This window comes from Sphingomonadaceae bacterium OTU29LAMAA1 (assembly GCA_024072375.1).
Taxonomy (GTDB): Bacteria; Pseudomonadota; Alphaproteobacteria; order Sphingomonadales; family Sphingomonadaceae; genus Sphingomonas.
In genome coordinates, this window is sequence record CP099617.1 from 105,001 (window position 1) to 162,671 (window position 57,671).

The 57,671-nt window shown below is 66.8% G+C and carries 45 protein-coding genes, 2 tRNA genes and 2 rRNA genes (2 of these 49 only partly in view); 29 read left to right on the forward strand and 20 right to left on the reverse strand.

The genetic code is table 11. The features are described from left to right. From NF699_00870 to NF699_00935, 14 genes are all read left to right on the forward strand, one after another. Positions 1–1,569: ribosomal RNA gene (locus tag NF699_00870) — 23S ribosomal RNA — on the forward strand (it extends 1,230 nt beyond the left edge of the window). 211 nt (positions 1,570–1,780) lie between these two features. Further along, positions 1,781–1,895: ribosomal RNA gene (gene rrf / locus NF699_00875) — 5S ribosomal RNA — on the forward strand. A gap of 152 nt (positions 1,896–2,047) precedes the next feature. Then, a tRNA-Met gene (locus tag NF699_00880) sits at positions 2,048–2,124 on the forward strand. Between the two features lie 102 nt (positions 2,125–2,226). Next, positions 2,227–2,634, forward strand: coding sequence for a hypothetical protein (locus NF699_00885; GenBank protein ID USU05292.1), 408 nt, complete (start codon positions 2,227–2,229; stop codon positions 2,632–2,634). A 51-nt stretch (positions 2,635–2,685) separates the two neighbouring features. Beyond that, entirely contained in the window at positions 2,686–3,945 is a 1,260-nt protein-coding gene (locus NF699_00890) for a TolC family protein (protein USU05293.1), read from the forward strand. Then, on the forward strand, positions 3,942–5,105 hold the full coding sequence (locus NF699_00895; GenBank protein ID USU05294.1) for an efflux RND transporter periplasmic adaptor subunit: 1,164 nt from the start codon (positions 3,942–3,944) through the stop codon (positions 5,103–5,105). The genes NF699_00890 and NF699_00895 overlap by 4 nt, the downstream gene beginning before the upstream one ends. After that, entirely contained in the window at positions 5,102–8,350 is a 3,249-nt protein-coding gene (locus NF699_00900; protein USU05295.1) for a CusA/CzcA family heavy metal efflux RND transporter, read from the forward strand. Before NF699_00895 ends, NF699_00900 begins: the two co-directional genes overlap by 4 nt. Positions 8,351–8,435: 85 nt before the next feature. Further along, a complete protein-coding gene (locus tag NF699_00905) occupies positions 8,436–8,627 on the forward strand; it encodes a hypothetical protein (protein ID USU05296.1) in 192 nt (63 codons plus the stop codon). Positions 8,628–8,817: 190 nt separating this feature from the next. Next, entirely contained in the window at positions 8,818–9,792 is a 975-nt protein-coding gene (locus NF699_00910; GenBank protein USU05297.1) for a glycosyltransferase, read from the forward strand. Positions 9,793–9,797: 5 nt separating this feature from the next. Further along, positions 9,798–10,778, forward strand: coding sequence for an acyl-CoA dehydrogenase (locus NF699_00915; protein USU06950.1), 981 nt, complete (start codon positions 9,798–9,800; stop codon positions 10,776–10,778). Continuing rightward, positions 10,775–11,425, forward strand: coding sequence for a PIG-L family deacetylase (locus NF699_00920; protein ID USU05298.1), 651 nt, complete (start codon positions 10,775–10,777; stop codon positions 11,423–11,425). The genes NF699_00915 and NF699_00920 overlap by 4 nt, the downstream gene beginning before the upstream one ends. Next, positions 11,422–12,012, forward strand: coding sequence for a nodulation S family protein (locus tag NF699_00925; GenBank protein USU05299.1), 591 nt, complete (start codon positions 11,422–11,424; stop codon positions 12,010–12,012). The genes NF699_00920 and NF699_00925 overlap by 4 nt, the downstream gene beginning before the upstream one ends. A 71-nt stretch (positions 12,013–12,083) precedes the next feature. Further along, complete coding sequence (locus NF699_00930; protein ID USU05300.1) at positions 12,084–12,548, forward strand: DUF4126 domain-containing protein; 465 nt, start codon at positions 12,084–12,086, stop codon at positions 12,546–12,548. A gap of 54 nt (positions 12,549–12,602) precedes the next feature. After that, positions 12,603–16,427, forward strand: a complete 3,825-nt coding sequence (locus tag NF699_00935) for a PAS domain-containing protein (GenBank protein ID USU05301.1) — start codon at positions 12,603–12,605, stop codon at positions 16,425–16,427. 110 nt (positions 16,428–16,537) lie between these two features. On the opposite strand, the gene NF699_00940 is transcribed toward NF699_00935, so the two are convergent. From NF699_00940 to NF699_00955, 4 genes are all read right to left on the reverse strand, one after another. Continuing rightward, complete coding sequence (locus NF699_00940) at positions 16,538–17,788, reverse strand: arsenic transporter (GenBank protein USU05302.1); 1,251 nt, start codon at positions 17,786–17,788, stop codon at positions 16,538–16,540. An 82-nt stretch (positions 17,789–17,870) separates the two neighbouring features. Then, entirely contained in the window at positions 17,871–19,124 is a 1,254-nt protein-coding gene (locus NF699_00945; GenBank protein USU05303.1) for an MFS transporter, read from the reverse strand. 250 nt (positions 19,125–19,374) lie between these two features. Beyond that, positions 19,375–21,837, reverse strand: a complete 2,463-nt coding sequence (locus tag NF699_00950) for a beta-galactosidase (GenBank protein USU05304.1) — start codon at positions 21,835–21,837, stop codon at positions 19,375–19,377. A 96-nt stretch (positions 21,838–21,933) separates the two neighbouring features. Continuing rightward, positions 21,934–22,245, reverse strand: a complete 312-nt coding sequence (locus NF699_00955; protein ID USU05305.1) for a hypothetical protein — start codon at positions 22,243–22,245, stop codon at positions 21,934–21,936. Positions 22,246–22,371: 126 nt separating this feature from the next. On the opposite strand from NF699_00955, the gene NF699_00960 reads away from it, so the two are divergent. Continuing rightward, entirely contained in the window at positions 22,372–23,340 is a 969-nt protein-coding gene (locus NF699_00960) for a hypothetical protein (GenBank protein USU05306.1), read from the forward strand. On the opposite strand, the gene NF699_00965 is transcribed toward NF699_00960, so the two are convergent. From NF699_00965 to NF699_00990, 6 genes are all read right to left on the reverse strand, one after another. Continuing rightward, complete coding sequence (locus NF699_00965) at positions 23,306–24,862, reverse strand: hypothetical protein (protein USU05307.1); 1,557 nt, start codon at positions 24,860–24,862, stop codon at positions 23,306–23,308. The two genes, NF699_00960 and NF699_00965, sit on opposite strands and share 35 nt — an antisense overlap. Positions 24,863–25,077: 215 nt before the next feature. Further along, positions 25,078–25,152: transfer RNA gene (locus NF699_00970), tRNA-Glu, on the reverse strand. A gap of 51 nt (positions 25,153–25,203) precedes the next feature. Continuing rightward, the gene (recJ, locus tag NF699_00975; GenBank protein USU05308.1) at positions 25,204–26,958 is read right to left on the reverse strand and encodes a single-stranded-DNA-specific exonuclease RecJ; all 1,755 of its coding nucleotides are present in this window, start codon (positions 26,956–26,958) and stop codon (positions 25,204–25,206) included. A gap of 103 nt (positions 26,959–27,061) precedes the next feature. Continuing rightward, entirely contained in the window at positions 27,062–27,739 is a 678-nt protein-coding gene (locus NF699_00980) for a 2OG-Fe(II) oxygenase (protein ID USU05309.1), read from the reverse strand. A gap of 99 nt (positions 27,740–27,838) precedes the next feature. Continuing rightward, entirely contained in the window at positions 27,839–28,786 is a 948-nt protein-coding gene (locus tag NF699_00985; GenBank protein USU05310.1) for an RcnB family protein, read from the reverse strand. Positions 28,787–28,880: 94 nt separating this feature from the next. Next, entirely contained in the window at positions 28,881–29,441 is a 561-nt protein-coding gene (locus tag NF699_00990; GenBank protein ID USU05311.1) for a (2Fe-2S)-binding protein, read from the reverse strand. Positions 29,442–29,517: 76 nt separating this feature from the next. Between NF699_00990 and NF699_00995 the strand changes: the two genes are divergently transcribed. Further along, positions 29,518–30,318, forward strand: coding sequence for a dioxygenase (locus NF699_00995; GenBank protein ID USU05312.1), 801 nt, complete (start codon positions 29,518–29,520; stop codon positions 30,316–30,318). 65 nt (positions 30,319–30,383) lie between these two features. Then, positions 30,384–31,688 carry a sugar MFS transporter gene (locus NF699_01000; protein ID USU05313.1) on the forward strand — a complete coding sequence of 435 codons (1,305 nt, stop codon included), beginning with the start codon at positions 30,384–30,386 and terminating at the stop codon, positions 31,686–31,688. Between the two features lie 16 nt (positions 31,689–31,704). Here NF699_01000 and NF699_01005 read toward each other — a convergent pair whose 3' ends face one another. The 6 genes from NF699_01005 to NF699_01030 all read right to left on the reverse strand — a co-directional run bounded on the left by NF699_01005 (position 31,705) and on the right by NF699_01030 (position 36,568). Continuing rightward, on the reverse strand, positions 31,705–32,784 hold the full coding sequence (locus NF699_01005) for a CoA transferase (GenBank protein ID USU06951.1): 1,080 nt from the start codon (positions 32,782–32,784) through the stop codon (positions 31,705–31,707). Between the two features lie 129 nt (positions 32,785–32,913). Further along, positions 32,914–34,023 (reverse strand): CoA transferase, encoded by a 1,110-nt coding sequence (locus NF699_01010; protein ID USU05314.1) that lies wholly within the window; start codon positions 34,021–34,023, stop codon positions 32,914–32,916. An 11-nt stretch (positions 34,024–34,034) separates the two neighbouring features. Then, positions 34,035–35,219 (reverse strand): acyl-CoA dehydrogenase, encoded by a 1,185-nt coding sequence (locus NF699_01015; protein ID USU05315.1) that lies wholly within the window; start codon positions 35,217–35,219, stop codon positions 34,035–34,037. A gap of 60 nt (positions 35,220–35,279) precedes the next feature. After that, positions 35,280–36,062: a tryptophan 2,3-dioxygenase family protein gene (locus tag NF699_01020; GenBank protein USU05316.1), complete on the reverse strand. Its 783-nt coding sequence runs from the start codon at positions 36,060–36,062 to the stop codon at positions 35,280–35,282. Positions 36,063–36,086: 24 nt separating this feature from the next. Next, complete coding sequence (locus NF699_01025; GenBank protein USU05317.1) at positions 36,087–36,395, reverse strand: hypothetical protein; 309 nt, start codon at positions 36,393–36,395, stop codon at positions 36,087–36,089. After that, positions 36,392–36,568 carry a hypothetical protein gene (locus NF699_01030; GenBank protein USU05318.1) on the reverse strand — a complete coding sequence of 59 codons (177 nt, stop codon included), beginning with the start codon at positions 36,566–36,568 and terminating at the stop codon, positions 36,392–36,394. The genes NF699_01025 and NF699_01030 overlap by 4 nt, the downstream gene beginning before the upstream one ends. A gap of 90 nt (positions 36,569–36,658) precedes the next feature. On the opposite strand from NF699_01030, the gene NF699_01035 reads away from it, so the two are divergent. Continuing rightward, the gene (locus NF699_01035) at positions 36,659–37,276 is read left to right on the forward strand and encodes a S24 family peptidase (GenBank protein USU05319.1); all 618 of its coding nucleotides are present in this window, start codon (positions 36,659–36,661) and stop codon (positions 37,274–37,276) included. On the opposite strand, the gene NF699_01040 is transcribed toward NF699_01035, so the two are convergent. Further along, positions 37,277–37,447, reverse strand: a complete 171-nt coding sequence (locus NF699_01040) for a hypothetical protein (protein USU05320.1) — start codon at positions 37,445–37,447, stop codon at positions 37,277–37,279. Positions 37,448–37,625: 178 nt separating this feature from the next. Between NF699_01040 and NF699_01045 the strand changes: the two genes are divergently transcribed. From NF699_01045 to NF699_01055, 3 genes are all read left to right on the forward strand, one after another. Beyond that, positions 37,626–37,835, forward strand: coding sequence for a hypothetical protein (locus NF699_01045; protein ID USU05321.1), 210 nt, complete (start codon positions 37,626–37,628; stop codon positions 37,833–37,835). A 93-nt stretch (positions 37,836–37,928) separates the two neighbouring features. Then, positions 37,929–39,860 carry an autotransporter assembly complex protein TamA gene (locus tag NF699_01050; GenBank protein ID USU05322.1) on the forward strand — a complete coding sequence of 644 codons (1,932 nt, stop codon included), beginning with the start codon at positions 37,929–37,931 and terminating at the stop codon, positions 39,858–39,860. Then, positions 39,857–43,975 (forward strand): translocation/assembly module TamB, encoded by a 4,119-nt coding sequence (locus NF699_01055; GenBank protein USU05323.1) that lies wholly within the window; start codon positions 39,857–39,859, stop codon positions 43,973–43,975. Before NF699_01050 ends, NF699_01055 begins: the two co-directional genes overlap by 4 nt. Before the next feature lie 285 nt (positions 43,976–44,260). Here NF699_01055 and NF699_01060 read toward each other — a convergent pair whose 3' ends face one another. Then, entirely contained in the window at positions 44,261–44,611 is a 351-nt protein-coding gene (locus tag NF699_01060; protein ID USU05324.1) for a DUF6481 family protein, read from the reverse strand. 177 nt (positions 44,612–44,788) lie between these two features. Here NF699_01060 and NF699_01065 point away from each other — a divergent pair, with 177 nt between their 5' ends. Continuing rightward, positions 44,789–45,457: a spermidine synthase gene (locus NF699_01065; GenBank protein ID USU05325.1), complete on the forward strand. Its 669-nt coding sequence runs from the start codon at positions 44,789–44,791 to the stop codon at positions 45,455–45,457. 38 nt (positions 45,458–45,495) lie between these two features. On the opposite strand, the gene NF699_01070 is transcribed toward NF699_01065, so the two are convergent. After that, a complete protein-coding gene (locus NF699_01070) occupies positions 45,496–46,920 on the reverse strand; it encodes an aldehyde dehydrogenase family protein (protein USU05326.1) in 1,425 nt (474 codons plus the stop codon). 112 nt (positions 46,921–47,032) lie between these two features. Between NF699_01070 and NF699_01075 the strand changes: the two genes are divergently transcribed. From NF699_01075 to NF699_01100, 6 genes are all read left to right on the forward strand, one after another. Beyond that, the gene (locus NF699_01075) at positions 47,033–48,010 is read left to right on the forward strand and encodes a quinone oxidoreductase (protein USU05327.1); all 978 of its coding nucleotides are present in this window, start codon (positions 47,033–47,035) and stop codon (positions 48,008–48,010) included. Positions 48,011–48,105: 95 nt separating this feature from the next. Beyond that, positions 48,106–51,480, forward strand: coding sequence for a glycosyltransferase (locus NF699_01080; protein ID USU05328.1), 3,375 nt, complete (start codon positions 48,106–48,108; stop codon positions 51,478–51,480). 40 nt (positions 51,481–51,520) lie between these two features. Further along, on the forward strand, positions 51,521–51,880 hold the full coding sequence (locus tag NF699_01085; protein ID USU05329.1) for an excalibur calcium-binding domain-containing protein: 360 nt from the start codon (positions 51,521–51,523) through the stop codon (positions 51,878–51,880). 125 nt (positions 51,881–52,005) lie between these two features. After that, on the forward strand, positions 52,006–52,758 hold the full coding sequence (gene modA / locus NF699_01090; GenBank protein USU05330.1) for a molybdate ABC transporter substrate-binding protein: 753 nt from the start codon (positions 52,006–52,008) through the stop codon (positions 52,756–52,758). Continuing rightward, positions 52,758–53,447: a molybdate ABC transporter permease subunit gene (gene modB, locus NF699_01095; GenBank protein ID USU05331.1), complete on the forward strand. Its 690-nt coding sequence runs from the start codon at positions 52,758–52,760 to the stop codon at positions 53,445–53,447. Before modA ends, modB begins: the two co-directional genes overlap by 1 nt. Next, positions 53,437–54,039 carry an ATP-binding cassette domain-containing protein gene (locus NF699_01100; protein USU05332.1) on the forward strand — a complete coding sequence of 201 codons (603 nt, stop codon included), beginning with the start codon at positions 53,437–53,439 and terminating at the stop codon, positions 54,037–54,039. Before modB ends, NF699_01100 begins: the two co-directional genes overlap by 11 nt. 133 nt (positions 54,040–54,172) lie before the next feature. Here NF699_01100 and NF699_01105 read toward each other — a convergent pair whose 3' ends face one another. After that, positions 54,173–56,398: a glycoside hydrolase family 3 C-terminal domain-containing protein gene (locus tag NF699_01105; GenBank protein USU05333.1), complete on the reverse strand. Its 2,226-nt coding sequence runs from the start codon at positions 56,396–56,398 to the stop codon at positions 54,173–54,175. A 211-nt stretch (positions 56,399–56,609) separates the two neighbouring features. Here NF699_01105 and NF699_01110 point away from each other — a divergent pair, with 211 nt between their 5' ends. Further along, positions 56,610–57,671 carry the 5' end (the start) of a TonB-dependent receptor gene (locus tag NF699_01110; protein ID USU05334.1) on the forward strand. 1,494 nt of this gene lie beyond the right edge of the window, so 1,062 of the gene's 2,556 nt are visible here — the first part of the coding sequence; it begins with the start codon at positions 56,610–56,612; the stop codon falls past the right edge of the window.

Here is a 57,671-nt window from a genome sequence, read left to right on the forward strand (position 1 = left end):
CGGAGCGTTCCGTAAGCCTGTGAAGCGATCTGGTAATGGGTCGTGGAGGTATCGGAAGTGCGAATGCAGACATGAGTAGCGATAAAGAGGGTGAGATGCCCTCTCGCCGAAAGACCAAGGGTTCCTGCGCAAGGCTAATCCGCGCAGGGTGAGCCGGCCCCTAAGACGAGCCCGAAGGGGGTAGTCGATGGGAACCACGTTAATATTCGTGGGCCTGGTGGTGTGTGACGGATGGTGTGTGTTGTACGGCCTTATCGGATTGGCCGTGCTTCGAAACTGTTCCAGGAAATAGCCCCACCGTATAGACCGTACCCGAAACCGACACAGGTGGTCAGGTAGAGTATACCAAGGCGCTTGAGAGAAGTGTCCTGAAGGAACTCGGCAAATTGCCTCCGTACCTTCGGAAGAAGGAGGCCCTCACAGCGCGCAAGCGTTATGAGGGGGCACAGGCCAGGGGGTAGCGACTGTTTAGCAAAAACACAGGGCTCTGCTAAGTCGGCTTCAAGACGACGTATAGGGCCTGACGCCTGCCCGGTGCCTGAAGGTTAAGTGGAGGGGTGCAAGCTCTGAAATGAAGCCCAGGTAAACGGCGGCCGTAACTATAACGGTCCTAAGGTAGCGAAATTCCTTGTCGGGTAAGTTCCGACCTGCACGAATGGCGTAACGACTTCCCCACTGTCTCCAGGACATGCTCAGCGAAATTGAATTCTCCGTGAAGATGCGGAGTACCCGCGGTTAGACGGAAAGACCCCGTGCACCTTTACTGCAGCTTCAGAGTGGCATTAGGAAAGAACTGTGTAGCATAGGTGGGAGGCTTTGAAGCGACGGCGCCAGCTGTCGTGGAGCCATAGGTGAAATACCACCCTGTTGTTTTCTGATGTCTAACCTCGTTCCGTAAGCCGGAACAGGGACCCTCTGTGGCGGGTAGTTTGACTGGGGCGGTCGCCTCCTAAAGAGTAACGGAGGCGCGCGATGGTGGGCTCAGGCCGGTTGGAAACCGGCTGTTAGAGTGCAATGGCATAAGCCCGCCTGACTGCGAGACTGACAAGTCGAGCAGAGACGAAAGTCGGTCATAGTGATCCGGTGGTCCCTCGTGGAAGGGCCATCGCTCAACGGATAAAAGGTACGCCGGGGATAACAGGCTGATAACCCCCAAGAGCTCATATCGACGGGGTTGTTTGGCACCTCGATGTCGGCTCATCACATCCTGGGGCTGGAGCAGGTCCCAAGGGTTTGGCTGTTCGCCAATTAAAGTGGTACGTGAGCTGGGTTCAGAACGTCGCGAGACAGTTTGGTCCCTATCTGCCGTGGGCGTCGAAATTTGAGAGGAGTTGACCCTAGTACGAGAGGACCGGGTTGAACGTACCTCTGGTGTACCTGTCGTCGTGCCAACGGCGCAGCAGGGTAGCTATGTACGGACGGGATAACCGCTGAAAGCATCTAAGCGGGAAGCCTCCCTCGAGATAAGATTTCATAGGACGGTCGGAGACCACGACCTTGATAGATCGGATGTGGAAGTGCGGTAACGCATGGAGCTAACCGATACTAATTGTCCTATTCGCGCTTGAGAGTCTCACACCATCAATGACAACACTGGGTCCAACCCAGCGTCAGCGACGGCGTGGATGAACATGCTCGACGCCAGAATATAAAACCTCGTGATTTTCACACAAAGGTGCATCGATTTTAGAACCCATCACAGTGCAAGCTGTGATGGATAAAGCCCAAACCACATCAAAATATCACTTTGATGTGCATGTCGTATCCGCCCGCTCCATTGCCTGGTGGCTATAGCGTCGGTGTCCCACCCGATCCCATCCCGAACTCGGCCGTGAAACCCGACTGCGCCAATGGTACTATCGCTCAAGCGATGGAAGAGTAGGTCGTCGCCAGGCATTGAAGCCGGCGGATACAAACATACAAAGCTTGGAACCCATCCACATGTCATCTGGTCCAACCAGACACCAACACCCCCGCATACACGCGGGGGCGTTGCCGTCTAAAACGACCGTTACCCGCGTCGAAGTACCACTTCGATGCACCACGTCGCGGGGTGGAGCAGCCCGGTAGCTCGTCAGGCTCATAACCTGAAGGTCACAGGTTCAAATCCTGTCCCCGCAACCAACGGTATCGCAAAAGCCCCAGACCCCACGGTCCGGGGCTTTTGTGCGTTTGGGTACAAGCGCTGTCGACAAACACCAGCATCCGTATCGGTCGAAATCGGATATGATGAATGCCGGGGCGCCGGGATGCGCTTGCCGCGACCCCGAAAGGGGGCCTAGGCTCCGCGTGGTGACAATGCGTCGGCCCCGTTCTGCTTTTACTGGCGTCATTCTAGTCGTCATCGCGCTGTTCGGGATCATTGCCGTGTCCGGCTGGCACAGTGCGATTGTGCATGATGACGATGCCATTCATGCCTCCTCGGTCAAGCACGACCATGCGCCATCCGATCAGGGCGATCCGGATGCCCCGATCCATATTCTCGCCCATGCGATGGGCCAATGGGTATCGATCACGGGGCCGCTCGCTCTTCCGATCGCGACCGCAATGGTCGATCGGAACTGGTCGCCACTGGCGCAAGCCTTCCGCAACGGGGTCGACCCTGCCGCGCTGTTGAGACCTCCGAGGAACTGAGATCCGCCGGCGCCGGTCGCCGACATCCCATTTCCTGGAAGGACCATCATGATGAACGGCCAATTTCGCCGGCGTCGCGCGTTCGCGCTCGCCGGTACCCTCTTGGCGCTGCCTTCCGCAGGCACGGCCTGGTCTCAGACTGCGCCGCCGTTTGCCCAACTCCTGAATCAAACGCGCGACGCGCCTCACGTCGCGATCCTTGAAGCCGATGTCGCACGCGCGCGGGGCATTGCCGGGCAGGCGCGGGCTCGCCCAAATCCGTCGATCAGTCTCTATGCCGAGAATTTCGTCGGTGACCTTACAGGCAATGCGCGCGATCAGCAGCAGACGACGTTGCAGATCGATCAACCGTTCGAACTGGGCGGAAAGCGGTCGGCACGTATCGCTGCGGGTGAAGCCGGTATCGCCGCCGCCACCGCCCGCAGCCGGCACGGACGCCTCGTCTATGCAACGGAACTGGCCCAGGCCTATGCACGTGTCGAGATCGCCGACCGTCGGATCGGTCTTGCCGAGGACGAAGTCGAGGAGGCGACGGCGGACCTGAAGGTCGCACGCGCTCTCGTTGGCGCCGGCAAGGAAGCCCGCCTGCGTCAGGTGCACGCCGAAACCGAATTGAACACGCTCGAGGCGGAACTCGAGACGGCGAACGCGCAGCAGACCGCTGCACTTGCCCGGCTGTCGGCGCTGGCGGGCGTGTCGACCGCGTTCACCGGCATTGCGGAATCGCTGCTCGATCGCCTCGATGCCCGCACCGTCACAGGGCCGATCGACCCGATGCAGACGACGATCGTGCGCGTCGCGGAGGCCGAGCGGGAGGCTGTAGCCCGCGCGGTCACGGTGCAACAGCGGCTTGCGACCCCCAATGTCGTCGGACAATTCGGCGTGCGTCAGCTTCGGGCGGCCAGCGGGCCAGCGATCGTCGCGGGCTTCTCGGTCCCGTTACCGTTGTTCGACCGCAACCGCGGCAATATCGCCGCGGCGCAGGCGGACTTGCAAGCCGCCGAGGCAAGGGCCGCGGCGGCCCGGCTCGATGCCGAGGCTGGCACCCGTGCCGCGCTCGCGCTGGTTCAGGCCGCCGATCGGCGAGCGACAGCCGCCGACCGCGCGATGCGAACCGCGAACGAGGGATATCGGCTCGCGCGGATCGCCTATGAGGCGGGCAAGGCACCGCTGATCGAACTGCTGGCGGCGCGTCATAACCTGGGCGCTGCGCGCGGCGTCATTCTCGACGCTGCGATCGCCCGGCTCGACGCCCGCGCCGGCTTGGCCCGTCTTCAGGGTCTCACCATCATCGGAGAACCGGTCCAATGACCGACAGACATCGCCTCTATGCCGGGGCCGCCATCGGGCTGGTTGCCGCCGCTACACTCGGTTTCGGTGCCGCGCGCCTTACCCAATCCTCGACGTCCCCATCCGTCGCGAAGCCGGTCGAGGCGTCGCCACTCGCCCCGCTGGACTCGGTCGCGATGACGCCGCAGGCGATCGCGACATCGCAGATCACGATAGCCCCCGCCGACACCGGAGACATCGCCGCCGCGATCCTCGCCTCCGCAACGATAGAGGCGATGCCGGATGCCGAGGCGGTCCTGACCGCGCGCGCGCCAGGGACCGTAATGCGCATCCTGTCGCACATCGGTGACCCCGTCCGCGCCGGGCAGACGCTCGCATTGGTCGAAAGCCGCGACGCGTCGCAGATCACGGCCGATCGCGAGGCAGCATCGGCGCGCGTTACGCTTGCCGCACGACAGCTTGCCCGCGAACGCACGCTACTCGATCAGGGCGTCAGCGCGCGCGCCGATTTCGAATCCGCGCAGGCCAGCCTCGCCGTCGCCCGGGCCGACGCACGTCGCGCCAGCGCCGCCGCAGGTGCCGCGCGCGTATCCGGGGATGGTCGTTCCGTCGCGGTCGTCAGTCCGGTCGCGGGGCGGGTGACCCGTGCGAGCGCCCATCCCGGCCAGTTCGTCGCCGCGGAAACCGAGCTGTTCCGCGTGGCCGATCCACGCCGTATTCAGATCGTCGCCAGCGTACCCCCTGCCGATGCCGCCCGCATCCGGGCCGGTGACCGGGTGACGCTGACCACCAGCGATGGCCGGACGATCGAGGGGCGGGTCCGTGCATCGACGGGCGTGGTCGATCCGCAGTCCCGCGCCGCGACCATCGTGGTAACGCCGATTGCAGCGGCCGGCATTCTGTCACCGGGCCAGCTCGTTCAGGCACGCATTTTCGCGACCGCAGGGGCGGCGCGGAATGGCATCGTCGTGCCGCAGGAGGCCGTTCAGACTCTGGGGCAGCAAAGCGTGGTCTTCGTCCGCACGGCGACGGGCTTCAAGGCTCGACCGGTCCGCATCGACAGCCGATCGGGTGGCATGGCCGCGATCGCCGGCGGGCTCGCCGCAGGCACGCCGATCGCGACCGTCAATGCCTTCCTGTTGAAGGCCGAACTGGAGAAGAATGCGGGAGGCGAGGAATGATCGACCGCATCCTTTCGGCCTCCGTGCGCATGCGCTGGCTGATCGCCTTCCTCACGCTGCTCGTCATCGGTTTCGGTGCGTGGCAGATCACCAGATTGCCGATCGACGCCGTCCCCGACGTCACCAATCGACAGGTGCAGATCAGTACCTTCGCCCCGACGCTGGGGCCGGTCGACATCGAGAAGCAGGTGACGTTCCCGATCGAGACGGCGCTGGCCGGCATACCCGGCCTCGAAATCACGCGGTCGCTCTCGCGCAACGGCTTCAGCCAGGTGACGGCCGTCTTCACCGACGCCACCGACATCTATTTCGCCCGCGCGCAGGTGACCGAACGTCTGGCGCAGGCAAGGGAAAGCCTTCCCGCTGGCGTGCAACCCAATCTTTCGCCGCTCAGCACCGGTCTCGGCGAGATATTCTTCTATTCGGTGGCCTTTCGCCATCCCGACGGCAAGGGCGTGCCGATCGTCGACGGCAAGCCCGGCTGGCAGTTGGACGGCAGCTATCTGACGCCCGAAGGTGCGCGACTGACGACCGAACTGGCCAAGGCAGCCTATCTGCGCACGGCGCAGGACTGGATCATCCGGCCGCAAATGCGGACCGTCAAGGGCGTCGCCGGCGTCGATTCGAACGGCGGCTACGTCAAACAATATCTGGTCGAACCGAACCTCAACGCGCTTGCCGCCTATGGCCTCTCGATCCCCGCATTGGCGGATGCTCTCGAGCGCGCCAACCTGTCCACCGGATCGAATTACGTCCGGCGCGCCGGTGAGAGCTTTCTGGTCCGCGCCGATGCCCGCCTGAAGTCGATCGACGACATCGAGCAGGCGGTCGTCGCGACCCGCGCCGGTGTCCCGGTCCGGGTGAAGGACGTCGGGCAGGTCGTGATCGGCGGTGCGGTGCGTACCGGTTCCGGCAGCCGCATGGGCGCGGAGGCGGTCATATCGACCGTGCTGATGCTCGTCGGCGAGAACAGCCGGATCGTCGCGACCAGCGTGGGCGAGAAGCTGACCCTGATCAATCGGACGTTGCCGCCGGATGTGTTCGCCGAACCCGTCTACAACCGGTCGAAGCTGGTGAACGCGACGATCGCGACCGTCGAAAAGAACCTGATCGAAGGCGCGCTCCTCGTCATCGTCGTGCTGTTCCTGCTGCTCGGCAACGTGCGCGCCGCGCTGATCACCGCGGCCGTGATCCCGATCACCATGCTGATGACCGCGGCGGGGATGAACGGGCTGGCCGTGTCCGGTAACCTGATGAGCCTTGGTGCGCTCAATTTCGGGCTGATCGTCGATGGCGCGGTCATCATCGTCGAGAACGCGCTGCGCCATTTCGCAGAGCGGCAGCACGCAGAGGGCCGCCTGCTCACGCTGTCGGAGCGTCTGGCGGTGACGACCGCATCGGCACGGGAGATGATACGGCCGACCGTGTTCGGCCAGCTCATCATCTTCCTCGTCTTCGTGCCGCTGCTCACCTTCCAGGGCGTCGAGGGCAAGACCTTCTCGCCGATGGCGATCACCCTGATGCTGGCGCTCGCCTCCGCGTTCGTGCTGTCGCTCACCTTCGTGCCGGCGATGCTGGCGATCGTCGTCACTGGGCGTGTCAGCGAGGTGGAGGTGCGGCCGATCCGCTGGTTCAAGGCCCGATATGCTCCGGCGCTCGCCACCGCCATCCGTCGCCCCATGCCCTTCATTCTGGGCGGGGTCGGCGTGTTCGCCATGGCGGTGCTGTGCTTCGGCTTGCTCGGCGAAGAGTTCATGCCGCAACTCGACGAGAAGGACATCACCGTCACCAACTTCCGCGTACCGTCCGTCTCGATCGATCAATCGACGCAGATGCAGCTCCGGATCGAGGATGCGCTGAAGACACTGCCCGAGGTGGCGCTGGTCTTTTCCAAGAACGGCAATGCCGATCTCGGCACGGATCCGATGCCGCCCAACGCCTCCGATACCTATGTCATTCCCAAACCCGAAAGCGAATGGCCGGCGGATGTCCATAGCAAGGCCGACATCCTGCGCCGGATCGAAGCGCGCATGAAGCCGCTGATCGGCAACCGGACGGAAATCCAGCAACCGATCCAGATGCGGTTCAACGAACTGATCGCCGGCGTCCGGTCCGATGTCGCGATAAAGCTTTATGGCGACGATCTGGAACAGATGACGCAACAGGCCCGGCGGATCGCCGCGGCGGTTGGTAGCATTCCCGGAGCGGCCGACGTGAGCGCGGAACAGACGGACGGCGCACCGACCTTCGACGTGAAGATCGACCGGCAGGCAGTCGGCCGATACGGGCTCACCGTCGAGGAGGTGGCGAACACCGTATCGGCTGCGCTCGGCGGTCGCGAGGCCGGGTTGCTGTTCGAGGGCGATCGCCGCTTCTCGGTCGTGGTCAGACTGCCCGACGCGCAGCGCGACGATGTCGATGTGCTGGGATCGATCCCCGTCATGCTGCCGGCTACCGATGGTCAGATCGCCCGCTCGATCCCGCTGCGCGAGGTCGCCCGGTTCAGCTACACCGAAGGGCTGAACCAGATCAGCCGCGAGAATGGCAAGCGTATGGTGATCGTCCAGGTCAACGTGCGCGGACGGGACCTCGGCGGGTTCGTTGCGGAGGCGCAGGCGAAGATCGCCAGGATGCAGCTCCCGCCCGGCATGTTCACGGCATGGGGCGGCACGTTCGAAAGCCTGCAATCGGCCCGTTTACGGCTGACCATCGTCGTGCCGATCTGTTTCCTCGCGATCTACGCGCTGCTCTATGTCGCGCTCGGCGGCTTCGTGCCGGCGCTGATCGTCTTCAGCGCGGTGCCTATGGCATTGGCGGGCGGCGTGTTCGCGTTGCTGCTGCGCGGTATCCCGTTCTCGATCACGGCAGCGGTCGGCTTTATCGCCTTGTCCGGGGTCGCGGTCCTCAACGGCCTCGTGATGATGAGCGCGATCCGCCAGCACCGGGCGGATGGCGAGGACGAGGATCAGGCCATCGCCGACGGTGCGATGGAGCGCGTGCGTCCGGTCCTGATGACCGCGCTGGTGGCCAGTCTGGGTTTCGTGCCGATGGCGTTGGCGACCGGCACCGGAGCGGAGGTTCAGCGGCCTCTGGCGACCGTGGTCATCGGTGGTCTCATCACCTCGACCGCGCTGACCTTGCTGGTGCTCCCCGCGATCACGGCATGGGTGTCCCGCCTGACCCCGGCGGCACGGCGATGGCGGCAAGACGGGACGGCCATCCCGCCCGCCGTCGCGGCGCCCTGACGCTCGGATCGCCGCGCCGGCAGCAGCGATCGATGCGGCGTTTTGCAGGCGCCATGCGTTCGGTACGGACAATCAGGAGAGCTATATGACCGACCGACCCGTCGACGCCGCGCCGCCAGCAACGCTGGCCGACCTGCCGATCCAGCCGACGGGATCCGGCGTCGCCGACCTCGAAGTCGCATATGAGCAGATGACGCTCGCGGCCGACGATGCCGACATCCGTGCGGATATGCAGGATGGCGAGGCCGCGGCGGAGGCGGCCGCACATCCCAGTTGATCCGCGCACCGGTCCAATCAGCTAAATCTGCATCAAGTCAGTCGCTTCGGCGCTGGTCTGACGTCTATCATGCGTTAAGCTTGGGGGATACCGGCGACGGCACCGGCTCCCGGCGTGCTGATGGATGGAGGCCGCTCTGGATTTCGAACTACCTGCCATCGTCTGCATACCGGCGCGTCGCGAGCGGAGGATGTTGCCGGCCCTGCTGCAAAGCCTGACGCAACTGCAGGTCGGCGCCCGGCGAACAGCGTTCTGCTTCTATCTGGACGGCCGCGACGATGCCGGCGAGGTGCTGCTTCGGAACGCGGCCGCGACGCTGCCGGGCCGGGTCCATGTCATGATCGGTGAGGACCATCCGGAACCGAATGCGGGGCGAGCCCGGCGCGCGGCAATGACGTTCGGCCTGACGCTGACGGCATCGGAAAACGCGCTGTTGTTCACCACCGATGCCGACAGCCAGCCCGCACCGGACTGGATTTCGGCAGGTGCAGCCGCGCTGCGGGTCGCGGACGTCGTCGCCGGGCTGATCCTGCGGCAGGATGGTACGAGGGACCGGGACCAGACGCGGATCGAGCGATATTACGATCGCCTCCATGCGTATCGCCGGCGGATCGATCCGGTGCCATGGGAGGCGGATGCGACACATCATTTCGGGGGCGGCGCCAACATGGCGATACGGGCAGGGGTCTACCAGGCGATCGGCGGCTTTCGCCCGTTGCCGTCGGCGGAGGATGCGACGTTGCTGGACGACGCCGCCCGTGCCGGCTTCCGGGTCCGTCGGGACGCCGCGATGATCGTCCACACCTCGTCGCGGCGTGACGGCCGGGCGCGCGGTGGGCTGGCGGGCGCGCTGCGATCGCTGGATGGCGGAGAGGTGCAGCGCGTCGCGCATCCCGATGGCGCCGCGTGGCAGGCACTGGCGCAGGCGATGGCGCGTCGCAGCTACGCCGGCATCGACGATGCGGCGGTCCGTGCGACGCTGGGTGCATTCATCGGGCTGAGCGGGGACCATGTCCTCGGCGTTTCGCGGGACTGCCCGACTGCGGAAGCCTTTGCGGTGCGCGTCGTGCCCGCGCCGCCGATGGCGGGACATCTGGTGGCGCTCGACGAGGCCGAGGCGGCGTTGGCGGCGCTGGAAGACGGATGGTGCGAGGTGGCGGCGTGATCGACATGACCACGCTGTTGCGCGATGCGATCCGCTCGCACGATTGGCATCGCACGCCGGCGCGCGATCCGCAGACGCCGGCGGACGCGCTCGCGGTGTTGAGGCCGCTCTACGCCATGGGACGACACGACCTGCCGCTTGGGCGGTTGCTGGAGGGGCACGTCGATGCCGTCCAGATCGTCATGCGCCATGGCGATGCCGGGCAGGTCGGGCAGCTTCGTCGCGCGCTCGCCGACGGCGCGATGCTCGGCGTCTGGAACGCCGGTCTGACTGACGAGCCGCTGATCCTCTCTGGCACGCGGCTGCATGGTGGCAAGAGCTATGCCTCCGGCGCCGGCGTGCTCACGCATGCGCTCGTGACGGCGCAGGCCGATGACGGAACCCGGTTGCTGCTGATCGATCTCGGCACCACACCGCCCGCGATAGATCGCGGCTGGTGGCGGACGACGGGCATGCAGCGATCGGAGACGCATCAGGTACGCTGGCTCGATGCGATGGTGTCGCCGGAATCCCGTATCGGCGGCCCCGACGTCTACGCGCGCGAACCGTTCTTCAGCGGTGGTGCCTTGCGCTTCGTCGCGGTTCATGCCGGCGGGATCGCCGGGCTGTTCGATCGCACCCGGGACCATCTCGTCGCGACCGGCCGTGCCGACGATCCTTTTCAGGCCGCGCGACTTGCCGAATTGTTCTGGCTTGCGGATGCGGCGGCCGGGGTGGTGCGACACACGGCGATCGACGGGTTCGACTTCGAAGGGGAGGCGCGTCTGGCGCGCGTAGCGGCGGCGCGGCTGGCGGTAACCGACATGGCGGAACGCGCGATGGCGGTGGCGCAGAATGCGGTCGGGCTTGCCGGACAGTTTGTCGCGCATCCGCTGTCCGCGATGCTGGCCGATCTCGCCGTCTACCTGCGCCAGCCGGCACCGGATGCGCAGCGGCTGCGCGTCGGACGGGCGGTTCGCGACGGACTTCTGGTGCCGGCGCTATGAGATTGCCGCTCGCCGGTGTCCGGCACGCGCTGATCGTGGCGCCGCATCCCGACGACGAGGTCATCGCCGCCGCCGCCCTGATCGCGGTGCTGAAGGCGAGGGGCAGCCACGTCGCCGTCGTGATCGTGTCCGACGGCGCCGCCTCGCATCCCGGCAGCCGCCGCTGGCCGCGTGGCAGACTGATCGCGGAACGGCGGCGCGAAAGCCTGCGCGCGCTGCGCCGTCTCGGGGTGTTCGCCGGTGACGTCCGGTTCTTGGGACTGCCGGACGGCGCGGTGCATGATCATGCCACGACCTGTCGACGTCGGCTCCGGAATATCGCCCTCGCCATGCGGGCCGATCTGATCGTCGGTCCGGCGATGACGGATTCGCATCCCGATCATCGGGCGGTCGCGCGTGCGCTGCGGACGGTGCGGTCCGCGTCGCGCAGGTTGAGCTATCAGGTCTGGCCCGCCCGTGGCCGTGAACGGGCAAGGACCCGGTATGTCCGTGTGCCGGGCGGCTGCATGGCGAAGCGATCGCTGATCGCGGTTCACCGGACGCAGTTGGGCGCGATCCGCGACGATCCCGCCGGCTTTTCGATCGCACCGCACGAACTGGCGGCGTTCGCCCATCCGGTCGAGGCATTCGTCGAGGCGATGCGATGACGGCGATCGATCTCGGCGGTTTCGGCGACAAATTCGCCGCCGATGCGGACCCCTGGCGCACGTTCACCAGCCACGACGAGGCGGTGAAGCGCGCGGCGATCCTCCATGGTCTGGGCCCGGGGCCGATCGGCCGCGTTCTCGAACTCGCCAGCGGCAATGGCTCCAACAGCGTCGCCATCGCATCGTGCGCGCTGCGTCTCGACGCCACCGAGGGCACGCCGGAGGGGACGCGGCTCACTGCCGGGGCGCTCGTGCGATGGCCGCGTGCGCAGGCATCCGTTCTCGCCCTGCCGGCGCTGCCGCCGCGCCCGGTCTACGACGCCATCGTGGTGGCGGAAATCCTGTATTACCTGTCGCCTCGCGTGATGGCCTCGGTCGCACGGATGGCGGCGACGGCCCTGCGTCCCGGCGGATGCCTGATCCTCGCGCATCACAAGATCGACTTCTACGATTTTGCGCAGCATGCCCGCGGCATCAACCGCCGGTTTCTCGATCGGTCCGGATCGCGCTGGCATGCCCGCATCGTGCGCTCCACGGCACGCTGGGAAGTCGTCTCCGCCCGGCTCGCGCGCCCGGCCGTCGAATAAAGAAAGCGCCGCATCCGGAGGATCGAAGGCGGGCGTGATGCATTCATGATGCCGCATCGAAGGATATCATCATGTTACGTTCGCTTCTCATCGGGCTGGTCGCCGGGCAACGGGGGATCACGCCGCTGGCGGTGATCGCAACGGCCTCGCGCCGCAAGGAGATCGCGGCGGACCTGCCGCTCCAGACGCTCATGCTGCATCCGCTGGTCGCCGCCGGGACCGCGGCGTTCGCCGCGGCGGAGATGGCGGGCGACAAGATGAAGACCGCGCCCGACCGCACCGTTCCGATCGGACTGGTCGTGCGCGGCGTCACCGCCGCCTACGCCGGCGCCGCGCTGGCGCCCCGCGACCAGCGGGTGCTGGGCGCGACGCTCGCGGTCGGCGCGGCGCTGGCATCGTCCTACGCCGGCCTCGCCGCCCGAAAATGGGCGATGCGGCGTTTCGGCCAGACCGCCAGCGGCTTCGTCGAGGATGCGCTCGTATTCGGCAGCGGCCTCGCCCTCGCCAACCCCAGGTTGATCACCGGCAGGACCTGACGGACGCGCCGGATTTCGGCTGGCTCCCCACGCCATCGCTGCTATCCCGGCACTATGAACGCGAACGATCGCCCCAATGCCGACACGCCGCCGTCGGCGGCCGACCCCCGGATCGCCGCGCTCGAATCCTACGCGATCCTCGACACGCCTGCCGAAGCGGACTTCGACGATATCGCATGCCTGCTGAGCGAGACGTTCGACGCGCCGATCGCCGTCGTCAATTTCGTCGCGGCCGATCGCCAGTGGTTCAAGGCGGAAATCGGGATCGGCGCACGGGAACTGCCGCTCGACGTGTCGATCTGCGTCCATGCGATCCTGCAGGGCGACATGCTGGTGGTGCCCGATCTGCGCGCGGACGAGCGGTTCGCCGCCAATCCGCTGGTGATCCCGGACGACGGACTGCGCTTTTACGCCGGTGCCTTGTTGCGCAGCACGTCGGGACTGCCGATCGGCACGGTCTGCGTACTCGATCGCGCGCCGCGACCTGCGGGTATCACCGACCATCAGCGCCGCGTGCTCGACGTCCTCGCCCGACAGGTGATGACCCAGCTCGAACTGCGCAAGGCGCTGCGCGAGGCGGCGTTCCGCGCAGACGAGATCGCGCAGGCGGTCGCCGACCGCGAGGCGGTCGAGACGGCATTGCACCAGGTCGAGGAACGCTACCGACTGGTCGCCCAGGCCACCAACGATGCGATCTGGGACTGGAATTTCGCGACCGGTCACGTGACGTGGAACGAGGCGCTGGCGGTCAGCTACGGGCATGCGCTGGCGGATGTCCGGCCGAACGGCGACTGGTGGCTGGACCATATCCACCCCGACGACCGCAGTCGTATCGATGCCGGCATTCATGCCGCGATCGACGGCGTCGCCGCCAGCTGGAGCGACGAATACCGGTTCCGCCGCGCCGATGGCAGTTACGCGACGGTGCTCGATCGCGGGCATGTCATCCGCGACGATGCCGGCCGCCCGCTCCGCATGATCGGCGCGATGCTCGATATGTCGGAGCGGCAGGCGGGCCGCGCCGCACTGGCGATGAGCGAGGAACGGCTGCGGCTCGCGACGCAGGCGGCAGAGGTCGGCTTCTGGGATGTCGACGTGGTGAATGACATCCTGATCTGGCCACCGATCGTAAAGCGCATGTTCGGCATTTCGGACGATGCCCCGGTATCGATGCAGGATTATTACGAGGGCGTGCATCCCGAGGATCGCGACGCGACCATGGCGGCGTTCGCGGCCGCCTGCGATCCCGGCCGTCGCTCGCAATATGACGTCGAATATCGCACTATCGGGCGCGAGGACGGCGTCGTCCGCTGGGTCGCCGCGAAGGGGCGGGGCATGTTCGATGCCGACGGCACCTGTATCCGGGTGATCGGCACCGCCATCGACGTGTCCGAACGCCGGCGGCGGGACGAGGCGCTGCGTGCGAGCGAAAAGCGGTTGCGCTTCACCCGGGCGCTCGACGAGGTGTTGCAGGCGGCGAGCGACGCGCCGGACGCGATGCTCGCCGCCGCCGGATTGCTGGCGCGGGATCTCGGCGCCTCCCGCTGCGCCTATGCGGATGTGGACGCCGACAACGACCGCTTCATCATCCGCGACGATTATGTCGCGCCGGGGATCGAGAGTTCGGCGGGCATCTACAGCCTCGATCTCTTCGGCTCGCGCGCGGTCGCGGATATGCACAACGGGCGCACACTGGTGGTGCGGGACGTCGCGGGCGAGCTTGCCGTCGCCGATGGCCGCGACATGTTCCTGTCGATCGGCATCGGCGCGATCGTCTGCTGTCCGCTGGTGAAGGACGGGCGACTGGTCGCGATGATGGCGGTGCATCAGGATCGTCCCCGCCAGTGGCGCACGGGCGAGATCGAGCTGGTCGAAACCGTGGTCGAACGCTGCTGGGCGCACGTCCAGCGTGTCGGCGCAGAGGCGCGGCTGCGCGAAAGCGAGGCCCGCTATCGGACATTGTTCGAGGCGGTGGATGTCGGCTTCTGCGTGATCGAGATGAAGTTCGACGGTGACCGCCCGGTCGATTATCGCTTCGAGGAGGTCAATCCCGCCTTCGAACGCCAGACCGGTCTGGTCGGCGCCGCCGGCCGCTGGGTCGGATCGCTCGTCCCCGATCTCGAACAACACTGGTTCGATACCTACGGCAGGGTCGCTGCCACCGGCGAAGCGATCCGGTTCGAAAACGGATCGGCGGCGATGGGACGCTGGTTCGACGTCCATGCCTTCCGCGTCGGCGCCGCGGGCAGCAATCGCGTCGCCCTCCTGTTCAACGACATCAGCGCGCGCAAGGCGGCGGAGGATGCGTTGCGCGGCCTCAACGAAACGCTGGAACAGCAGGTGTCGGAGCGGACGACGGAAATCCGCCGCTATCACGACATCGTCGAGGCGACGGCATCGCCGATCTGCGCCTTCGACACCGAATACCGGATGATCGCCTTCAACACGGCGCACAATGTCGAATTCCGGCGCGTAAACGGCTTCGATTCGAAGATCGGCGACGTGTTCCCCGATCTGTTCATCCCCGAACAGCGGGTCACCATGCGGGCATTGATGGCACGGGCCCTGACGGGGGAGCGGTTTACCGTGATTGCGGCATTCGGCCGCCCCGAACTGGGCCAGCCGTCGTGGGAAATCACCTACACGCCGCTGCGCGACGAGAGCGGCCGGATCATCGGCGCGTTTCACATGGCGACGGACATCACCGACCGGCTGCGGGCCGAGCAGGACCTCGCAGCGACGCATGAGGCCCTGCGGCAAAGCCAGAAGATGGAGGCGATGGGCAGCCTGACCGGCGGCGTCGCACATGATTTCAACAATCTCCTGACGCCGATCGTCGGCAGCCTCGATCTCCTCCAGCGCAAGGGGCTGGGCGGCGAGCGCGAACAGCGGCTGATCGCCGGCGCGATCCAGTCGGCCGAGCGTGCCCGGACGCTGGTGCAGCGGCTGCTGGCGTTCGCCCGACGCCAGCCGCTCCGCCCCCATGCGGTCGATATCGGGCTGCTGGTGACGGGGATGGCAGATCTGGTTGCGAGTACGTCGGGGCCAAGGGTCCGGGTCGAATGGGATGTCGCCGACGGCCTGCCGGCGGCGCTCGCCGATCAGAACCAGCTCGAAATGGCGCTGCTGAATCTCAGCGTGAACGCGCGCGATGCCATGCCGGACGGCGGGCGGCTGCGTATCGCCGCGCGGACGGCGGACGTGGCCGGCGCGCATCGCACGGGCGTCACGCCCGGCCGGTACGTGGTGCTGTCGGTATCCGATACCGGCATTGGGATGGACGCGGACACGCTGCGACGCGCAGTCGAGCCGTTCTTCTCGACCAAGGGCATCGGCAAGGGCACCGGTCTGGGGCTGTCGATGGTGCATGGACTGGCCGCGCAGCTCGGCGGCGCGCTGACCGTCGACAGCAGCGTCGGATCGGGGACGACCGTCGAGCTATGGCTGCCGAGCACGCAAGAGGTGCCACGCGGACCGGAGACGACGGACGCCGCTACGACCGGACGCCCGCCCGAACGTCGCGCCGGGTGTGTGCTGGTCGTCGACGACGAGGATCTGGTGCGCAACAGCACCGCCGACATGCTGTCCGATCTTGGTTATACGGTGGTCGAGGCGGTATCTGCCGAAGACGCGATCCGGCGGCTCGACGATGGGCTGGTGCCCGATCTGCTGGTCACCGATCATCTGATGCCGGGAATGAACGGTACGGAACTGGCGCGGGTCATTGTGGCGCGGCTACCGCGCTGCCGTGTGTTGATCGTGTCGGGATATGCCGAAGTGGAGGGAATCGCACCGGACCTGCCGCGGCTGGTCAAGCCGTTCCGGCTATCGGACCTGTCGGCGGGCCTGATGGAGGTCAGCCGTCCCGCCGACGCTTGACGTCGTGACGAGACCACCGGCGGCCCTGGCCCTGGCCCTCGCCTTGGCGGAGCCGGCAAGCGCCGACGCCCATGATATCGGCCATGGTGCAGTCCTGGTCGTACTCACCGTCAGCCGAGCGCGATGCGCACGCCAAGGGCTGCGATCAGCGCCAGCGGCATCGCGACGGCGCCGACCCGCAGGAACTGCCTGAAGCCGATATCCTGCCCCTCGCGCCGGATCGCCTGCAGCCACAGGATCGTCGCAAGCGACCCGGTGATCGACAGATTGGGGCCGAGATCGACGCCGATCAGCAGGCCGTCGACCACCAGTTGCGGCGGCTGCGCCTGCGCGACCGCGGTACTGGCGACGAGGCCGGCGGGCAGGTTGTTCATCAGGTTCGATGCGAACGCCAGGATCGTGCCCGAAACCGCCGATGCCTGTACCGGGTCGGCCGACGCGATGCGGATCGCATCGGCGATCCCACCGATCACGCCGGTGATGTTCAGCGCCTCGACCAGAACGAACAGCCCGGCGACGAGCGGCAGGACGCTCCACGAGACGTCGCGCAGCAGCGACACCGGCGACGAGCGGGCGATGGCGCAGACCGTCAGCGCCGTGACGACACCCGCGATCGCGGTGGGCAGCCCGAGCTGGATGTCGCATGCGGACGCCACCAGCAGGACGATAGCGGTGGCGACGATGCCGATGAAGGCGGCCTTGCCCCCTCTGGTCAGCGGCGTCCGTTCGACCTCGCTGATGCAATTCCCCGCCAGCCGTTTGCGCTCGAGCCGGCGCAGCACGAGAAAGGTGACGGCGATCGATGCCAGCGACGGCAGCGCGAACGAGGCGAACCACTGCCCGAGCGGGGGCATCCTGCCGCCGTACAGGACCAGATTGGCGGGGTTGGAGATCGGCAGGACGAAACTCGCCGCGTTGGCGATCAATGCGCAGGCGAACAGAAGGGGCAGGGGGTCCGCCTTGGCCTTCTTCGCCGCCGCATATACGGCCGGTGTCAGCACCACCGCGGTGGCATCGTTCGACAGGAACGTCGTGGTGACGATGCCGGTGACGTAGACCAGTGCGAACAGACGTGCGGTCGATCCCCGCGCGTGGATCGCCGCGCTTGCCGCGACCCAGTCGAACAGGCCTTCGGCACGGGCCACCTCGCTCAACAGCATCATGCCGATGAGGAACAGATAGACGTCCAGCCCCTTGGCGATCGCACCGGCCGCGGCAGCCACGGGGATCAGGCCGGACAGCAGCAGCGCCGCCGCACCCGCGACCGCCCAGATCGCTTCCGGCCAGCGGAATGGCCGCGCGATCACGGCGGCGGTCGAGGCGGCGCAGATCGCCCATGTCGCCCCGGTGGCGAGGATCACCGCGGCGTCCCGTCCGGGCGGGGCTGCGCGCGATGCGCGGGCTCGACGCCGGCAAGCGCCGGCATCGGTGTCGCCGACCGGCTCAAGCGTGTGTGTCCGGCATGGCGACGAGGTACAGGACGAAACCGGCGGCGGCGATGCCGGCAAGCGTCAGGAAGCCGGCGCTGTATCCCGCCCAGACGATGATCGATCCCGCCAGCGTCGCGGACAGCGCCGCACCGAGGCCGAAGACGCTGGACACGACGCCCTGGCTGACGTTGAACCGGCCGGTCCCTCGGGTGAGATCGGCGACGATCACCGGGAACAACGCACCGAAGATCCCGGCACCGATGCCGTCGAGCGCCTGTACGCCGACCAGCCACCATGGATCGTTCGAAACCGTATAGAGCGCGCCGCGTGCGGCGAGAAAGCCGAATGCCACGAGGAAGATCGGCTTGGTGCCCCAGCGTTCGGTGTTGCGGCCGACGACGATCGCGACCGGCACCATCACCAGCTGCGCCGCGACGATGCAGGCTGCGGTCAGCGACGTCGCCTTGTCCGTGCCGACGGTGCGGCCGAGCAGCTGGCTGACCGAGGTCAGCATCGCCGCATTCGCCAGATGGAACGTGAAGGCTGCTGCCGCGAAGATCATCAGCGGCCGGTTCTCGATCAACGTCTTCCAGCCGCTCGGTTCCTCGCAGCCTTCGTCCGGTTCGCAGTCGAGGCCGCGGGCGACGGCATTGTCGATGTCGTCGTTGTTCAGCCGCATCGAGACGACGATGCTGGCGACGGTCAGCGCGGCCATCAGCCAGAACACGACCACGGGTCCGAACGACCAGGCGAGCACGCCGGCCAGTCCGGCTGATACCGCGTTACCGGCATGGTTGAACGCCTCGTTCCGGCCGACCCGCTTCGCGAACAGCTTCGGCCCGACCAGTCCCAGCGTGATGGCGGAGATCGCGGGCGCGAAGATGGCGCCGGCCGCCGCGGCGATCGACTGGGTGATCGTCACCATCGTGAAGCCGGAGACGAGCGGCAGCGACAGGCTGCCCAGCGTGACCAGCAAGGCGGCGGCGATGACGATCCGCGGCTTGTTCCCCGCACGATCGATCAGGCCGCCTGCCGGCGTTTGCGACAGCAGGCCGACGATGCCGGCGATGGTCAGGACCAGTCCTACCGTCGCCTCGTTCCAGCCGTGCGACGGACCGCGCACGACCAGCAGATAGATCGCGAGATACGGTCCAAGACCGTCGCGGACATCGGCCAGGAAGAAGTTGAGGGCATCCAGCGTTCTGGCCGGCGTATGTCGCTTGCCGGACGGTCCGGTCGTATCGGGCGTGATCGCCGCTGATGCCATGACGTCTCTCCAGCTTGGGCGCGCACACGACGTGGCGCGGCGGTGCGATACGGTACGCCGGCGCCGGCAACCTGAACCGGGCCGTTCAGGTCCGGTTTACGATGCGTGTCGCCGGGGTCATCGCCGGGACGTCTATACGTCGAGTGTCATGATCAACTCCGGCGATGGCGGCGCACAACCGCGCGGATCGTGCGTTGGTTCCGAACCGGGCCGACTGTGCCATCCCGTCGGGCTCCGCCGGGCACCGCGCTCAGCGCTGCGTCGGCCCCCCGAACCGGACGTCCAGACCGTAATCGGTCTCGACCCGAACCGAATCCAGCGTCGCGCGCTGCTCCGCATTCCCGACGACGACCGTGGCCGGCGTATCGAGATAGACCGGCGCATCCTTGCGCAGCGGCAGGATCGACAGGGTCAACGGCTGGCGCAGCGAGGCATCGAAGCGGCGCAGGTTCACCTGCCAGGCGCGGCTGTCGTAATAGCGGTCGTCGATCAGCGTGCTGCCGACGAACAACCGGCCGATATCGCCCGTCCAGCGCACGACCAGTCGCCGGTCCTCGGTTGCGGGCGGGGCGGGGGGCACCGCCAGCGACCATGCCGCCGATGCCGCGAAGCTTTCCGGATAGGGTTCGACCGCCGCCTGTGCCGGGCCGCCGATGCGGACGGGCGGCGCGGTGCCCGCATCGCGCAGCGGCGTGACGGTCACCGTGTCCCGCCGGGCACGCGCCGTCGCGCGGTAGCGGACGAACAGGCCATCGGCATCGCCCCGGCTCAAGGGCAGGCTGGCGGTCGTGCCCGCCGCCGCGGGGAGCATCGCGAACGAGAAGGCCGGACTGCCCCGCGACACGAGATGAAGGCCGTCCGCGGTCGGCGCGATCTCGTGACCGGTCATGACCAGCCGTTCGGCACCGGCGATCCCGACCTTGCTCACCTGCCGCGCCTGATCCTGCGTCAGGATCAGGATCCGTTCGCTGCGGCCCTGCCGGTCGACGACCTCGACGATCGCACGCGTTCCGGGCGTAAGCCCCTCGACGATGAAGGTTTCGCCTTCCTGCCGGACACGCGCACCGCCGGCACGCACCCGCGCCGCGGTGATGGCCAGGCTGACCGGAATCCCCGGCACCGCGTGCAGCACGGTGACATGGCCCTGCGGCGTGGCGATGCCGGTCAGCGGCTGCGCCGTCGCCCACGCGACACGCGCCCCCGTCTCGCCCAGCGGCAGGTCGATCGGCCAGATGAAATAGCGCCCCGCCGGAATGTCGATCGGGGTCGCGGGAAATGTCACCCGCCCCCGCGGCAAATCCACCGCGAAGCGGACGCCGCGCTGCACGGCGGCGGGATACTGACGGATGTGACTGTTGTAGAACAGGAACGCCTGGTCCCCCGCGCTGCGCACCGCGAACCGCGGCGTGGCGAGATCGCCGGGCCCGGCCGGCACCACATCGGGCTTGCGCACCGCCATCGGCGCCAGCGCGCCACCCCATTCCTGCAGGAACAGGTGAAACGGCCGGACCGCCGGCAGCACCGGATTGGCCGCGCCATACTGCCCGAACGGCGCCTGAAAGTCGTAATCCACGATCGGCAGGTCGTTGTATCCGCCGATCGCGGTCTGTTCCTGCAACGTGGTGGTGCCGATCGCGTTGCGGCCGCCGTGATACATGTAATAACCGTACAGGTTGACGCCGGAACCGAGCTGCACCGGCAGCATCGCGGCGATGTCGTCCGGCTGCATCACCGGCCGCCGCCGGTACATCGTCGGGATGCCGCCGCCGTATTCGGCCCCCAGGAACGGCGTGTGCGCGAGGTCGCCGTCCGCATCGCCGGTCCGCCCCCCGCGCGTCTGCGCCCCGAGATCGCCGCTCACCCGGCTGCCGAAGCGAAACGCATAGGTCTCCTTCGGCGCCAGCACCTTCGCCGTCTTCGCCCACGGTTCGTCCGGATAGCCGCCGAACACCGGCGCCACCTCGCGACGCGGGTATACCGTCGCATCCCAGCCGGTCACCGTATACAGCGGCACGTCGAAGCCGAGCCGGACCGCCATCGCCTTCAGCGTGGCGATATGCCCGGCGCCCTGCCGGGGCCCGCGCAGATTGTATTCGTTCTCGATCTGGATGCCGATCACCGGGCCGCCATCCTTCCACAGCATGCCGCCGACCTGCGCCCGCGCCTGTGCCCAGAACCGCTCGACGTGGCGCAGATAGGCCGGGTCGTCCCCCCGCGTCGGCATCGACCGGACCACCCAGTCCGGAATCCCGCCATAGCGCACCTCGGCATGCACCCACGGCCCCAGTCTCAGGAACACCTTCAGCCCGTGCCGCCCCGCCGCCGCGACGAAGGCGCGCAGATCGCGATCGCCGGACCAGTCGAAACGCCCCTCCGCTTCCTCGTGGTAGTTCCACATCAGATAGGTCGCGACGATGTCGACCCCGGATGCCTTGATCTTCGCCAGCTCGGCATCCCATTCGTCAGCCGGCGTGCGGACGTAGTGGAACTCGCCCATCACGGGCAACCACGGCTTGCCGTCCAGCGTCAGATACTGGCTGTTGATGCCGATCGTGGCGCCATCGGGCGCGCGGGCGGTGCCGAGCTTCAGATAACCCGTCTCCGGCGTCGGCACCTTGCCGCGCGCATCGACATGCAACGTATCCGCAGCGGAGGGCTGCGCGACCGTTGCCGACAGCGCCGCGATGATGGTCCAGCGTCGGGTATCCGCCATGATGTGCGATCCTGCTCCTGTGCGGCATAATTACCTGTTATGTCCGACAATAACCGGCAGGACCGAACGCGCAAGTGCCTGATCGCGGACGCGAGCCTACGGGTCCGGCTGCGCCCCGAACGACAGCGCCTCGGCCGACCCGACCTGCTGCTCGCCGCCGAACAGCTGGTCCAGCCTTACCTTGATCTCGTCGCGATACGTTTGCAGCGACGTGCGCCGAGGCGCCGCGACCGAGACCTCGTTGGCGATCGCATCCTTGATCCGCTCCAGCGCCGGTTCGTCCAGCACGTTCGCGTTGCGCAGCTCGACGCACAATTGCACCAACCCAATTGCAGTCGCCTGCGCGCGCAGGCCCACGTTCATCACATCGAAGTGCAGGCGCTTCTGCTTTTCCATCGACAGGGTCATCGATCTCTCCTCTCGCCGAGCGCCATCGCCGCGTCATCGCGCAGGGGCGTTCGTTCCAGAGAGACCAACGATCCGCCAAGCGCTTGGCTTCAGAGCGGCCGATCCGATACTTTCGTTGTCACGGTCGTGAAGCGGAATCCGCCACCAGGCGTTGGAGGCATTCCTGCTGGTAAGCGGGGTGCCGGTATCCCGATACGGCTGGTCGTCGACTATCGGCGCAGCCTGGAGTGGAAGGCGAAGAGCCTGAAGACACGCGAGAACCAAGGCCGCCACCTCAAGTTGATCGCCGACGTCCACGGGCACCGCACCGTGAAGGGCGTGCGACCGGTCGCCGTGTACAAGATGCGTGACGTGATGGCGGACACCCCGGGCAAGGCGAACGTGTGGCTGAGCGTCTTCGGATCGCTGATGCGTGACGCGGTCAAGATCGGCATGCGCGACGACAACCCGGCGACCAACGTGCCGATCCTGAAGATCGGCGAGCACGAGCCGTGGCCGGCCGACCTGCTCCGCGTCTGCCTGGAGGAGGCGACGCCCATGACGCGCCTTGCGATCGTCACCGGCCTGTGTTCCGGCCAGCGCATCGGCGATATGGTCCGGATGCAGTACGGCTGGATCAAGGACGGCATCATGGAATTCACGCAGGCGAAGGTCCGGCGAGGCGGCATCACGAAGGACGTTGCCGCTCCGATGCATCCCTTCTGGCTCGAGGAGCTCGCCAAGCTGCCGCGTCGATCGGTGACGTTGCTCTACGAGCGGTCCGGTCAGCCGTTCAAGACGACGGCCGCCATCCAGGAGCGGCTGCGCTTCCTCATGAAGGTGTCAGCGGTGCAGGAGGTGCATGCCGACCTCGTCGCGCGCGAGCTGATCGCGGAGGAGGCGACGTTCACGTTCCACGGATTGCGGAAGAACGCCTGCTGCTATCTGTTGGAACGCGGCCTCAACGACAGCGAAGTGGGCGAGATCCTCGGAATGTCGCCCGAGATGGTCCGGCACTACGGGAAGCGATCCAGAGCGCTGATGATCGCGCACGGAGCCGCCGATCGCATGACCGGCGGACTTATTGCTCCGATCCGCCTTGTGGCGAACCCTTAGCCTTCAAGCTGTAAAAGGCGTTGGGGTCACGATGCTTAGTCGAATGGAAGTCCAAAATGTTACGCGACACCAAACGCTGGAGCTTAGCCTTCGCGGTATGCCAATAGGTAGTGCTTAGAATGCGAAGCGCATCGCTGACGTTAATCGCTCCGTTTTCGATCACGTAGTTCACAATCTTGCGCTCATCGGAGTCTAGCGAAAACGACAACGCTTCTCCCAGCGCCCGATAAGCTTCCGAGTCTAGACTGTTTGTTCGGTTCGCGACCTCATTTTTGAATGTAACCGACACGGAAACATCACTGCCCCGGAATGACGGTTTTGGCAGCCTGGCCTCATCCATCTCACGAAATATGCGGGCAGTACCCTCGCTGATGCACCGAACTTCGCCATACTCGCGTAATACGAACATAAGGAAAGGGTTGCGCGGTTTGTGGAAGAGGTTTTCTGGAGTCACGGATGGCATGAAGGCTCCGGGACTTTCCACTTCTAAATGATCATCAAACATGCGCACAAAGACAGGCGAGTTGCGAGCGTGATACGACCTGTGGCAGATCGCATTGACGATAGCTTCATACCAAGCATCGCGCGGATACTCGGGGACACTAAAGAATTTTCCGTTTCGGAATTCTGTAAACTCGCGCAGGTTGGCATCTAATGCCACGGCAGTCTCTTTGATCACGTCAAGGATCGTCCCCTCGATCATTCGATCTTTGATGACGTTGTACTGCGAGCCTGTCTTTGCCTCCGTACCATTATATCGGAGGAAGTGGACGTACGCCCCAGGGAAAACCTGTTGCGCATCCGTTGCGAACATAAGAGCGCAAACATTGTTGGGTACAAAAATCCCATTCGTATATCGGCCAAGCCGAAGCGACTGAAGGATTTGTTCGCTTGCAACATCAGTCGAGACCTCGCGGGACTTGCGGATACGACTGACGAAGTTGGCCATGTCCTGAAGGCGGAAATCGGACGGGTAGGAGAGGGTGGTCGCTTCCAGCTCAAACGACCGCTCGCCTTTAGAAATGCGGATTTCTTGCTTCTCCGCGTCAGTAAGCCGCCTGCTTTTGTCCGCCTGTCGAATGTAAGCCTGATCGTTGGTTAGCGAGACAAGCCGACTTTCGACGTAGTAAATTCTGATGAGAATGAGGAAGTCGTCCTCCCCAGATTCATTCAGTATGTCCACCCGGCGAGTTTCGAAACGACCGTCCGGACAATTGTCGCGGCCGCCACTCTCGATCTCCTGAAGCTTGTGTTCGGCCAGACGCTTACAACCAGTGACGCGGCCGTCTTTTTCAATTCCAACCGCTACCACGCCGCCTTCAACTGCCGGACCGTTCCCGAAGGCCGATAAACACACCGCGAGCCCATTCGCATCGATGCGGCCCGATTTACGGTCAAACCGGGTATCTTCAGTTAGACGGCAAATGAAGGCGGGATCGTCTGACTCGAAAATTTGGTCCGGCTTGAACAGAGCGTCCAGCCGCGGCTTTTCGAGTAGATCGAGGAACGAAAGCTGATCCAAATTTGATAACTTTCGAAAAGCTTGAGCGTGCTCGAGTGATAACGTTGTTGCGCGCAGTTTTCCTTAACGATTGGTTCACCTGGTAAAACAACGAGGGCGCGAGGCGCGCCAGCAGGTTAGCTGAAGAGGTGGACGATCAACAAGGGGCAAATGGCGGATCGTAGCGGGAGCAACCGATCACCAGCAGCACGCCAAGAATGGCTATTTTCTGCTGCTGGTGACCCCTACGGGAATCGAACCCGTGCTTCAGCCGTGAAAGGGCCGCGTCCTAACCGCTAGACGAAGGGGCCAGCGGGGGTGCTGCTAGAAGAGGGTCGGCGATCGGTCAAGGGGCGTTCGCATCAATTTGCCCATGCGGCGTCCTCCAGATGCAATTCGGCGGCGGGGCGGCTGCCCCAGTCGTCGATCTTCGCGCGGCCCGCGAGCCACAGCTTGCGGTGCGGTGCGGCGCCCAGCAGCGCCTGGCCGAGCGCGCTATCGGCGGCGCGAAAGGCGACGGCCTTGAAGCTGCGACCATCGTCGCCCGCCACGATCGCGCGGACGTGGCCGTTGCCGACGATGTCCGACTTGATGATCCGCGCGGGGCCGACCGCGATGCGCGGTGCCGGCCAGCCCATGCCATAGGGGCCGCCGACATCGAGCGATTCGACCAGTGCCGGGGTGATCCCGCCGGGCGCCAGCACCGCATCGACCAGCAGGGCGCGATCCCCCATCGCGCGATCGATGCCGGCCGCGAGCCGTTCCTCCAGAAAGGCGGCGAAGGCCTGCACCTGATCGGCGGCGATCGTCAGGCCGGCGGCCATCGCATGGCCGCCGCCGGCGATCAGCAGGCCGTGTTCCTTCGCCGCGAGCACCGCCGCGCCCAGGTCGACGCCGGCGATCGACCGGCCCGATCCCTTGCCGATGCCATGCGCGTCGATCGCGATGACGATCGCGGGGCGGCCCAGTTTCTCCTTCAGCCGCCCGGCGACGATGCCGATGACGCCGGGATGCCATCCGTCGCCCGCCACCACGACGACGCGGCGGTCGTTCGGGACGCTGGCTTCGGCCGCCTGCTGCACATCGCCCTCGATCATGCGGCGATCCTCGTTCAGGCGGTCGAGCTCCTCGGCGATCGTGCGCGCCTCGTCGGGATCGCGGGTGGTGAGCAGGCGGACGCCCAGATCGGCGCGGCCGACCCGCCCGCCGGCGTTGATGCGCGGGCCCAGCGCGAAGCCGAGGTCGCTGCATGTCGGTGCGCGCGTCAGGCGGGATGCGGTGATCAGTGCGGCGAGGCCGGGGTTGCGACGCTGCGCCATCACCTTCAGCCCCTGCGCGACGAAGGCGCGGTTGAGGCCGCGCAATTGCGCGACGTCGGCGACGGTGCCGAGCGCGACGATATCGAGGTGATCGATCAGCCGGGGCTCGGGCCGCCCGGCGAAGAAACCGCGGGCACGCAGCGTGCGGATCAGCGCGGCGGCGAGCAGGAAGCAGACGCCGACCGCGGCGAGGTGGCCGTGCGCCGCGCCCTCGTCCTCGTCCAGCCGGTTGGGATTCACCAGCGCGTGCGCGATCGGCAGGGTGGCGGCGCATTTGTGATGGTCGACGACGACGACGTCGACGGGATGCGCGCTCGCCGCCGCCAGCGCGTCGAACGCCTGTGCGCCGCAATCGACGGTGACGATCAGCGATGCGCCCTCGCTCGCCAGCCGGACCAGCGCCTCGCCCGACGGGCCATAGCCCTCCAGCAGGCGATCGGGGATGTAGGCGCGCGCCTCGATCCCCAGATCGCGCAGGATCAGGATCAGCAGCGCCGCCGATGTGGCGCCGTCGACGTCGTAATCGCCGAAGACGGCGACGCGCTCGCCGGATTGTACCGCGTCCGCCAGCCTTGCCGCGGCGCGATCCATGTCGCGGAAGATCGAGGGGTCCGGCATGAACGCGCGGATCGAGGGCAGGCGGTGCTGGTCCAGCGCCTCGCGCGGGGCGCCGCGGGCGAGCAGCAGCTGGGTGACGAGGTCGTCCGCACCGAAGCCGTCGCGCGCATCGGCGGCAAGCGCGCGCCATCGCCATGGCTGGCCGAGGATCGAATGGGATACGCCGAGAACGGGGGGCATGCGGTCAGTTCGTCCGATAAGGTCTCGATGCCCCCTTAGGACGGCCAGGCGAGCGGGGTAAGGGCCGGACGGCGGTGTGTCGGCGTGTCGGCGTGTCCGCGTCTTAGCGTTTCAGCCACGCATTCTCGCGAAACCATTTGGTGACGATGTACTTCGTGCCCTCGACCACCGCCGTGCCTTCGTGCAGCGTCTGGACGTTGGGAGTGCCGTCCGGGTTCATGTTGTTCCACGCCAGCAACAGGCCCCGCCGTGGCGCGACCTTGAACCCCGCCTGCGGAAACCACGTCGCGCCGCCCTCCGCGACATCGTTCAGGTAGATCATCGTCGTCCACGTGCGCTGGCCGCCAGAAGCCTGCATCTGCTGCCAATAGCTCTCCGTCTCGTGAAAATAGTCATGATGCGCCCGAAACCGCTGCCCAGGGGCGTAGCGCTGGCCTTGTAGCGTTTCGCCATGTTCCGGCGGCAGTCCGAGCAGTGCGGCGATGGCCTCGTCGATCGGCTGCACTTCGGGCGCGTAGCGATTCATGTCGCAACTGTCGCTGGTGCGGAAGTCGGGATCGTTGCGATCGGAGAGCAGCGACGAAGGGCGCCGGTTCGCATCGATCGTCGCGATGAGCGTGTCGCACTTTGCGGCATTCAGAAAATCGAGCTGGTAATAGATCTGGATGCCCGAAACCTCGGCGCGGACCATGTCGGGATTGGCGTCGAGCCGGCGGCCGACATCCACCCCCATCTGCTGGCGGCGGGGGGAGGGGGGGGGCGCCTTCTTGCGAGCGAACATGACGGGGAGATGCCGATCCGCGTCGCCAAAGACAAGACATTATACCGCGTGATTACGAGACGAGGCCCGACGTTCCCGTCGAGCCCCTTCCGTCTGCGATCAATCAAAGATGCCGTAGACGCTGTCCACGACCTGGCCACTGCGAATATCGACCAGCAGCGCATCGTCGTAATAGCGTACCCAGCGATAGGGGCCGTACACCTCCGGCAGACGATAGTCGTAGGGATCGTCGATCCAATAATTCTGGCTGAACAGGATCGACGACAGCAACACCCCGACGGAGAAACGGCGATAGCCGTAACCCCAGCCCGACGGCGCATAATAGCGCGGCAGGCGATAGGCGCTGCGGTTTATCTGCCGATACCGGTTCCAGTCGTAGCGGGTGTCGTTACGCCAGCTACGGTTCCAGTTATTCCCGCGGTTGTCGAGCCGACCGGCGTTGCCACGCCAGCTGCCGCGGAGCTGCCCAAAAGCTTGGCGCTGATCGTAGCCGTTGCGGGTCCGGTCGTTCCACTGCCGCGCACCTTCACGATCGCTCCACTGCCGCGAGCCATTGCGATCCCGGTCGCCCAATCCGCGGGAGTCGTCGGGACGATCGAAGCGGCGCTCGTCCTGCCGGTCGGGACGGCCCTGATCCACCCGGCTCTGATCGAAGCGGCGACGGTCGTAGCGGTCCTGTTCCGCGCGGGGCTGGAGGATCTGCGGCGTATCGGCACCTCGGCGTTCGCGCCAGCGATTGCCGCCATCCGCGTTTCGGTCCTGACCGGTCCATCCCTCCCGGCGGCCGTCGCCGCCGCCGGACATGTCCGGACGCGGCCGGTTCTGGTCGCGCTCGCTGCGCTGCCTACCGAAGTCGCGGGCCTGCGGGCGTTCGGTTCGCACCTGCGCCTGCACGCCGACCTCGGCTGACCGGTCGGGACGGGCGGCGCGCTCGCCCCATTCGCCGCGGCGGCCCTGACCACGCTCGCGGCCGTCCTGCTCCTGCGCCTGCGCGGCGATCGGCATCAGCATCGATGCCGCCAGCAGGGCCTTGATCACGCTCTTCATGACGCCTTCGTCCTCAATCCGCCGGCGCACGAGCCGGCTCCGATGTTGGGACCTCCTTGCAGCTCTGGCGGTGTGCCGAAGCTGAATTGGTTCGTCAGCGTTCCGAAAGCTTGTCGCGGGGCGGCGGCACAAGTGCGGGTACGAGTCGCGCGGCGTCGGCCGGATCGATGCCGGGCCGAACGCCAGCTGGAATCGTCTCTTCCCCGCGTGCCGCCCGACCTGCCCGCTGGATCGCCTCGACCATCCGCGGATAGATACCGCAGCGGCAGATGTTGCGGATCGACGAGCGGATATCGGCCTCGGACGGGTCGGGATTGCGCTTCAGCAGGACGGCCGCCGCCATTACGATGCCGGGGATACAGAACCCGCATTGCGGCACGTTCGCTGCGATGAATGCGAGTTGCAGCGGATGGTTGCGTTCGCGCGACAGCCCCTCGATCGTGGTGACGTAACTACCCTCGACGCTGCCGATCGGTGTCTGGCACGACAGGCGGGCGTGGCCGTCGATCTCCACGATGCAGGCGCCGCAATGGCCGGTGCCGCAACCATATTTGGTGCCTGTCAGGTTGGATGCGTCGCGTAATGCCCATAGCAGCGGCGTGGCGGGATCCAGCCGGTATTCGACGGGCTGGTTGTTGACCGTAAGGCGCGACATGATGCCTCTTAGGCGAAACGCGCCGTTTCGATCCAGACGATTGCGACGACGCTGCGATGATCCGACGTTGGCGGTCATGACGCTTCCTACGCTATTCGTGCCGCATGGCGGTGGCCCCTGTTTCTTCCTGGACCCCGCCGGCGGGCCGCCCGATCGGATGTGGCGGCCGATGCAGGCCTATCTTGCCGGTCTGATCGCAGGTCTGCCCGAACGACCGCGAGCGATCCTGATGATCTCGGGCCATTGGGAGGCGGCAGACCTGACCGTGCACGTCGGCGAGCGTCCCGACCTGCTGTTTGATTATCATGGCTTTCCCGAGCACACTTACCGGTTGCATTGGAATGCCCCTGGTGCGCCGGACGTCGCGCGCCGTGCAGCGCGGCTGCTGCAGGATGCCGGGCATCGCGTCGGCGAAGAGGCCGCGCGAGGCTGGGATCACGGCATCTTCATCCCGATGATGGTCGCAAATCCGGCAGCGGATGTTCCGTTGGTGCAGATGTCGCTGCGCGCCGACCTTGACCCCACCGCGCATATCGCCGTCGGTGCGGCACTGGCACCGCTCCGCGACGAGGGCGTGCTGATCGTCGGATCCGGCATGAGCTTCCACAACTTGCGTGCTCGGGGACCGCAAGTGACGCCGGTCGCCGCGGAATGGGACGCGGCACTGATAGCGGCCGTGACCGATGCGGACCCCGCGCGGCGCAGGACGCGCGTGGCGGCATGGGACCAGCTGCCCCACGCCCGTTTCGCGCATCCGGAGGCGGAGCATCTGCTGCCGCTGATGGTGGCGCTCGGGGCAGGCGGGGACGCGCTGGCAATTTGCGACTATCGGGACGTCGTGATGGGCTGGGCCGTATCCGGTTTCCGTTTCGGCTGAACCGCTTGCCAGCGTGGCCCGCGCCCGCCTATGCGGCGGGCAAACGATCCTGAGAGGCTGCCGACATGGCGATGCACGTCGATACCAATAACAGCGCCGCGTCCGGCGACGCATCGCACGGCTATGATGCGCCCGATCTGCGTATCTTCGTCATAGCGCTGTTCTTCATCTTCGGCGGCATCACCAGCCTCAACGACATCATCATCCCGAAGCTGAAGGAGCTGTTCACGCTCGACCATGCGACATCGATGCTGGTCCAGTCAGCCTTTTTCCTCGCCTATGCGCTGTTCTCGCTGCCGGCCGCCGCGATCGTGCGCCGCGCCGGGTACATGCGGACCGCGTCGATCGGCCTCGTCACGATGATGGTCGGCTGCCTGTTGTTCATTCCGGCGGCGCAGAGTGCGCGGTTCGAAATGTTCCTGGTCGCGCTGTTCGTGCTGGGCGCGGGCATCACCATCGTGCAGGTGGTGGCCAATCCGCTGATCTCGCTGCTTGGCAAGCCGGAGACCGCGTCCAGCCGGCTGACCTTCGCGCAGGCGTTCAATTCGCTCGGCACGACGATCTTCCCGCGCGTCGGGTCGACGCTGATCCTTGGCGGGCTTGCCAGTGTTAGTGCGGCCTCCCTGAGCGGCACCGCGCTGGTCGCCTATCGGCAGGAAGCATCGCAGGTCATCGTCCACACCTATCTCGGCCTCGCCGTCGCGCTGGCGGTGATCGCCGCAGTGGTCTGGACCCGCCGCAACCGCCTGAAGGAAGAACAGGATCGCAGCGGCAATATCTTCCACGCATTCTCTCTGCTGAAGCGCCCCCGGTTCGCGATGGGGGCGGCCTGCATCTTCCTGTACGTCGGTGCCGAGGTGGCGATCGGCTCCGTCATCGTGCTGTACCTGATGCAGTCTTCCGTATTCGGGATCAGCGATCAGGCGGCGGGCAACTACGTCGCCTATTACTGGGGCGGAGCGCTGATCGGACGCTTCGTCGGATCGTACGTGCTGACCCGTATCGCACCGGGCAAGGTGCTGGCGGCAGTGGCAACGGGCGCGATCGCGCTGATCCTGATATCCGCCAACTCGACCGGCGCGCTGTCCGGATACGCCCTGTTGGCGATCGGCCTGATGAACGCGGTCATGTTCCCGACGATCTTCACGCTGGCGAGCGAAGGCCTCGGCAAGCGCGCTGCGGAGGGTTCGGGTGTGATTGCCACCGCGATCGTCGGTGGTGCGATCGTGCCGCCGCTGACCGGTATGATCGCCGACAAGACAGGATCGATGCAGTTTTCGCTGCTGCTGCCGGCGATCTGCTATGCGATCATTCTTGCCTATGGTCTGTATGCGCGCCGTTCGGCGGTGGAGGTCGAGCGCGCGGCCTGATCGGTCCGCGTAGGGATCAGTGCCCCAAGCCGCCGATCTCCGCGGCCGAGAAACCCAGATCGGCGAGGAATGCCGCATCGTTTCTCACGTTCGCCATCGCGGGTGGCGTTGTGCCGCTGACCGAATAGCGTGGGGCGGGGGCGGGCTGGGTCACCCCGTTGGCCGTCGTCATCGAGCGGCGATGATCGTTCTGAGGATGGACGGCGGCTTCGTCGAAGCCCAGCACAGGCGTGACGCATGCGTCGCTCCCCGCAAAGGCTGCGACCCAGGCGTCGCGCGACCGGGTCAGGAAGCGGGCCGCCAGCGCATCGCGCATCTCCGGCCATGCGGCGGGATCGAACTGGCGGTCCCATAGCGGATCGTCCAGTCCGATCACCCGGCGGAGCGACGCATAGAACGCCGGCTCGATTGCGCCGACCGCAAGCCATCGCCCGTCCTGCGTCGCATAGGTGTCGTAGAAGGGGGCGCCGCCGTCGAGCAGGTTGGTGCCGCGCGCATCGCTCCACCGGCCCATAGCGCGAAAACCCCAGATCATGCTCGCCAGCAATGCGGAGCCTTCGGTCATTGCGGCGTCGACCACCTGACCCTCGCCAGTCCGCTGCGCGTGCAGCAGCGCGGCCAGCATGCCGAATGCCAGCAGCATGCCGCCACCGCCGAAATCGCCGATCAGGTTGATCGGCGGCACGGGTTTTCCATCTGCCGTGCCCAGCGCGTGAAGGGTGCCCGACAGAGCGATATAATTGATATCGTGGCCCGGATCCTGTGCCATCGGACCGTCCTGTCCCCAACCCGTCATGCGACCGTATACGAGGCCCGGATTGTCGCCGATCAGCAGGTCGGGACCCAGACCCAGCCGTTCCATGACGCCGGGACGAAACCCCTCGATCAGACCGTCCGCATCGGCGGCGATGCGGCGGACCGCAGCGATACCTTGCGGCGTTTTGAGGTCGAGCGCGATCGACCTGCGGGAGCGCAGCAGGGGGTCTCTGGCGGGATCGCTGAAACCGGGCTGCACGCCGCGATCGATGCGGATCACCTCCGCACCATGATCGGCCAACATCATGCCACAGAACGGTCCGGGCCCGATGCCCGCCATTTCGACGATGCGCAGGCCGGCGAGGGGCGGTGGTGCCAAGCGATCTCTCCCGTTTCGCCTGAAGCTAGCAGGCGATCCGTCGAACACAACGAAGGTTATGGTGCGCGTGCAGCTTGCCGCGCCGCGCCGTCAATCGCCCGAACCGAGGCGCGGCGCGGAACGATCCGTCGCCAAATCGGCATCCGAGAAGCGGATCGGTGTGCGCAGTCCTTTGATAGGTACGTTGTCCAGCACCATCGCGCGGGCGGCGATATGCGGATCGTTCAACGCCTGCGCTACCGAATTGATCGGACCGGCAGGCACACCTGTCGCGTCCAGCCGGGCAAGCAGATCGTCGCGCCGGAAGCGCCGGGTGGCCTGCGTGATCGCAGCGAACAGCGGCTCGCGATGTTCCAGACGCAGGGCATTGGTCGCGTAACGTGGGTCGGATGCGTCCAAATCGACGACCGCGCAGAAGCGGCGGAACTGGCCGTCGTTACCCACCGCAAGGATAAACCAGCCATCGGCAGTCTCGAACACGGCATAGGGGCAGACGTTGACATGCGAATTGCCGACGCGGGCCGGCGATACCCCGCTGGCGAAGTAATTCGCCGCCTGATTGGCCAGAACCCCGGTCATGGTGTCGAGCAGCGCCATGTCGATCTGCTGTCCGCGTCCCGTCCGCTCGCGCATTGCCAGCGCTGCCTGGATGGCGATCACCGCATACAGTCCGGTCGTGATATCGGCCATCGCGACGCCGATCTTCTGCGGCGCGCCGTCGGGATCGCCGGTCAGGTCCATCATCCCGCTCATGCCCTGAACGATGAAGTCGTAACCGGCACGCGGGGCATAGGGGCCGTCCTGCCCGAAACCGGTGATCGAGCAATAGACGAGGCGCGGATTGGCACCCGCAAGGCTGGCGTAATCCAGTCCGTATTTGGCGAGACCGCCGACCTTGAAGTTCTCGATCAGGACATCGGCGTCGGCGGCGAGCGCGCGGACGCGGGCCTGCCCTTCCGGCGTGGTGAAATCGATCACCAGCGAGGTCTTGCCCCGGTTGCACGCATGGAAATAGGCGGCGTCACGCGTACCGTCGTCATTGTAAACAAACGGCGGTCCCCACGTCCGGGTGTCGTCCCCGGCCGGACTTTCGACCTTGATAACCTCCGCACCGAGATCGGCGAGCACCTGTCCCGCCCACGGGCCGGCGAGGATACGCGCGAGTTCCAGAACCTTCAGCCCGGCGAGGGGGTGCGACATCGCAGCGGCTATCAGAACGCCGCGATGCCGGTAATCGCGCGACCGAGGATCAACGCATGCACATCATGCGCGCCTTCATAGGTGTTGACCGTCTCGAGATTCATGACGTGGCGCATGACCTGATATTCGCCCGAAATGCCGTTGCCACCGTGCATGTCGCGGCTGGTGCGGGCGATATCCAGCGCCTTGCCGACGTTGTTGCGCTTGATCATCGACACCATTTCCGGCGCGAACCGCCCCTCGTCCATCAGCCGGCCGACGCGTAGCGCCGCCTGCAGTCCGAGCGCGATGTCGGTTTCCATGTCCGCGAGCTTCTTCTGGTAGAGCTGGCGTCCGGCGAGCGGCGTGCCGAACTGCTTGCGATCGAGGCCATATTGGCGCGCGGCGTGGAAGCAGAATTCCGCCGCGCCCAGCGCGCCCCAGCTGATGCCGTAGCGGGCGCGGTTGAGGCACCCGAAGGGTCCTTTCAGGCCCTCAACGTCCGGCAACAACGCGTCTTCGCCCAGTTCGACGTCCTCCATCACGATCATGCCGGTGATCGATGCACGCAGCGATAGCTTGCCCTCAATCTTGGGCGCCGACAGTCCCTTCAGCCCCCTGGTGAGCACGAAGCCGCGGATTGCGCCCCCGTGCGCGTCGGACTTGGCCCAAACGACAAATACGTCGGCAATCGGGGCATTCGAAATCCAGGTCTTGGTGCCGGACAGGACATAACCGCCCTCGACCTTGCGGGCGCGGGTGGTCATGGCGCCGGGATCCGAGCCTGCATCGGGCTCGGTCAGGCCGAAGCACCCGATATATTCGCCGCTCGCCAGCTTGGGCAGAAAGGCCTGCCTTTGCGCATCCGATCCGTAGGCGTTGATCGGATACATCACGAGGCTGGACTGCACGCTCATCATCGAACGATAGCCCGAATCGATGCGTTCCACCTCACGCGCAACTAGGCCGTACGCCACGTAATTGGCGCCGACGCCGCCGAACTCCTCGGGAATCGTCGGCCCCAGCAGGCCCAGTTCGCCCATCTCGCGAAAGATTGCCGGATCGGTGTGCTCGTGCTGGAACGCCTCCACGATGCGCGGCGCCAGCCGATCCTGCGCATAGGCGCGCGCAGTGTCGCGGATCATCCGTTCGTCTTCGCTCAGCTGATCGTCGAGCAGGAACGGATCCGCCCAGTCGAACTTGCCCATGCCGGCCATCATCGTCTCCTTTTGAAGGTGCGGTACGAATGATCCGTGCATCCGGCAAGGGCGCCGACGCTACAGGCTGGTCCGGACGTCGAGCAATTCGGGGAAGAAGCGCTGTTCGACGACGCGGGCCAGGTACGGCACGCCCGCGGTGCTTCCGGTGCCGGTCTTGAAACCGATCACCCGCTCGACCGTCTTCAGATGGCCGAACCGCCACAGCTGGACGTGATATTCGAGGTCGACGAGCTTTTCGGCGAGTTCGTACAGGTCCCAATAGGCCGCGGGGTTGCCGTACACCGTCGCCCAGCACGCCTCGATCGACGGCGATGCCGCCGCGGTGCGCGTGAAATCTCGTTCCAGCCGGTCCGCCGACACCGGCAGTCCGCGCCGGTGTAGCAGTCGCAGCGCCTCATCGTAGATGCTGGGGCGGGCGAGTTCGTCGAGCAGCCGCTGCCGAACGTCGGCCTCTTCGAACACGTCGATCATGGCCGCGTTACGATTGCCCATGATGAATTCCAGCTGGCGATATTGATCCGACTGGAAACCCGAACTTTTGCCGAGGCTACCGCGCATGGCGGCATAATCGGCGGGTGTCATCGTCGCCAGCACCTCCCAGGACTGGATCAACTGCGTCTGGATCCGGCTCACCCGCGCCATCATCTTGAGCGCGGGCGGCAGGTCGTCCGCGGCGATACGATCACGTGCGGCATGCAGTTCGTGCAGGCACAGCTTCATCCACAATTCGGACGCCTGATGGATCGTCACGAACAGCAGTTCGTCGTGCACGTCGCTGAGCGGGCTCTGCAAAACGAGCAGTTCGGGCAGGCGCAGGTAGCTGCGGTAGGTTACCGTCATTTTCCGAGCGTAGCGGATCGCGCATCAGGCTTCCAGCAACAGCGCCTCCAGCACGATTCCGTCGCCATCCGCTCCGCGGTGGCAGTGTGAGGCCACGATGTCCGCGACGATCAGGCCGGAAACCGCCAGTTCCTCTTCAGGTAACGCGGCCAGCCAGCCGTCGATCGCAGCCCCTTCGACCGTCAGCGTGCCGGACAGCCGATGCCCAGTAAAGGTGGCACTGGACCACGGTCGATCGGTGAAGACGATATGCTGCAAGGACAGGCCGAACCGGTTTGCACTGCCGGCAAGTGCACGCTTGAAACGGGCGAATGGATCGCGCTGGTGGATCATGCGGTTTCTCCGTCGATGAAGCGTTCGATTCGGGCTGCGGTGGTGGCGCCGATCGTCCGGCCGTTCATCATGTCGGTGACCAGCCGCGGATCGTTGATGGCAAGCCGGCCGAACTGGCTACGCGACATCTTGGTGTGGCGCAGATAGCGGTCGATCTTGATCAGCAGTGACATCGTTTCCCTCCGACTCCTCAGAACCTCGTTCACGATCTGTTCCCACATCTCCAACTTGTCTAGGAAAATTTCCTAGGCTATCGATCCGGTATGGAGACGGTGGATCCGCGTGCCCGTTTGCGGGATCTGGCTGCAGGGCGGGGGGACAGCCTGGCCGCGCTGTCGGCGATGCTGGGGCGCAATGCCGCCTATCTTCAGCAATTCGTGACGCGCGGGTCGCCGCGGCGGCTGGCGGCGGACGATCGACGGCGGCTGGCGGATTATTTCGGGGTCGACGAAGTCGCATTGGGGGCGGATGCCGGCCGGCCTTCGTTCAGTCTGCCGCGGCTCGACATCGCGGTGTCCGCGGGTCCCGGTGCATACGTCGATGGCGAGGTCGTGCTCGGCGCGGCGGAGCTCGACCCCGCGCTGGCAACGAGGCTCGGGCTGCGTGAGGGGGAGGCCGCGATCGTACGGGTGCGGGGCGATTCGATGGAGCCCGGGCTTGTTGACGGCGATCTGATCGTCGTCGACCGCGCACGCCGATCGCCCGATGCTCGCGGAGCTGTGTTCGTGGTGCGGATCGACGACACGGTTATGGTCAAACGCGTGATGCGAACGCCGCAAGAACTGAAGGTCATGAGCGATAATCCCGCGGCGTCACCGGTTCCGTCGGGTCGCGTCGAAATCGTCGGGAAGGTCGTCTGGCTGATGCGTCTGCCCCGCTGATCAGCGGCGGCTGTCCCGAAGCCAGATTGCGACCGCAGCAAGGCTGCCTATCACCAGTCCGCCGAGAAAGCCGATGGTCACCTGCCCCTGCATCAAACCGATGACGGCGCCGCCGATGCAACAGATCGCGATGAGGATGCCGCCCGCGGCGGAGGGGGGAGTGTCAGCCATGCCACGCCCCTGCCACGTCCCGCAGCGGGACGCCAGCGTCCCCGAATGGCACAATCGGGACGGCTCGAATAGCTGCCGGGCCGATGCGTTTACCATCGATCCCCCCGCAGGTGCGTAGATGCGGCGCCGTGGCACGAACTTTGTAAAAGACAGTGGTGCAGTGGTTCAGGAGTAACGCATGGTCCCGATGTATCTCGCCGACGCCGAACAGGTGGCAGAGGCCGCGGACCTGATCGCTGCATTCGGCGATCATGCACCGGTGGAAGCTGCGATCCGCGCCGGGCATATGCGCGATATCGGCAATTATCTGCGTTTTTGCCGTTGGCGGCAAACCGAGCGATTGATCGAGGTGCTGGCGTCGGAAGAAGCGATCGGAACGATCCACTGATTCGCGTCCGGATCGGTCCGTCCGCCCGGATGTTCGGTCAGGTTTCCGGTTAGGGGACTGTCGCACGCGACACGGCCACGCTAACACGCGCCGATGGTATCGCGTGTGGGGTGGTTCGGGCTTGGCGCGACCGCTGTGCTTCTTTTCTCTGGACAGGCCACGGCGCAGACCTTGCCCGCGGAGGCGGTGCCGCTCGACCCCAACGCACCACTGGCGCCACTGCCGGATATCGGGGTCGCCTGGCCCGATCTGGGTGCCGACGCCGGAACGGAAGCGGTAGCGCAGGCGATCGATGGCATCGCCGAGACGCGCTACGGCTGGCGGATCGAGGGTATCGACGCCGCGGAGACGGCGCTGCTACGCCAGCGGTTCGACGATCTGTCCACCCTGAATGCCAATGATGACGGAGCAGCGAATGCTGCGCAGCTGGACCGGCGGGCGCGTGAGGATGCGGACCTGCTCCAGACGCTCCTGCGTGGCGAAGGCTATTACGAGGCGCGGGTGACCACGCGGGTCGAACCGGGCGCCAAACCGCAGGTGGTGCTGCAGGCGGAACCCGGGACGTTGTACCGGTTTAAAGACGTGACGCTGGGCGGGATTGCCGCAGCGGGGGACAAGGCACCGGTTCTGCGCGAGGCCTTCGGCGTGAAGGCGCAAGACCCGGTCAACGCCGATGCGATCGTCGCCGGAGAGGCCCGACTGGCAACGCGGATCGGACAGGAGGGCTTTCCCTTCGCCGATGTCGGTGAATTACAGATCGTCGTCGATCATGCGACAAAGACCGCGACGCTCGATTTGGCCGTCGCGCCGGGATCGGAGCGACGGTTCGGGCAGGTGGTGGCTCTGCCCGGCAATCGCGTGTTCGATGCGCGTCACGTACAGGAGATCGCCCGGTTCGCGCCGGGCGATCGCTACGACGCATCGTCGCTGGATGATCTGCGGCGGGCGTTGATCCAGACCAGTCTTGTGTCGACCGTGGTGGTCAAGCCGATCGAGGGTCGCGCGCCCGGCACGGTCGATATCGGTGTCAGGCTGGAACCCGCACCACCGCGCACGATCGCCGGCGAACTGGGCTACGGCACCGGCGAAGGCGCGCGCGCGGAGCTGAGCTGGACGCACCGCAATCTGTTTCCGCCGGAGGGGGCTTTGACCGTGCGCGGCGTGGCGGGAACGCGCGAGCAGCTTGGCAGTCTGGTATTCCGCCGCAACAACTTCGGCGGGCGCGACCGGGTGCTGACCGGGCAAGTCGCAGCCGCGCACGTCCGGCGCGACGCCTATGAGGCCAAGACATTCACCCTGTCGGCGTCGCTCGAGCGACAGACGACGATCTTCTTCCAGAAGAAGTGGACATGGTCGCTGGGTGGCGAACTGCTGACATCCGACGAACGGGACGTGATCGCCGCGACGGGCGATCCGCGCCGGCGGACCTTCTATATCGCCGCGACGCCGACCATCCTCAATTATGACGGATCGGACGATCTGCTCAACCCGACGCGCGGATTCCGGCTCGGCGGGCGGATCAGTCCCGAATTTTCGTTGCAGGGCGCCGCATTCGGCTATGGACGGGTGCAGGTCGACGGCAGCGCTTACCAGTCCGTCAGGAGCGGGCTGGTGCTGGCGGAGCGGGTGCGGCTCGGATCGATCCTGGGCGCCTCGCGTGACCGGATCGCACCGTCGCGGCGTTTCTACGCCGGCGGTGGCGCGTCCGTGCGCGGCTATGGTTTTCAGGCGATCGGGCCGCGCGACATCAACAACGACCCGATCGGTGGGCGGAGCCTCGCCGAATTCTCGATCGAGGCGCGGGTAAAGACGTTAGGCAATTTCGGGATCGTGCCGTTTCTGGATGGCGGCACGATCTATACCAGCGCACTGCCGGGACTGAGCGACTTCCAGTACGGCGCCGGCGTGGGTGTGCGCTATTATTCCAATTTCGGCCCGATCCGTCTGGACGTCGGCACGCCGCTCAATCCGCAGCCAGGGGATAGCCGGATCGCCGTGTACGTGTCGCTTGGACAGGCGTTTTGACGCGCTGGCTGCGGCGCATCGCGATCGCTCTCGCCGCCTTGCTCGCGGTGTTCGCGGGCGCGCTGCTGATCGTAGACACCGACATCGGTCATCGCTGGGTCGCGGAACGGATCGGGGCGATCCGGACCGGTAACGGGCTGCGCTTCACCGTGGGGCGGATCGACGGGTCGTTGTACGACCGGACGGTATTGAAGGACGTCCGCGTCTACGATCTCGATGGCGTGCTCGTCCAGGCGCCGGCGGTGACGCTCGACTGGACGCCGTGGCTGTGGCTGCGGAACAGGCTGGAGATCGACGCACTGACGATCCCGCAGGCGACGATGTTCCATGCGCCGCACACGCGCAAGACCGCGAAGCGAGGTCCGATCCTGCCCGATGTGGACATCCGCATCGGGCGACTGGCGATCGATCGGCTGGTGCTGGCGAAGCCTGTTCTGGGGACCGGGCGCGTCGGGCGGATCGCGGGTTATGCCGATATCCGGCACGGGCGCGCGCTGGTGCGGCTCGACGCGCTGGTGGCGGGTTCCGACCGGCTGGCATTGCGGATCGATGCCGAGCCGGATCGCGACACGTTCGACGTGGACGTGCGTGCGGCGGGCTCGGCAGGCGGCGTGCTGGCCCGCAGTTTCGGGATCAACCGCGCACTGACGCTGGAGGTCGGCGGCGACGGCAGCTGGTCGCGGTGGCGCGGGAAGGCGATCGGGCGTGCCGGCGGCGTACGGGCGATCGACCTCGCGCTCGCGGCGGGGGCCGGGCGCTACACGCTGTCGGGACAGCTGGCGCCGGGCCGGCTTATCGGCGGATTGGCGCGACGCCTGGCAAGCCCGCAGCTGCTGGTGAACGGCAGCGCGACGTTTTTCGAACGGCGGCTGGCCGGGACCCTGTCGCTACGCAGCCCGGCGCTCGTGGGGGAGGTGGCGGGCGCCGTCGATATGGGGACGAGCACGTTCCGCAATATGCGGGTGCGAGCGCGGTTGCTGCGGCCGGCGGCGGTCATTCCCACGATGAGCGGCAGCGGCGTCGAGCTGCGCGGCGTGCTGGATGGCGATATCGCGACGGCGCGATTCGATTATCGGCTGCGCGCGGACCGACTGACGATCGATAGAGCCGGCATGACCGCGGTCCGGCTGGCGGGCAGCGGGCGGCTGGGCCAGCGGGTGCTGGCGATGCCGGTGCGCTTCGCGGCGGCGGAGGTGACCGGCGTCGGGGCCGTTGCCGGCGGTATCCTGCGCAACCTCCGCCTCGATGGACCGCTGACGTTGCGAGGATCGCTGTTGACCGGCGACGCCCTGTGGCTGCGATCGGACAAACTGGCGGGCCGGATCATGCTGTCCGTCGATTTCGCCAGCGGCCGTTACGAAATCGGGCTGAACGGCACGCTCAATCGGCTGTACATAAAGGGGCTCGGCGTCGTCGACCTGCGCAGCGAGCTTCGCGTGGTGCCGGGGGCCGGCGGACGGGGCACACGGATCGTCGGGCGCGGCACGGTGCAGGTGGTTCGGCTCGACAATGGTTTCCTGCACGGGCTGACCGGCGGATTGCCGCGGATCGTCACCGGGCTGGAGCGGACGCCCGACGGCGTGCTGCACTTTGCCGACATGGTGCTGACATCGCCGCTGCTGAGCCTGCGCGGTGCTGGTCTGCGGCGGCAGGACGGCACGTTTCATATCGAGGCGGCCGGGCGACACGCGAAATACGGGCCGGTGACGGTCAGGCTGGACGGCAGGATCGACCGCCCGACGCTGGACCTGGTGTTCGCGCGACCGAACGATACGCTCGGCCTGTCGCAGGTGCGTGCGCATCTGGACCCCACGGCGCAAGGCTTCCAGTGGCGTGCCGAGGGGGGATCGCGCCTGGGGCCGTTCGGGGCGACGGGATCGATCCTGCTCCTTCCGCCGGGCGTGGACGATATCATCCAGATCGACCGGCTCGCCGTCAGCGGCACGACCGCGTCCGGGCGGCTGGCGATCGTGACCGGTGGCTTCACCGGACGGCTCGGTGTCGCCGGCGGCGGGTTGTCCGGCGAGTTGCTGTTCCGGCCGGTTGGTAGCGTGCAGCGGATCGAGACGCATCTGGATGCCGCCAATGCCCAACTGGACGCGACGACGCTGCGCCGCGGGCATCTGGATGCGGTGATGCTGCTGGATCCGGCGGGAACGTCGATCGACGCGACCGCGACAGGCACCGGATTACGACAGGGCCGCCTCAACCTGGCACGGTTCGCCGGCAATGCGCGGCTCCGCGGAGGCGTGGGCGAGATGCGCGTGTCGATCGCGGGATCGCGCGGACGGGCGTTCGATATCCAGACGGTCGTGCAGGTTTCGCCCGATCGCTACGTCGTATCGGCGCAGGGAACGCTGGACCGCCGGCCGCTCAAGCTGTTGACCCCGGCCGAGATCGGGCGCGATGGCGACGGCTGGCGGCTGGAATCGACCAAGCTGTCGTTTGCGGGCGGCGAGGGTGCGGTGAGTGGACGGTTCGGCGGCGGGCGACTCGCGCTGCAAGCGTCGCTGACGCGGATGCCGCTGGCGATCCTCGACATCGGCTTTCCGCGGCTCGGACTGAGCGGCACCGCGTCCGGCACCTTCGATTACGCCACCGCCGACGGGCAGGCACCGACCGGAAAGGCGAACCTGACCGTGCGGGGGCTGAGCCGGGCGGGACTGGTGCTGTCGTCGCGCCCGATCGACGTGGGGGTGGCGGCGGCGTTATCCGCAGATCGGCTGGGCGTACGGGCGGTGATGGCATCGGGAGGCAAGACGATCGGGCGTGGGCAGGCGTTGTTGCGGCCGCTGGGTACGGGCGATCTCGCGAGCCGGATCGCGGCGGCGCCACTGTTCGCGCAACTGCGCTATCAAGGGCCGGCAGACACGCTATGGCGTCTGACCGGAGTGGAATTGTTCGACCTGTCAGGGCCGGTCGCGATCGGTGCGGACGTCAGCGGTCGGATCGGTGCACCGGTGATCCGCGGTGTGTTGCAGGCCAGCAACGCGCGCATCGAGAGCGCCAACACCGGCACCGTCCTCACCAACGTGCAGGCGAGCGGGCGGTTCGGCGGATCGCGTCTGCAGATCGATCGCTTCGCCGCCGATGCAGGCAAGGGTGGGCGGGTGACCGGCAGCGGCGGGTTCGACTTCGCGGCGGCGCATGGCATCGGCATCGATATCCGGCTTGCCGCGGACCGTGCGGTGATGATCAATCGCGATGACATCGGTGCGACGGTGACGGGGCCGTTGACCTTTACCTCCGACGGCAGCGGCGGAAGGATTGCTGGCGAACTGGTGCTCAACCGCAGCCGCTACCGGTTGGGGCAGGCGACCGCAGCGAGTGCGGTGCCGCGACTCAACATCCGCGAGATCAACCTGCCCGACGGCGGTGAGGAGGATGAAGCGCCCATCGCTCCGTGGACGCTGGCGATCAAGGCGAGAGCGGCGGACAAGGTGATCGTCAGCGGATTGGGCCTGTCCAGCGAATGGTCCGCCGATCTTGCCATCGCCGGCCAGCCGGCGAACCCGGCGATCACCGGGCAGGCGACATTGGTGCGCGGCGATTATGAATTCGCCGGTCGCAAGTTCGGTCTGACCCGCGGCGTGATCCGGTTCGCCGGGGAAGTGCCCGCCAATCCGGCGCTGGATATCGAGGCGAATGCGGATTCGACCGGTCTCAGCGCGTCGATCCGGGTGACCGGCACCGCGCTGAAGCCCGAAATCGGCTTTTCCAGCGTGCCGGCATTGCCCGAGGACGAGTTGCTGTCGCGGTTGCTGTTCGGCACCTCCATCACGCGGCTGTCGGCCCCGGAGGCGTTACAACTGGCGGCGGCGGTGGCGGCGTTGCAGGATGGCGGCAACGGTCTGAATCCGATCAATGCGGTGCGGCGCGCGGCGGGGTTGGACCGGCTCCGCATCCTGCCTGCCGATCCGCAGACCGGGCAGGGCACATCGATCGCGGCGGGCAAGTTCGTGACGCGGCGGCTGTATGCCGAGATCGTGACCGACGGGCAGGGCTATTCCGCGACCCAGGTGGAGTTCCAGGTGACGCGGTGGCTGTCGCTATTGTCGAGCATCTCGACGCTGGGGCGGCAGAGCGCCAACGTGCGGGTATCGAAGGACTATTGAAGGCCAAACGATCGCAGGTCGCTCTACTGCACACCCGCGGTCGCGGCGGAAGCTGGCAGCTGTATGGGCAGATGCCTCACGCCGTAGTGCAGTGCAGCTATGCAGTATTCCCGCCTGCGTGCGGATGACAGGATCAGGCGACGCCCGGTGCCCCGCACCAGCAAAGGCGGACCGTGACCGAATGCTTCTCGATCTTGAAGCATCGGCTAGCCGCCATAAGCGCAGCCTGTAACCGGATCGTGGTCCGAAGCCGCTCGCCGGGTGGCGAGCGACTTGCGCGCCATGTCAGCGCTTGCCGACGCGCTGCTTGCGAGCGGCGTAGCGGGCATCGCGCGCTGCCTTCATCTCGGCTTCGGTCGGAATCTTGGGTTTGGCCTTGGCGGCGGCTTCGGCAGCGGCGAGGGCTGCCGCCTCGGCGGCGGCCTTCTTCTCGGCGATCGCCTGTTCGCGGGCGGCCTGCTTGTCCGCACGCGCCTGCGCGAGCGCGGCTTCCTTGGCTTCGGCGGCGGCCTTGCGCTCGGCGACGATCGCCGGGTCCATGGGGGGCTTGGCACGCAATTTGTCGAGCGCGGCCTGCTTGGCCTGGGCGGAAAGGGCGGCGCGCTCCTGGAACGTCTGGGGCTTGTAGGCTGGCATGTGGGTCGTGATGATCCTGTCGGTTCGGGCGAGTGACTCGCGAAGTGCGGGCCGGCTCGTAGGGGTCCGTTACAGCAGAACGCCCGAATTGCCAAAAACGTGCCCGGACGACGCGCCTCGCCTTGCGGCGCGGGCGGCTGTACGGGCGAGCTTTATGCATACGGGAGTGACGCTGCGATGACGCCGCGGGAATTGCTGGGGACTGCCGAGGTGCCGGGTGGCGAGCCGCTGCGGCTGTTCCGGCGGGGCGCGGATTTCATGATCGTGCTGGAACGCAACGAGCTGATGAACAGCCGGATGAGCGGGTCCGAAGAGGCGCTGGCGACGATGACGATCGATCGCTTGCGCAATCCCGCCCCGCATCTGCTGGTCGGCGGTTACGGCATGGGGTTCACACTGCGGGCGGCGTTGGCGAAGCTGGGGCCGCAAGGGCGGGTGACGGTGGCCGAACTGGTGCCCGAGATCGTCGACTGGGCGCGAGGGCCGATGGTGGAGCTGACCGCGGGTTGCCTCGACGATCCCCGGGTGGCGGTGGAGTTCGGCGATGTCGCGGACGTGATCGCGGCGGGGCGGGGGACGTATGACGCGATTCTGCTGGATGTCGACAACGGCCCCGACGGGCTGGTGCGGCCGGTGAACGACCGGCTGTATTCGGCGCGGGGCCTGTCCATGGCACGGGCGGCGTTGCGGCCGGGCGGTGTGCTGGCGGTGTGGTCGGCTGCGAAGGATGCCGCGTTCGCCCGGCGGCTGCGCGAGGGCGGGTTCGATGTCGACGAGGTGACGGTGCGGGCGCGCAGCAACGGCAAGGGGCCGATGCATACGATCTGGTTCGCGACAGGGCGTTAAGCCCCACCCCTTCAGGGGAGGGGCTTCTTATTGCTACCTTACCCCGGCTCCCCAACGATCGTCTTCAGCTCCATGAAATCGGCGATACCGTATTTGCCGCCTTCGCGACCGTTGCCGGACTGCTTGTAGCCGCCGAAGGGCGTGCCGATCGTGCCGCTCCAGGCGTTGATCGTGACCAGTCCGGCGCGCAGCCGTGGTGCGATCTTCGCCGCGGCGGCGGGGTCGCCGGAAATGGCGGCGGACAAGCCGTATTCGGTTGCGTTGGCGAGGCGGATCGCCTCTTCCTGCGTCGTGTAGCGGGTGATCGTCGCGACCGGGCCGAACGTCTCCTCGCGCGCGATGCGCATGTCTGGCGTGACGTCGGCGAAAACCGTTGGGCGGATGTAATAGCCGGCGTTGCGCCCGTCGGGGCGTCCGGGCCCGCCGGTGACGAGGGTCGCGCCTTCGTCGATCGCAGACTGGATCAACGCCTGTATCTTGTCGAACTGGGCCTTGTTGACCACCGGTCCGATGTGCGCACCCATCTCGGCCGGATCGCCCACCGGTGTCGCTTCGAATATCGCCTTGGCGACGTGCTTCGCCTCGTCGATCTGGCTGTCGTGGACGAGCAGGCGGGTGGGGGCGATGCAGCTCTGGCCCGAATTGGCCAGCACGCCCTGCAACGTCGGCGGCAGGACGCTGGCGAGGTCCGCGCCCTCCAGCACGAGATTGGGAGCCTTGCCGCCAAGTTCCTGATGCACGCGCTTGACGGTGGCGGCGGCGGCCTGTGCGACCGCGATGCCGGCGCGTGTCGATCCGGTAAAGCTGACCATGTCGACGTCGCGATGGCTGGAGAGCGCCGCGCCGACGGTCGGCCCGTCGCCGTTGACGAGGTTGAAGACGCCCGCCGGCACTCCCGCTTCATGAAGGATTTCGGCGAGGATCATCGCACAACGCGGTGCTTCCTCCGACGGCTTCAGGATCATCGTATTGCCGCCGGCGATGGCGGGTGCAACCTTCGCGCAAATCTGGTTGAGCGGCCAGTTCCATGGGGTGATCATCGCGACGACGCCGACGGGTTCATGGACGACGCGTGCCTTGCCGACCTGTTCGGAGAAGGTGAATTCACGCAGGGCCTTGGCCGTCCCCATGATGTAGCCGAGTCCGGCGGGTGCCTGCGCCGCCTGTGCGAAGCCGATCGGGGCGCCCATTTCCTGGCTGACCGCTTTGGCGAGATCGGGGATGCGCGACTTGTAGGCCTCTATCACGCGGTCGAGCAGGTCGGCGCGTTCTTCGGGGCTGGTCTGTGAGAAGGTTTCGAAGGCGGTCCGCGCCGCGGCGACGGCCTTGTCGACATCGGCCCGCGTACCGAGTGTGATTTCCGTCACCGGCTGTTCGGTCGAGGGATCGATCACCTGATGCGCGGTGCCGCCTTCGCTCTCCACCCATGCGCCATCGATGTAGAATGTGAGGTGACTGTTCATCGCGTCGCTCTCCGTCGTTATGCTTTGCACCCGATGTGCGACGGCGACCGAAAGGTTGCAACCCGAAACGCGTGTCGGCGTTGGATCGGCGGTTTCGATGGAGTGACGGGCGATGGGTGAACGGGTGGCGCGGATCGCGCGGACCGGCGGGCCGGAAGTGATCGAGTGGGACGACTTGGACCTGCCGCCGCCGGGACCCGGCGAGGTGCGGATGCGCCATCGTGCGGTCGGACTGAACTACATCGACACCTATCATCGCAGTGGCGTCTATCCGGTGGATTTGCCCGCCGGCCTCGGCAGCGAGGCGGCCGGTGTCGTCGAGGCGGTGGGGGCGGGCGTTACCGATGTCGCGATCGGCGATCGGGTCGGTACGTTCGGGCCGTCGCGCGGCGCCTATGCGACTGCGCGCAACGTCGCGGCGAACCAGTTGCTGCGCCTGCCCGACGATGTCGACGACCGGACCGCCGCCGCCTTGCTGTTGAAAGGCTGCACGACCGAGGCGCTGGTCGAGCGATGCGCGCGTGTGCAGGCGGGGCAGACGGTGCTGGTATGGGCCGCAGCGGGCGGCGTGGGGCAGTTGCTGGTCGGCTGGCTGAAGGCGATCGGCGCGACGGTGATCGGTACGGCAGGCCATGCGGACAAGGCCGACCACGCCCGTGCGGCCGGCGCGGATCATGTCATCTTTCACCGCGACGAAGATGTCGCAGTCCGGGTACGGGAGATCACCGGCGGGCGCGGCGTCGCCACGGTGTTCGACGGCGTCGGCATGGCGACATGGGAGGCGACGCTGGCAGCCACCGCACGCCGCGGCCTTGTCGTCAGTTACGGCAATGCCGGGGGACCGGTTAACGGCATCAACCTCGGCACGCTGGCGGCCAAGGGATCGCTGTTCGTCACGCGCCCGACGCTGTTCGACTATTATGTGACCGCGGAGGAGCGGACGGCCGGCGTCGAGCGGGTGTTTTCGATGCTGCGCAACGATGCGATCAGGCCGACGATCGGCCGCACGTTCACGCTGGAGGATGCCGAGGCAGCGCACCGCGCGCTGGAGGCTGGCGAGACGCATGGGAGCAGCGTGTTCGACGTGTGAGCTGAGGCATATTGGCGGCAGATGACGCCTTTGTCATGGCGGCGACGCGATGCTGCCATCCACCCCGTCGCAATGGCGGGGCTGGAGTGTCGCCAATGTCCCAGCATCCCGTATTCTACGACGTCAGCGGCCGGCGAAAGCGGCGCTTCACCTTCGGCATCGTCGCTTTCGCGTTGCTGGTGTCGCTGTCGATCGCGGTGTTCGTGGTGTCGATTGGCGGGGTGCCCGCGGCGCCTTTGTTGCCGGTGGAGGCCGAACGCCCCGTATTCCATCGCCTCTCCGCGCCGCACGGGGTGATCCGGCGTGCCCGGCGCAATCTGGATGACTATGCCGCACGGCTGTTCGGCGGCCACGGCACGGCGAAGACCACGGCAAGCGGCAACCCGGCACTTGCGATCGCCTTTCATACGCCATGGGATCCGTCGAGCGCCGCCAGCCTCGGCCGGCATGTCGAGCAGCTCGACTGGGTGATCCCCGGCTGGGTATCCGTGACCGGCGCCGATCATCGTATCACGGTGTTCCGCGATCCGGCCGGCCGGGCGATCCTGAACCGCGCGGCGCATCGCCCGGTGATCGTTCCGATGATCCAGAACGCGATCGGCGGCGACTGGGACGGGAAGGGCACGGCGGCGCTGCTGGCCGATCCGCGTGCGCGCGGCGCGTTCCTAGATCGGCTGGTGCCGTGGCTTGCGGCGAACCATGCGGGCGGCGCCTTCTTCGATTTCGAAGACCTGCCAGCCTCCGCCCAGGGGCATTACCGCCTGTTCCTCAGCGAGGCGCAGCGACGGTTCGGCCCGCGTCGCTGGTCGGTGTCGATCGCCGCGCCGGTCGGCAACCCCGATTGGGACATGGCCGCCTACGCCCGCGTGACCGACAAGATCTTCCTGATGGCCTATGACGAGCATGAGACCGCCGGGCCAGCGGGGCCGATCGCCTCGCAACGCTGGTTCGCCGGGCAGGTGGCGAACGCCGCCCGCGGCATCCCGGCGGCGAAGCTGGTCGTGGCGATCGGCTCCTACGCCTATGACTGGCACGGGCGGGGCGGCGATGCGCTGGGCGTCGAGGAGGCATGGCAGGCCGCGCGGGAATCCGGCACCGTTCCGGTGTTCGACCGGGACAGCGGCAACAGCGGGTTCGCCTATGCCGAAGGCGGCGTGCGCCACGTCGTCTGGCTGCTCGACGCGGCATCGGCCTACAACCAGATCGATGTCCTGCACCGCGCCGGCGTAGGCAGCGTGGCATTGTGGCGGCTTGGATCGGAAGACCCGGGATTGTGGTCGATCTTCGGCCGCGATCATCGCGTACTGCCGCCGGTGGCGGCGATCGACGCGATTCCCGCCGGTACCGACGTCGATATCGAGGGAGCGGGCGAAATCCTCAAGATCGGCGCGACGCCCGTCGTCGGGGCACGGCACGCGGTCGCCGGGCCGCAGGGCGGTATCGTCGATATCCGCTTCGATCGCCTGCCATCGCCGTATGAGGTCGATCGGACCGGCTATCGGCACAAGCAACTGGCGCTGACCTTCGACGACGGACCCGACCCGACGTGGACGCCGCAGGTGCTCGACGTGCTGAAGCGCGAGGGGGTGAAGGCGACCTTCTTCATCGTCGGCGAAAATGCGCTGACCCAGCGCTCGCTGCTGCAACGCATGGTCGCGGAGGGGCATGAGATCGGCAGCCATACCTATACGCATCCCAATCTGGCGAACGTGTCGGCGGGGCAGGTGCGGTTCGAACTCAACGCCAACCAGCGGCTGTTCCAGGCGTTCACCGGCCGATCGTTGCGGCTATTCCGTGCGCCCTACTTCGGCGATGCCGAACCGACGACTGCGGACGAGATCGGGCCGGCGTTGCAGGCGCAGCAGCGCGGCTACGTCTCGGTCGGGCTGCACGTTGATCCGGGCGACTGGAAGCGGCCGGGCGTGCAGGCGATCATCGACGCCACGATCGCGCGGGTGACCAATGCTCCCGTAACCTGCGACGACTCGTCCGATGCGGATTGCAGCCGCAACGTCCTCCTGCTGCACGACGCCGGTGGCAATCGCGCGCAGACCGTCGCCGCGCTGCCGGTGATCATCGATCGGCTCCGCGCGATGGGCTACAGCTTCGTGCCGGTTTCGACGCTTGCGGGCATTTCGCGCGATCAGGCGATGCCGGTGATCTCGTCGAGCGACCAGCTCGCCGCGCGGGCCGACCTCGCGCTGTTCATCACGCTCGGCGGGCTGGTGGTGGCGCTGCACTGGCTGTTCGGCATCGCGATCACCGTCGGCATCCTGCGCGCGCTCGCTCTGTCCGCGCTGGCACTGGTGCAGGCGCGGCGGGAGGGGCGGACGGTGTTCCCCGCGATCGATCCCGACCGGTTCGTCACGGTGATGATCCCCGCCTATAACGAAGAACGCGTGATCGAACGCGCAGTGCGCGGCGTGCTCGCCAGCACCGAGGTGCGGATCGAGGTGATCGTAATCGACGACGGGTCTAAGGACGCGACGTCCCCCATTGTTGCCGCCGCCTTCGCCGACGATCCGCGCGTCCGTCTGCTGACGCTTGAGAATGGTGGCAAGGCGCGGGCGCTCAACACCGGGCTGGCGCTGGCCAAGGGCGAGATCGTCATCGCGCTCGACGCCGATACCCAGTTCGAACCGACGACGATCGCGCGGCTGGCGCGCTGGTTCGACGATCCGCAACTGGGCGCGGTGGCGGGCAACGCGAAGGTCGGCAATCGCGTCAATCTCGTCACCCGTTGGCAGGCGCTGGAATATATCACCGCGCAGAACCTGGAGCGCCGCGCCTTCGCCCGGCTGAACGCGATCACCGTCGTGCCCGGCGCGGTCGGCGCGTGGCGCCGCGCGGCGGTGGCGCAGGTGGGCGGCTATCCGCACGATACGCTGGCCGAGGATCAGGACCTCACCATCGCCATCCAGCGGGCCGGCTGGCGGGTGCAATACGATCAATATGCGGTCGCGTGGACCGAGGCACCCGAAACGATGCGTGCGCTCGCCAAGCAGCGTTTTCGCTGGGCATTCGGTACGCTGCAATGCCTGTGGAAGCACCGCTCCGCGATCGGCCGCAGTGCCCCGCGCGGGCTCGGCTGGGTCGGATTGCCGCAGGCGATCGTGTTCCAGATCCTGCTCGCGGCGATCAGCCCGATCATCGACCTCGCGCTGCTGGTCAGCTTCGCCGTCACCTATCTGGACGTGCAGGCCCACGGCTGGGCGCAGACGAGCCACGACGTCTACACGATGCTGGCATTCTGGCTGGTATTCACCGCGATCGACCTGCTCGCGGCGACGATCGCCTTCGCACTGGAACGCCGCGAGCGGTGGCGGCTGCTCTGGCTGCTGATCCCGCAGCGGATCGGCTATCGGCAGGTGATGTATTACGTCGTGCTGAAGGCGATCGCCCAGGCGCTGCGCGGGCCGATGGTGGGCTGGGGCAAGCTGCAACGCACCGGGCGGGTGACGAGCGCGTGAGCGCACGATTTCTTTACCCACGGCTTGCTAGCAACCATGCATGGTGGAGAAATCAACGATCGCCGTTCTGGCTGGCGCTGGTGTCGTCGGGATCTTGGTCGGCGTGGGTACGGCCCCCACCACTCCCGGCAGTGCTTCACCCATCGAAGCGGTGACGGCCGTGGTCAGTACCGCAGCAGTGGCGGCCGGGGTCAAGCGCGCCCGCGATCCGCAGCCGGGCGACCAATGGGGCGGCTGCAACGATGCGCGGGCAGCAGGAACGGCGCCGTTATATAGCGGAGAGCCCGGCTTTCGATCGGAGATGGACGGCGATGGCGACGGTATCGCGTGCGAGAATTACAGCGGCGGTTCGTCAGGGGGAGGAATGACGGGCGGGTTCCGCCGGCGCCGGTCACATTGACGGCGACGTCTCGCCGAGGCTGGCAATCCTTCTAATGAAGTGACGTCCGGGGGAAACCCGGATCGATTTATCGACCTGACGTTGTATACGGCGCGCTGGAGCCGCTTGCTCGCCCTGGAGCCGTCATGATCCGTCCGCTGCTGTCGATCCTCGCACTGCTGGTCGCCACGCCTGCCTTGGCGCAAGCCAAGCCCCCGCTGGTGCTCGCCGCCGCCAGCCTGCAGGAATCGATGACTGCCGCCGCCGATGCGTGGGCGAGGCAGGGACATCCCAAACCGGTCATCTCGTTCGCCGCCTCTTCCGCATTGGCACGGCAGGTAGAGGCGGGGGGTGATGCCGACCTGTTCGTATCGGCGGATCAGGAGTGGATGGATGCGCTCGCTGCCAGGGGGTTGATCGTCGCGAACACGCGCGTGACCTTCCTCGGCAACCGGCTGGTGGTGGTCGCGGCGAAGGGCAATCCGGTGCGCATCCCCGTCCGTCCTCCCGCCGCGCTGGCGCGGGTGCTGGCGGCGGGGCCGCTGGCGATGGCCGACGCACCGGTGCCGGCGGGCCGCTATGCCGAGGCCGCGCTGCGGACGCTCGGCGTGTGGACCACGGTCGCGCCCAGGGTGGTGCGCGGCGATAGCGTGCGGGCGGCGCTGACGCTGGTCGAGCGCGGTGCCGCGCCGCTCGGGATCGTCTACGCCACCGACGCCAGGGCATCGCGGATGGTACGCATCGCCGGTGTGTTCCCCGCGGCGAGCCATCCGCCGATCACCTATCCGGTCGCGCGGCTGGCGAGTTCGCGCAATCCCGAGGGTGAGGCGTTCCGCCGCTTCCTGATCAGTGCGAGGGGCAAGGCGATCTTCGCCCGCTACGCGTTCACCGCCCGCTGATGCTCACCCCGGACGAATGGACGATCGTCGCGCTGTCGCTGAAGATCGGTGGCGTGGCGATGCTGATGGTGCTGCCGATCGCCTTCGCGCTCGCGTGGGCGCTGGCGCGGGTGCGCTTCCCGGGCAAGCTGTTGCTGGATGCGATCGTCCACCTGCCGCTGGTGGTGCCACCGGTGGTGACCGGATGGGTGCTGCTGCTGGCGTTCGGACCCGCCGGACCGATCGGCAACCTGCTGGATCGCTGGTTCGGTGTCACCGTCCTGTTCCGCTGGACCGGCGCGGCGATCGCAGCGGGGATCATGGCGCTGCCACTGATGGTGCGCGCGATGCGGCTGTCGATCGAAGCGGTGGACCGCCGACTGGAGAACGCCGCCCGGACGCTGGGGGCAGGGCCATGGCGGGTGTTCTGGACGCTGACGCTGCCGCTCAGCCTGCCCGGCCTCCTGGCAGGCATGGTGCTGGGCTTCGCGCGGTCGATCGGGGAGTTCGGCGCGACGATCACCTTCGTTTCCAACGTGCCGGGCCAGACGCAGACGCTGCCGCTGGCGATCTATTCCGCGTTGCAGCAGCCCGGGGCGGAGGCGATGGTCTGGCGGTTGTCGGCGATTTCCGTGGCGCTCAGTCTGTTTGCGCTGATCGCGTCGGAATTGCTGACGCGGCGGGTACGACGGGGGCTGCATGTCCTTTGATATCCGCGTCGACAAGCGGCTGGGCGAGGCCTCGGTGTCGCTCGACCTGACGGCGGGCGAGGGGCTGACCGTGTTGTTCGGGCCTTCCGGGATCGGCAAGACGAGCATACTGAACATGGTCGCCGGATTGCTGTGCCCCGATACCGGGCGGATTGCGGTGGCCGGGCGGGAGCTGTTCGATGCCGCGACCGGTGTGAACGTGCCACCGCAGCGGCGGCGAGCGGGCTATGTTTTTCAGGAACCGCGCCTCTTCCCGCATCGGCGGGTCCGGGCGAACCTGCTGTACGGTGCGTCCGACGGCGCGGGGCTGGCCGGGGTGGTTGCGATGCTGGGCATCGGTCAACTGCTCGATCGCTGGCCGCGGACGCTGTCGGGTGGCGAGGCGCGGCGGGTGGCGATCGGGCGTGCGCTGCTGAGCGACCCTGCGTTCCTGCTGCTCGACGAACCCCTGTCCTCGCTGGATCGCGCGCGACGTGGCGAGATCATGACCGCGATCGAGCGCGTCCGCGACGAGGCCGGACTTCCGATCCTGATGGTAACGCACGACCCCGAAGAAGCGGAACGACTGGCAACCCGCATCGTACAGGTCTGAACTCTACCAGTTCCTCCCCCGCAAGGGGGAGGTGGCACGCTCGCCAGAGCGTGACGGAGGGGGAGGTAAGCAGCGCACTCAATTACCGAGTACCCCACTTACCTCTTGGGTCTCCCCCCGGCGGACCCGGAATTCAAAGCAGCTCGAATTCCTTGCGCTCGCCTCCCGCGGAACTCGTCGCCACCCACACGTGGAACGTCCCCGGCTCGACCACCCACTTGCCGTCTATCCAGAAGCGCAGGTCATCCCGCGCCAGCGTGAACTGCACCTGCTTCGACTGGCCGGGCGCCAGCGCAACCCGCTGGAACCCCTTCAACTCCCGGATCGGTCGCGTGTGGCTGGCGACGACGTCGTGGATGTAGAGCTGCACCACCTCGTCACCGGCGCGCTGCCCGGTGTTGGCGACGGTTGCCGTTACCGCGATGCGATCGTTCATCTGCGTCGGCACGACGACATTCGATACGGCGAAACGCGTGTAGCTGAGGCCGTGGCCGAACGGGTACAGCGCCTCGTTCCGCGTCTCGCGATAGCGCGCCTTGTATTCGGACAACGGACCATCGGGCTGCGGCCGGCCGGTGATCTTGTGATTGTAGAAATACGGCTCCTGCCCGCTGTAGACCGGGAAGCTCGCCGATAATTTGGCGGACGGATTGACGTCGCCGAACAGCACGTCGGCGATCGCGTTGCCGCTTTCCGATCCGAGGAACCAGGTCGCGAGGATCCCCGGCGCGTTCTTCACCGCGCCCTCCAGCGCCATTGCGCGACCGTGGCGGAGCAATACCACGACCGGCTTGCCGGTGGCTGCGATCGCCTCGGCCAGCGCCATCTGCGCGTCCGGCACGGTGATCTCCACCCGCGCCTGCGCCTCGCCCGACATCAACTGCGTCTCGCCGACCGCGAGCAGCACGACGTCGGCGCCCTGCGCCGCGGCGACCGCAGCCTCGATCCCGCCGGGGATCGCGGCCTCGACGTCCGATCCCTTCACCACCGTCACGTTCGCCTTGCGGTTGCGCAGGCCGGCGGCGATCGAGACGTTGAGCTTGGCGTCCGCCATGAACGCCCAGGTGCCGACGACATTCTCGACATCCTCGGCAAACGGCCCGACCAGCGCGATCTTCGCCGTCTTCGCCAGCGGCAGCACGTCGCCCTCGTTCTTCAGCAACACGATCGATCGCGCGCCGGCCTCCCGGCTGAGCTTGAGCATTGCCGGCGTGGAGACGCTGGTCCGCTCCGCCTTCTGGCTGACCGAACGATAGGGATTGTCGAACAGCCCGATCTGCTCCTTCAGGTGCAGCACCCGCCGGACGCCCTCGTCGAACCTTGCGACTGGCACCTCCCCCTTCTCGACCAGATCGGGGAGCCATTTGTTGAACAGGTCGGACTGCATCGCCATGTCCATGCCCGCCATGAACGCCTTCCTGGCGGCATCGCGGCCGTCCTTCGCGTAGCCGTGCGCGATCAGTTCCTCGTCCGCGGTATAGTCGCCGACGACCATGCCGCCGAACTTCCACTCGCCCCGCAGCAGGTCGGTCATCAGCCAGCGATTGCCCGATGCCGGAACGCCGTCGATGTCGTTGAATGCGCTCATCAGCGTCGCGACGCCGGCGTCCACCGCCGCCCTGAACGGCGCGAGATGCACCTCATGCAGCGTCGACGGGCTGATCTCGGTAAAATTATACTCCATGCCCCCCGACACCGCGCCGTAGGCAGCGAAATGCTTGGCACAGGCGGCGACGCGGGTGGCATCCTTCAGGTTATCGCCCTGGAAGCCGCGGACGCGGGCGACGCCCAGCAGCGTGCCGAGATAGGGGTCCTCTCCCGACCCTTCGGCGACGCGGCCCCAGCGCTGGTCGCGAGCGACGTCGACCATCGGTGCGAAGGTCCAGTGGATGCCGAGTGCGGTGCTCTCCAGCGCCGCCGCCCGCGCGGTACGCATCGCGAGATCGGGATCGAAGGCGCAGGCCTCGGCGATCGGCAGCGGGTATGCGGTGCGCAGGCCGTGGATGACGTCGCCGGCGAAGATCAGCGGAATCTTGAGCCGCGTCTGCATCGCCGCATCCTGCGCCGCCTTCGCGCCGGCATAGCCGACACCGTTGAACAGCATGCCGATCGCGCCGGTCTTGATCCGCGCGAGCTGTTCGTTCGCGCCGCCGCTGGCGAGACCCGGGTTGAACGGCACGCCGATCGGGCGGATCTGGTCGGAGAAGCAGGACAGCTGCCCAGCCTTTTCCTGCGGAGTCATCGTCGCGATCAGGCTCTCGATCCTGTCGCTTTGCGCGAACACCGGTGCGCCGAGCGTCAGCCCGGCAATGGTCGCGCCGCCGCTGAGGATCTGACGACGATCGAGGATGGCGGGCATGTCGGTGTCTCCTGCACGTATCTGTCTTGCCCGAAGCGGCTATACCCCGCGCCAGCCGAGGGCAACCATCCTGCCGCGTGCCCGGACGGCGGAATTGCGACCGAATCTTCGCCCGACCAACGCTTCGCCAAGTTTCCGCCCGAATGTGACGTCAGGTTGCGAATGTCGCCCGGTAGATCGACCGGTGGCATGGGGGTTGGGGAGCGGGACGATGCTGAAACGATGGCATTGGCTCGCGGGAGCGGCCGCACTGGCCTTGCCGGTCGGCGGCGCGGCGCAGGACATGGCGCCGACCCCGGATACCCCGCCATCGTCGACGCGGGACGATATCGTCATCACCGGCAAGCGACTGCCCGGGTCGGTGATCGGTGATGCCGAACCGGTGGCGGTGCTGGATGCGGCCGCGATGCAGGCGTTGGGCGTCACCAACCTGACGGACATGCTGCGCCTGCTGAAACCGTTGACCACGTCGGCGAACGGTAGCGAACCGGTGTTCCTGCTCAACGGGCGGCGCGTCTCGGGTTATGGTGAAATCCAGTCGCTGCCCCCCGAAGCGATGGAGCGCACCGAGATATTGCCGGAGGTCGAAGCGGCACGGCTCGGCTTTCCATCCACGGTGCGCGTCGTCAACTTCATCACGAAAAAGCATTTCTCCGCCCTGACGCTGGAGGAGGGGGCGGGGACGACGACGGACGGCGGCGGCGGCATCGCGTTGCTGCAATTCGGATCGATCCGGATCGAGGGGCCGGCACGCCAGTCGTTGACGATCGCTTACGATCGGCAGGATCCGCTGCTCGCCTCGCGGCGGCCGGTCTTTCCGGATGCCGGCAGCCTGTTCGATATCGTCGGCAACATCGGTCCGGCCGGCGGCGGCAGCATCGACCCGGCGCTGGACGCGCTGGCCGGGCGCGCGGTGACGAGCGCAGCGGTGCCCGTCAACCGGGCGACGAGGGGAACGCTCGCCGGATATGCATCCGGCGCCAACACGCCGCGCGTCACCGACCTCGCACCGTTCCAGTCCATCCCCGGCCGGGATACCCTGAAGGTCGACGGAACGCATGCGATGCCGATCGGCCGGTCGGTGACGGCATCGCTCAACCTGACGATGGAGGCGAAGCGGGGATCGGGGCTGAGCGGGCTGCCACGCATGCTGCTGCGCGTGCCGGCGGGCAATCCGGCATCGCCGTTCGGACGTGACGTGTTGCTCTACCGCTATGTCGAGGAGGCCGGCCCGCTGGTGCAGCGGACGCGCAATCTCGATTTGCATGCCGGC

Bases quoted from the DNA above. Each gene is read 5' to 3' on its own strand.
- NF699_01045 (USU05321.1), top strand. From the start codon at position 37,626: ATGGTCCCGATGTATCTCGCCGACGCCGAACAGGTGGCAGAGGCCGCG.
- NF699_01020 (USU05316.1), bottom strand. From the start codon at position 36,062: ATGACGGTAACCTACCGCAGCTACCTGCGCCTGCCCGAACTGCTCGTT.
- modB (USU05331.1), top strand. From the start codon at position 52,758: ATGCTCACCCCGGACGAATGGACGATCGTCGCGCTGTCGCTGAAGATC.
- NF699_01000 (USU05313.1), top strand. From the start codon at position 30,384: ATGGCGATGCACGTCGATACCAATAACAGCGCCGCGTCCGGCGACGCA.
- NF699_00915 (USU06950.1), top strand. From the start codon at position 9,798: ATGACCACGCTGTTGCGCGATGCGATCCGCTCGCACGATTGGCATCGC.
- NF699_00925 (USU05299.1), top strand. From the start codon at position 11,422: ATGACGGCGATCGATCTCGGCGGTTTCGGCGACAAATTCGCCGCCGAT.
- NF699_00920 (USU05298.1), top strand. From the start codon at position 10,775: ATGAGATTGCCGCTCGCCGGTGTCCGGCACGCGCTGATCGTGGCGCCG.
- NF699_00955 (USU05305.1), bottom strand. From the start codon at position 22,245: ATGACCCTGTCGATGGAAAAGCAGAAGCGCCTGCACTTCGATGTGATG.
- NF699_00935 (USU05301.1), top strand. From the start codon at position 12,603: ATGAACGCGAACGATCGCCCCAATGCCGACACGCCGCCGTCGGCGGCC.
- NF699_01080 (USU05328.1), top strand. From the start codon at position 48,106: ATGTCCCAGCATCCCGTATTCTACGACGTCAGCGGCCGGCGAAAGCGG.
- NF699_00990 (USU05311.1), bottom strand. From the start codon at position 29,441: ATGTCGCGCCTTACGGTCAACAACCAGCCCGTCGAATACCGGCTGGAT.
- NF699_00980 (USU05309.1), bottom strand. From the start codon at position 27,739: ATGTTCGCTCGCAAGAAGGCGCCCCCCCCCTCCCCCCGCCGCCAGCAG.
- NF699_01015 (USU05315.1), bottom strand. From the start codon at position 35,219: ATGGCCGGCATGGGCAAGTTCGACTGGGCGGATCCGTTCCTGCTCGAC.
- NF699_01040 (USU05320.1), bottom strand. From the start codon at position 37,447: ATGGCTGACACTCCCCCCTCCGCCGCGGGCGGCATCCTCATCGCGATC.
- NF699_01030 (USU05318.1), bottom strand. From the start codon at position 36,568: ATGTCACTGCTGATCAAGATCGACCGCTATCTGCGCCACACCAAGATG.
- NF699_01100 (USU05332.1), top strand. From the start codon at position 53,437: ATGTCCTTTGATATCCGCGTCGACAAGCGGCTGGGCGAGGCCTCGGTG.
- NF699_00910 (USU05297.1), top strand. From the start codon at position 8,818: ATGTTGCCGGCCCTGCTGCAAAGCCTGACGCAACTGCAGGTCGGCGCC.
- NF699_00900 (USU05295.1), top strand. From the start codon at position 5,102: ATGATCGACCGCATCCTTTCGGCCTCCGTGCGCATGCGCTGGCTGATC.
- NF699_01060 (USU05324.1), bottom strand. From the start codon at position 44,611: ATGCCAGCCTACAAGCCCCAGACGTTCCAGGAGCGCGCCGCCCTTTCC.
- NF699_01105 (USU05333.1), bottom strand. From the start codon at position 56,398: ATGCCCGCCATCCTCGATCGTCGTCAGATCCTCAGCGGCGGCGCGACC.
- NF699_00930 (USU05300.1), top strand. From the start codon at position 12,084: ATGTTACGTTCGCTTCTCATCGGGCTGGTCGCCGGGCAACGGGGGATC.
- NF699_01070 (USU05326.1), bottom strand. From the start codon at position 46,920: ATGAACAGTCACCTCACATTCTACATCGATGGCGCATGGGTGGAGAGC.
- NF699_00895 (USU05294.1), top strand. From the start codon at position 3,942: ATGACCGACAGACATCGCCTCTATGCCGGGGCCGCCATCGGGCTGGTT.
- NF699_01075 (USU05327.1), top strand. From the start codon at position 47,033: ATGGGTGAACGGGTGGCGCGGATCGCGCGGACCGGCGGGCCGGAAGTG.
- NF699_01065 (USU05325.1), top strand. From the start codon at position 44,789: ATGACGCCGCGGGAATTGCTGGGGACTGCCGAGGTGCCGGGTGGCGAG.
- NF699_00985 (USU05310.1), bottom strand. From the start codon at position 28,786: ATGAAGAGCGTGATCAAGGCCCTGCTGGCGGCATCGATGCTGATGCCG.
- NF699_01050 (USU05322.1), top strand. From the start codon at position 37,929: ATGGTATCGCGTGTGGGGTGGTTCGGGCTTGGCGCGACCGCTGTGCTT.
- NF699_01035 (USU05319.1), top strand. From the start codon at position 36,659: ATGGAGACGGTGGATCCGCGTGCCCGTTTGCGGGATCTGGCTGCAGGG.
- NF699_01010 (USU05314.1), bottom strand. From the start codon at position 34,023: ATGTCGCACCCCCTCGCCGGGCTGAAGGTTCTGGAACTCGCGCGTATC.
- NF699_01085 (USU05329.1), top strand. From the start codon at position 51,521: ATGGTGGAGAAATCAACGATCGCCGTTCTGGCTGGCGCTGGTGTCGTC.
- NF699_01005 (USU06951.1), bottom strand. From the start codon at position 32,784: ATGGCGGGCATCGGGCCCGGACCGTTCTGTGGCATGATGTTGGCCGAT.
- NF699_00885 (USU05292.1), top strand. From the start codon at position 2,227: ATGATGAATGCCGGGGCGCCGGGATGCGCTTGCCGCGACCCCGAAAGG.
- NF699_00945 (USU05303.1), bottom strand. From the start codon at position 19,124: ATGGCATCAGCGGCGATCACGCCCGATACGACCGGACCGTCCGGCAAG.
- NF699_00905 (USU05296.1), top strand. From the start codon at position 8,436: ATGACCGACCGACCCGTCGACGCCGCGCCGCCAGCAACGCTGGCCGAC.
- NF699_00890 (USU05293.1), top strand. From the start codon at position 2,686: ATGAACGGCCAATTTCGCCGGCGTCGCGCGTTCGCGCTCGCCGGTACC.
- NF699_00950 (USU05304.1), bottom strand. From the start codon at position 21,837: ATGGCGGATACCCGACGCTGGACCATCATCGCGGCGCTGTCGGCAACG.
- NF699_00995 (USU05312.1), top strand. From the start codon at position 29,518: ATGACGCTTCCTACGCTATTCGTGCCGCATGGCGGTGGCCCCTGTTTC.
- NF699_01025 (USU05317.1), bottom strand. From the start codon at position 36,395: ATGATCCACCAGCGCGATCCATTCGCCCGTTTCAAGCGTGCACTTGCC.
- recJ (USU05308.1), bottom strand. From the start codon at position 26,958: ATGCCCCCCGTTCTCGGCGTATCCCATTCGATCCTCGGCCAGCCATGG.
- modA (USU05330.1), top strand. From the start codon at position 52,006: ATGATCCGTCCGCTGCTGTCGATCCTCGCACTGCTGGTCGCCACGCCT.